The sequence below is a fragment of the Pseudomonas sp. 58 R 12 genome, from assembly GCF_900005865.1.
GTDB lineage: Bacteria > Pseudomonadota > Gammaproteobacteria > Pseudomonadales > Pseudomonadaceae > Aquipseudomonas > Aquipseudomonas tritici.
Genome location: NZ_CVTP01000019.1, coordinates 279640 through 336854, shown reverse-complemented (window position 1 = coordinate 336854; position 57215 = coordinate 279640). Strand labels below are relative to the sequence as shown.

Sequence of the window (57215 nt, the reverse complement as noted above, 5' to 3'; positions counted from 1 at the left end):
AGGGGTGGGGCGGCGATCGGTGGGGCAATGGCGGGCATGGACGCGGCTCCGACCATGGAGGTGGCCGCGGCGGTCACCGTTGACAGGCCAGTATTGCAAGCGGCGCATGAAGCGCCGCTTTTTTTTGGGCGCCAATAATCAGTAATCAGACAAGTCCGCCAACGGATGGCGGCCGTCCCACGCCTTGTTGAAATGCGCCTGCACCACCTTTTCTGGGACGGTATTGATATCGGGCCAATGCCAATGGGGCGTCTGGTCCTTGTCGATCAACCGTGCGCGTACCCCTTCGCTGAATTCGGGGTGACGGCAGCAATTGAGGCTCATGGTGTATTCCATCTGGAACACCTGGGCCAGCGACAGATGCCGGGCGCGCTCGATCTGCTCCCACACCAGGTGCGCGGTCAGTGGGCAGCCCTCGCTTAGCGTCTTGCCGGCACGGCTGAACAGTGGATCGGCGTGCTCACGCAGTTGGCTCAAGGCACGCCAGGCACACCGCACATCGCCTACGTCCAACCATTCGTCGATCTGCGCCCGCCGTGGCAGCCATTGCGCTTCGGGTTGTTGATCGACGGCTTCCTGGGCGAGCGACTTGAGCAGGCTATTGAGCTGCATCGAGGTCTGTTCCTGCCAGTTCAGTTGCAGCAGGCCATCGAGCAGTTCGTCTTGTTGATCATCGCGCAGGAAACGGTCGGCCAGGCCAAGGTCCAGGGCGTCGCGACCGTTGATATGTGCGCCGGTAAGGCCCAGGAACACACCGAGCTTGCCCGGCAGGCGCGACAGGAACCCGCTGGCGCCTACGTCCGGATACAAGCCGATACTGATCTCCGGCATCGCCAACCGGCTGCTCGGGGTGACGATACGCACCGACGCGCTTTGCAGCAGGCCCATGCCGCCACCCAGCACATAGCCGTGGCCCCAGCAAATAAGCGGTTTGGGGTAGGTGTGCAGGCGGTAGTCGAGGCGGTATTCCGCGGCGAAAAACTGCGCAGCCAGTGGCGGCACCTCGCCGGGATGTTCACGGCAGGCCTGGGCCAGGCTGCGTACTTCGCCTCCAGCGCAAAAGGCTTTGGGCCCATTGCCGCGCAACAGTACGCAGACGATATTCGGATCCTTGGCCCAGGCATCCAGGCGTTCGCCCAAGGCCAAAATCATCGACAGGGAGAGGGCATTAAGGGACTTTTCAGCATCGAGGCTGGCGATGCCGATGCGGGCACCGTCGCTGCCGGTCAGCTCTTCGAAGTGCAGGTTCATCGTGACCTCAATCGAGAAGGTGAAGGATCAGTATGATCGCTTCGCAGGAAAGTGCCGGTGGTGTGTCAGATCAATTGACAAGCGGAGTCGGCTTTCCTAGGGTTCGCCTCATTCTTTTATACAAGACCATTCAACATGACCGAAGACGACCGTATCAAACTCGAACCCAGCTGGAAACACGCCCTGCGCGAGGAGTTTGAGCAGCCGTATATGGCTCAGTTGCGTGAGTTCCTGCGTCAGGAACATGCCGCCGGCAAGGAGATCTACCCGCCCGGCCCGCTGATTTTCAACGCACTCAATTCCACGCCGCTGGACAAGGTAAAAGTGGTGATCCTCGGCCAGGACCCGTACCACGGCCCCGGCCAGGCTCATGGTTTGTGTTTCTCGGTGCAACCGGGCGTGCCGGCGCCGCCGTCGCTGGTGAATATCTATAAAGAGCTCAAGCGCGATCTGAACATCGACATCCCCAACCATGGCTACTTGCAAAGCTGGGCTGACCAGGGCGTGCTGATGCTCAACACCACCATGACCGTGGAGCGCGCCAACGCCAATGCGCATGCGGGCAAGGGCTGGCAGTTCTTTACTGACCGCATTATCGAAGTGGTCAGTGAGCATCAGCCGCACTTGGTGTTCCTGCTATGGGGGGCACATGCCCAGGGCAAGCAGAAGCTGATTGATGCCACCAAGCACCTGGTGCTGACCTCGGTGCACCCGTCGCCATTGTCGGCGTATCGCGGGTTTCTGGGTTGCGGGCATTTCAGCCGCACCAACAAGTTTCTTGAGCAGAATGGCGAGACGCCGATCAATTGGGTGTTGCCACCGCTCTGAGTCTCTTGGGGCGGCGGACTGCCGTTCATCGGTCACGGCTCGGACCTGTTATTTCTGACAGTATCCGGGCACTTTTTTTGCGCATTCAATAAGTATCCGGACCTGAGCGCGCTGATCGCCCGGGTCGATCCTCGATTGATTGCTCAAGGAGTGTGACCATGTCTGATTCGAACGAGCCCTCAGGCCGGCGGCGCCCTCATTGGCCAAGACCGGCCCCGAAGTGCAGATGCCCCTCGGTGCGCGATGACCCTGTGATACTTGAGCTGGACGCGCCTAACCCTACCCAGGCACTGGATTTAGAGTGGGACGAAGCGGCTCGGACCTTGCCGCTTGTACTCCATGATCAGGATCTGGAAGTCACGATTGCACGGGTCTGGCCGTTCAACCTCCATGAGGAGGACATGGTGACAACGGTGGAGTACCGTTGGGATGACGTACCTGTGCTTTCCTATCCTATTCAAGGTCCGTACAACCCTGACGACTACTTTCCGTTAGTGCAGTATTTATCCAAGTCGATCTTGTCGCCCGAGGGCATCCACCGGCTGACTTACAATGTCAGCGCGAGGTTGATTGGGCCGACCGACTCATTTCCAACTTTCGTTAATGTCGACAAAACCGCTCCGAATGGCGGCAACCCTGGCCCGGATGTGCAGGTGGATGACGAGGCTCGCCACAAGGTGACAGATGAGTATCTAGTGACGCACGCTGGCATACCTTTTTGGCTCGCGCGTTGGTTTGATATGCGTATTGGCGATTTGATCCACATCTATTACGGAACACTTCCCGATGTAAGCCAGGCTGCCACCTTTTGCATTACGAGAGCGCACGTGCAAGGCGCCCCCATCGCGTTCACCGTTCCCGAGGCGCACGTGCGTGCCAGCGGTCGCGGTGACAGGTTCGTGTCCTGCCGGCTTGAGGATCGAGGCGGCAATGTGGGGCAGTTTTCTGATGCACTCAAGCTCGAGGTCTTCCCGGTTGTATTGCCGGACCTGCCTCGTCCTTTCATTGAGTTGGCTGAGCTGACAGGTGTAGTCCTCTTTGAAGATACCTGGCCGCCGAAGGCGCTGGCGGTCACCATCCCTCGGGTAGATGACGCAGAAGCAGGGGACAAGATTTATACCTATTGGAACACTCATGCTCTTGAAGTCAAGACAGTTGGCGAAGTGCAGACATGGCCCATCCCCGTGCGTGTGCCGTGGGCCATTTTTGCTGCCGGTGGCTTCTTGGCGCGCTACCCAGTGCGTGTGCGTTATGTGTATGAGCGAGGTTCAGCCTCCAAGCCATCACCCGACAGCTTTTACGAAGTTGATGGAAGGGTAGCCGGTCCGGACCCCAGCGGGCCTGATCCAATCAATCGCAAGCTAGCCGTCCCCACTGTAAAGGGCAAGACCGGCGACAATGTGCTGACTTCCGTTGATAGCCCCGGGCCGGTGCCTGTTGAAGTGCGATTGTTTGAAAACCCGAAAGAAGGTGAAAGCCTTGAACTGTGTTGGAACAGCGACGACGTTATCGTCGCGGCCTATGACGTTCAGCCGGGTGACGTGGCCGGGAAGTTGATCACCCTTTGGGTGCTCTGGGCAGTGGCGTCGTCCGTCAACTTCGCTGAAGTCTATTACTGGACTGACAACGGCATAAACCGGCAGCGCAGCCCTTCGACACCTGTACGGGTGAACCTCGATACCCTGACCGGCCTGAAAAGTCCGGTATTATTGAATGACAGCGACGAGTTCTTTATTGCGTGCGGGACCAAGCCGGCACCTTATGAGGGGGTATTCATTGGCGTAGGCTGGGATTTTAATCATTTCGCCATCGATGATTACCTACATTTATATTGGACAAGTTACCCGTCGAAAAATGGCAGTGGTGAGCCTTTCAGTGGCACCGATGTGTTTTTTGAGCACCGCCTGACATTGGATGATCGTGACAGAGGCCAAGTCGAGATCCGCATCCAGCCATTCAGCCTGATCACATTGCCGGGCTTGGTGACGGATTTCGGCTCGGCGGTTGTGCGGTATCGTTTGTTCAAGGCAACAGGGGAGACCGGGTTGTCCTCCAGGAAACTTATATACGTCAATTTGAAAATACCGGGTGGTGGAACGTGCCTGGGACCGCATAGTGACGGCAATTAAAACGTTGACTCAATAAAAGAGGGCGAAAGCCCTCTTGTTTTTTTGTGTGGAAACGGTGACACGATTTTTGCAGCGAAACGATTCTAAAATTTAAGACGGTGTTTAGATTAACTGGCGTTAAAAGGATCTATTTTTCCACGGGTTTGCTATTAAGGAAGGTGTTTGTGCGCAGTGTTAGTTAGAAGCATACTTTGTGCGTTTGTGCAGCTGTCAAAGTTAACAGGCTGTGCATTCAGGGTGAACGAGGTCTAATTAAGCTGTCATTCGTCTCGCGTCTCGGGCGATGAACGCGAACAGTCCCTCATTCACTGGAGTATAAAGACATGGCTAAGTCGAACAACACGCAAAAAGCCTCAGCCGAGAAAACAAAGAAGTCAAAAGCCGAGGGCGGTACCAAAGCGTACGTCGACCCCTTGGTGAGTCCTGTTCCCCATGGTCTTGCGCCCCCCGGACCTCGGGCTTTGGATGATCCGAAAGTTATCAATGCCCTTCCTCCAGTGGACGGTTTGCCGCCTAATCTGATGAAAACTATCGTTGCGCAAACGGAAGGCGTCAACCTTGAAGTTGGTATGTGGAAAGATACCTTTCCGCTTCCTCAAAGCAATCCTGATGTGTTTCGGGTGTATGTGAATGATGTCCCTTATGGCAAGCCTATTGAACGAGCCAAGCCATTGGAGGATCTGGAGTGGCCATTGAAATTAACCATCAATGCCGTCGATGTTTCGAGTCATGGAGAGTATCGTGTACGTTCTGAGGTTGCTTTGGGGTCGGGTGGTAATGAGCAATCCGGTACTACCCTGGTGAACGTCGATACTATTGGCCCTGCCGGTGGGATTTTATTGGATGCTGTGACCCTGAAGGGCGGTGCGGTGGGTGGGAAAGTCACGCTGGAGTCGTTGGCCGCGAATGGGGACAAACTTGATGTTTCTGTTCCAGGGCGTTTGATTGCACGTCTTAAGGATGAACTGTGGTTGTATGCGGATTTAACCGATGAGCAACCAATAAAAGTTGTTACCGATCTGCCAGTTGATAATTTGCCTGTCGTTATTTCTCTCAGTAAGGATGACATTATCGGTAAAGGCTCACGTGTAGAACACATGTCGTTTCGCTACTTTGACTACTCCGAGAACTCAACGATTTATCCGACAAAGTTGAGAGAGGTTGAGTATGTGTTAACGCCCCAGCCGATGAACTTGACTGACCCCGCGGCACCGGCGGCACCGTGGGACCTTCGAGAAGCGCAGTTGAAATTGGTGGAAGTGCATATTTTTGGTTGGGACAATTATAGACCTGGCCAAACCCTGAACATCGACCTGGGTGGTCACGTGTTCTCGGTTGCATTGTCATCCGAGCCGACGCTTGCAAACCCCGAAAAAATTGAAATTCCATGGCTCATTCTCTTCATGGCCTATGGAATCACCGCTGCAGGTACAGCCAACCTTCGTTACCAAGTGGTGGATGGCGGCACTCCTTCAGCATGGTCCAACTCTATTTCGGTGGCTGCAGACTTCAGTTCAGCCGCTGGAGAACCTGGAGGTCCCGGCCCCATCCGGGATTACCTACCGCTGATTACGGTAACTTCTTCCGAAGGACTCACCAACGAAATTGGACCGGGTGATGACGGCGACGCTACTGCAGAATTTGATGTATATACGGGAGCGGTTGCGGGGCACGAGCTTCAGCTCTACTGGGCCGGAATACCGATTTTCACCCCCACTCCTCATATCGTGACACAAGCGGAGATTGACTCAGGGACATTTACGTTCCCTATTGCTGCGGCAATCATCGCCGCAGGCCTTAACGGAGTGGACAAGCCCGTCTGGTACAGCCTGACGAACGGTGTGAACCCCAACATGGACACCTCCCTGTCTACGCTGGTTGATGTGTTTGCCAGTGAACTGAAAAACCTGGCACTGGCGGAATTCCCTAAATCCGTAAGTGCGGGCGGCACCTTGCGCTCGATCAGTTGCAAGCAGTTTGTTGAGCTTGGCATCGACACCAGAATCAAGGATGCGGTGAATCTGAAAACAGGCGACACGATCAGGCGTTTCTGGACCCTGTATGGAGAGGGCTTGACGTCCACCAACAAATTGGTCGAAGCAGAAATTCTGCCTCCGATTGTGGTCGCAAATGATCACAGCCTACCGGGCCACGATGGCGAAGAATTCGTCGCGGATTTCGCCACGTATGTCCAGCCAGCGGTTTTGGGGCGAGTTGAGTTCTATTACACCGTACTCAAAGCCGATGGGGTGACGATGGGCCAAGCCCTACCGACGATTCTTTATGTCAGCCGTCGTAACGCCGATAACACCGTTTGCGGTGCTCTGCCTACGCCTTGAAAGCGTCGCCAGGTATGAACCGTCATGGGTAGCCGTGACGGTTTTTACCGTTCTTTTTTCGCGAGCCATTGCCGGCTCAAACATCACGACCTGCCGTGATTAAGGAAAGTCCTACTCCGCCCCTGGACTATCCCTACATGGGCTTCCCTGCCTGATACGTACCCTTGCCGCTTCTGAAAGCCAGAGTCGATGGTCCTTTAAATCGCTTGGCTTGTTCAGTCACCGACTAGAGGTACTAAACATGTCTACTGAAAAAACATTTTGTCTTTCTCGTTTATCACGTGCTATCAAATTACTGGCCGTCATGCCTGTGGCCTTGGCGGCGACACAGGCCCATGCGTTGAACATCTACCCTGGGCAGAACGTGGTCATTGACGCTGACACGTTGGTTGACCGCTACGACGTGACCGAGGCCACCCTGACCTCGAATGGGGCCAGGATGCTGGGCGTTAAAGCCTATGATTCGACCTTTACGATGAACGGTGGCACGGTCAAGAACACCGCCGGTACTGAAGTGGGCGTGGCGCTTTATGGCAGTAAAGCCACCCTGCGCGATGCTTCGATCTACAGCGGCGGTGCCGAAGGCATGATTGTCGGCACCAATTCGGACCGCGGCTCTGCCGTCGAAGTGTTCGATAGCGAGGTGACGGGCGCCACAGATGGCATCGTGCTTAGCGGCTCTAGCACCTTGGCCTTGCACAACACCCAGGTCAGCGGTGCAAACGCTGGTTTGCGAGCGTACGACGGACAGTTGACCACCCAGGGCGGCCGAATTTACGGCGGCACCAACGGCATTGTGGCGTATCGCCTGCCTACGGTGGATAACCCCTCCGTGCTTAACCTCAACCAGACTGAAGTGGTGGGCGGAACAGGGGCTGCCATCCTGGTGGACTACCCCGGTGGCACCGAGATCAACATCAACAATGGCACGACCTTGGTCGGCGGCAACGGCAACATGCTTGAGCTCGCCCACGGCGGCGCGGCCGATGTCAATGTCTACAACAGTTCCTTGAACGGCAATATCCAAGTCGGCAAAGACAGCGCCCTGGATCTGAACATGGATTTCGCCTTCATGAACGGCGATATCATCAACAGCGGCGGCATCGCCAACGTTGGTCTGAACAACGGTTCAGTGCTGACCGGGCGCCTGGACAATGTCGACAAACTGTCGGTCAACAGCGACGCCACCTGGGTAATGGTGGACGGTCAACAGGCACTCAATGAGTTGTCGATGAATGGCGGTAACGTGAAGTTTGGCGACTCGGCCGCCTTTTATAAGTTGGACGTGGCCAACCTGTCCGGCACCGGCGGTACGTTCATCATGAAGGCAGATTTCGGCTCGCTGACCGGCGACTTCCTGAACGTGACGGGCACCTCAGCAGGTAACCATCAGTTGCTGCTCGCCGCCACGGGTGCCGACCCGTTGAACGAGCGCCTGCACATGGTGCACACCGCCGATGGTGTGGCGAATTTCAGCCTGGTGGGCGGTCGTGTCGATCGCGGCACCTATTCTTACGACCTGGCAGCGGATAACCAGAACCACGATTGGTACCTGGACCCGGACAGCAAGGTCATCAGTCCGAGCACCAACTCGGTGTTGGCGTTGTTCAATGCGGCGCCGAGTGTGTTGTTGGGGGAAATGACCAACCTGCGTACGCGCATGGGCGAACTGCGTTTCAATGGCGGCCAGACCGCCGGCTTGTGGACCCGCGCCTATGGCAATAAGTATGAAGTGTCCAACAACAAGACGGGCTTGGATTATAACCAGAGCCAACGCGGTTTCACCCTGGGTGCCGATGCGCCGCTGGAAGCCGGTGACGGGCAGTGGCTGATCGGCGCGATGGCCGGCCACAGCCAATCGGACCTGGACCTGAACCTGGGCAGCAAAGCCACCATCAATAGTTACTACGTGGGCGGCTATGCAACGTGGCTGGACAGCGAAAGCGGCTTCTACTTCGACGGTGTGCTCAAGTTCAACCGCTTGCACAATGAGTCCAACGTGGCCATGAGCGACGGCAAGAAGAGTAAAGGCAACTACACGCAAAACGCCATGGGCGCCTCGGCGGAGTTCGGCCGCCATATTACGCTGGATGACGGTTACTTCGTCGAACCCTATGGCCAGTTGGCGGCGGTGATTACTCAAGCCCAAAGCTATACGCTGGACAATGGCCTGCAAGCCAAAGGTGATCGTTCGAGTTCGGTCATTGGTGAGCTGGGCGTGACTGCCGGTAATAATATCCAGCTCGACAACGGCGGCGTGCTGCAGCCTTACTTGAAAGCCGCGGTCGCCCATGAGTTTGATCAGAGCAACAAAGTGTTCGTCAACGATAACTCGTTCAACAACGACCTGTCGGGTTCACGATTGAAACTGGGGGCGGGTGTGGCGATGTCGGTATCGCAGGCGTTGAGCCTGCATGCAGACGTGGAACGCAGCGTGGGCAAGAATATCAAGCAACCCATGGGGGTGAATGTGGGGCTTCGCTACGCGTTCTAAGTGTCGTCGGGGCTGATTTCCGTTCGTCAGGCAAACCGCTAACCTGTCAAATCTGACAGTAGGCGGTTTGTGTTTTTGGGGGCTAACTGGATGGGCATTCCTTATCAGGAGATTCCCATGCCTCATTTTATTAGTAAAAAAACTATGCGTACCGTCCCCAAGGTCTTACTGGCAGCAGGCATGGCTGTACTGCTTGCCGCTTGTTCCAGTGGACCTTCCGAGACGGTCTCAAGTGAGTACCCCGGACTTGATCCTGCCTGCACTAGCGCAGGTTATTTCAAAAGCATATCGCCCGGTTGGTATTATCGGTGTGTGTGGAACGGCAGTATCAATCGATGGATAAAATACCCAAACCAATGCCCGGCTGGGCAAGAGTTTGATGAGGCTCTTAAACGTTGTAGATAAGAAGTAATACATTAATAGGCCTCTCTACCTGACGGTAAAGAGGCCTTTTTAATGCCTGGAGAATTGCGGCGTGGGGTGGCAATATCACCACCCTGCGTCGGTGTTCAGGAATGAGTCTATGGCCGCTCCACAACCAAAATATCATCCAGTGAAAATTCTGCCCCTGAGTAGGTACTCTTGAAGTAGATGCGCATAGGCAAGAACTGAGAGGGAACTCCGGCAGGCAATGAAAAGGTCCTCGAATGTGAGGTCCACACACCTGGGTTAACATGGACGAACGTCTGTGACTGAGTGCCGAACTCTATGAAAACCTGGGGTTGATAGGGGCTCAGGTCCACCTTCATCTTGAAGCTCAAGTCGTAGGCTTTACCGCTCTCGATATAGAAAGTTTTAATGACGCCGGGAGCGACAGGGCTGCCGTTATTCAGTTTTACATACCAGAAATTATTGTTATTTACATTTCTGATTACGCCCGTGCCGTTGATGATATTGACCCATCCGTTCCAGGACAATAATTCAAAGTCTGTCAAATCATGGAGCCGAAGCGCTCTTATGATGTAAGTGCTCAACGGAAAGGACGTGGCGTTCAGTTCATTTGAACTACCATCGAAAGTGACGGCTGCCTTTGCCGTAACCTGGCTGTCATTTGCGAGTGGGGTAAACCAACTGCGTATTGCCTTTTCATTCACTATCCCGTTGTCGGCTTGGGTTTGGTCGATCGGATGGCCGTCCAACAGTGTTAAGGGTATTGCACCAACACTATGGAGCCTGAGCCAGATCCGTTGGCCTTTTCTGCTCAACAGCCACCGCGCCAAGTCCACCCAGCAGTCGGTGTTGAATGTGTTCAAGTCCACGATTGAGCCGGGTTTCAGGCCATTGAGTCTTGGCCGCGGCAGTGGATTGCCGCCGGGTAGTTCATCGAAGTCCAGTACGCGCAGATTCAGCACCCTTGAGTCATCGGTGACGCCGTTGGTGGTGACGTGATACTGAAGACGCAGGACGCTCCCAACGTAGTCGCCGATCACACTGTTGGAGAACTTGAAATCGACGAAACCTGTGGTTGGGTTGCCGTATTGGGGCGTTATGGACGGCAGCGTCGCACCGGGTTTGCCCAGCAGTTCGAGTTTAATGAGATCGTTCGAAGACACCGGTGCAAACTGCACGCGCACCGTCACCTCGGGAGTGTTGTCAGCAATGACCGGGTTGATGGTCGCGTTTTCGTCGTCCACCGGCGTGCTGTTGTAAACGAAAGGCGTAGGTAGATGGCGCCCTGCGAGGATTTTCATGGGCACGCTGTTCGAAAAGCGCGTTACAACGCCTGGGCGGGACCGGTCGTAGAAAATATTCATGAAGTGATTGAGCAGGATGTACTTGCGCTCGAGCGTGAAAGGCAGCGGCCTGTCTTCCCAAGTGTCTGAGACAAAGAAGGGTTGCGGCGGAGCGCTTCCTCCATTGCCTTCAGCATGCAGGGTGACCGTATCCCCCACTTTGATATCGTTGTTGGGGTCGACCTCAATGGTGGCATCGCCGGGGGATTGGCTCGTATCAAACACGTAATCAGGCGGCGGCGCATCATACACCCTCGGTTCGGGCAGTGCGGCCGCAGAGGCACCGACATAAACTGTTGTTTCCGGGGATGGCCGTGTTCCCTCGCTATTCTCACTGGTATAAGAGGCTGTCAGGCTGCCCCCTGCCAATTTGGCAATATCACCCTCGGGGCCATTGATAATCGAGAACACCACATTGCCTGCGCCTGCATTTTTGGATTCTTCGTGGTAGTAATACTTGCCGTTAGGGTAGCGGCCCAGCAGCTTCAGCGTGATGCGGTCAAAGAAATCCTGTCCGTGAGATTTACGGATGTCAATGTTAACGATGGGGGTATCAGCAGGCAGTGTTTCACCGACAGCCTCCCGAAATATCGGGGCGTAGAGCCCGACGGGAAGGGCGGTGCCGATCACTCTGACCTGGGTAAGCTGTGAGCCTCTATTCGGCGCGCCAAAGCGAATGCGCTCATAGCGAAGTCGAGCCTGCCCTCTGATCAACGGGACCAGGTCGCTTACCGGGCATGGAATTCTAAGCTGGCGCGTCGTGGTGGATGTCAGGGGGGCGGAACTGTAGGTTTTCTTCACCGATTGCCCATCCACCGTCCTGCCAGTGAGGGTCACCTTGATCACGTCGCCCAACAGGTAGGCGTTACCCGCGATTGGAATGATGATCGTCACGAAGGCACCAACGACCTCGTCGAGGTTGAGGATGTCTTCCGGAGCCTCATCGAAGAAGCAGTGGGGCAACAATGGCTCTGAACCATCGTTCAGGAACACCTGGATGAATTCGGGGAGCGACCAGCCTTCCGAATAGTTTCCGCATTCATCAATCACGTTGTACTCGGCGAGGTGAGAGCCGCTGCCGATCTGGCGCCACTGTTCAATGCACAGCCTGAATACAATGTCCTCAAAACCATCCGCTTCTGGCTCAGATACCTTATGTTCGAATAATGCGTCGCCGATTTTCAGGCGAACAACATCACGCTCCGCCCGGTATGTGCGTGGTGACAATGAGGTATCGGCGGGGTAGAAGGGGGCGCGAATCTCTATGCAGTTTTGGGCGTCGTCTTCTGAAACGCCAAAGTCGAGAAATTCTTGGGGAATGATTGGCTTGAGCATATTCGTATTTACAAAACTGTGGCCGTTCGGGTTTTGTCCGGCGGGTACCACCTTATCGACCTTCAGCGTGAATTTTCTGGTTTCTCCTACGGCCTGGCCGAGGCTTGTGACCCTGATGTACGCGATTGCAAAGCCATCGGTGATCGTATCCGAGGGTACGAACAGCACAATCAACTCTGCGTTATCCACTTCATGCTGGTGGATGGTGGTGGACGCGACGGGCTTGGTCAGGTCGCCAAAGAACAGTTCCACGAGCTGCAGCGCTGCCATTTCCAGAAATGGCAGCAAGGCGATCAGTAGCCCCTCCTCGTGAGTCGTTATCGCGACGAGATTGATACCTGCATCGACGCCTTGCACCGGCTGGGTATTTGCGGGGATATACAGTACCAAGTCTTCGAGGCGAACCTTTTTGAAGGCTTGCGTCGAGTTGAGAGATACGTCGGAGGGGCGTGGCACCAGGTAACGAGGATCAATGAACGTACGCCGTGCAGCCTGTTTCTTTTTTTGTTGTTGCTTGGTGGCGTACGGCGCAAGCAGTGATCGCCCCTGTGCAAGCTTGATCAAGCGTTGGCCGGGTGGCGTGGAAGATTCTTCTGCGTTATCCATGGTGGAACCCTCTGCAGTCAGTGAGGAACTCAATGTCTACGGCCCATTTACTGAGTGGGAGTAGCTGCGAGAGGTGTAACGCGGAACTCGGGGGGCAACCAGCTGTGAGAATTGACAGTGCCGACAAACGGTAACGGTTGTCAGGGTTGACGATTCCAATACCGGAACAATGGCTCCGCCAGAAACAGTACAAATAACAATCGCATCACCTGCATGGCCGTGACCAGTGGCACCGACAATTGCAGGGTTTCGGCGGTGAGGCTCATCTCGGCAATGCCGCCGGGCATCATGCCAAGCGTCAGCGAGCGCAGGTCCAGGTGAGTCAGGGCACTCAAGCCAACGGCTGCCAATGTCGCCAGCGCCATGGTCAAGGCGGTGCCAATCAAGGTGCGCCCCATGAACGAAGGTGCCCGGCGGAAGAACTGGCGATTGAAGTGGCAGCCCAAGCCGCTGCCGATCAGCCATTGGCCAATCTGGCTACCGCCATTGGGCAGGCCGATATGCAGGTCCCAGACAACACTGGCCGTGGCGCTCACCAGCAAGGGACCGAACAACCACGGGTTTGGCTGACGCAAACGCTGCCATCCCCAGGCCACCAGCGCACCCATCGGAAACAGGGCTAACAACCAATGCCAACTCACCGGCGCCGGATGAAACTGCGGCGTACCGCCTTCCAGCAGATATTTGAAGATCGCCGGCACACACAGCACGACTACCAGCACCCGCAGACTTTGCCCCGCCGCGACCCGGCTGAGCACCGCGCCGTTACGTGCACCGAGGTTGACCATCTCACCGGAGCCGCCCGGCATGCTGGAGAAAAACGCCGTCGCGCGGTCTTCACCGCTACGGCGCATCAGCCACACGCCGACCACGCTCGACAGGCTGGTGACCAGTGCGCCAAAAAAAATCAGCCCGAAGTGGCTCATCACCTGCTCGATCACCACCGGGGTGAAGTGCAGGCCAATGCCGATGCCCACCACCCATTGGCCGCATTTGCGCCCGCCGGGAATCTCGCCCAACTGCCAAGGCGTGAGGCAACGCACCAGGATGATCGCCAGCAACGAGCCGACCATGTACGGCAAAGGCCAGCCGACCAGGCTGGCCAGGTAACCGCCGGCCAGGCCGACCAGCGGTGTTCCCCACCATTGTCTAAAGGTGACTTCAGACATCGGCCACGGCACGACGCTGCAGGGCACGTTTGCGGTAGATGCGCACCAGCGGGAAGGCCAGCATCAGAGCAGTCAGCACCCACACACCAAAGGTGATCGGGCTCGACCAGAGGATTTGCAGGTCACCGTTGGAGATCGACAGCGCACGGCGCAGGTTCTGCTCCATCAAACCGCCAAGGATAAAGCCCAGCAGTACCGGCGACAGCGGGAAGTCGAGCTTGCGCAGGATGTAACCGAAGATGCCGATACCGACCATCAGGAACAGGTCGAAGGTGGTGGCGTGAACGGCGTAGACACCAATCGCCGTGATGATGGCGATCACCGGCACCAGCGCCCAGTTCGGCACGGCGAGGATACGGGTGAAGATGCGGATCATCGGGATGTTGAGGATCACCAGCATGATGTTGGCGATAAACAGCGAGGCGATCAGGCCCCAGACGATATCCGGTTGCTGTTGAAACAGCAGCGGGCCAGGGGTGATGTTGTACAGCGACAACGCGCCGATCATCACCGCCGTGGTGCCCGAGCCGGGTACGCCAAGCGTCAGCATCGGCACCAGCGCACCGCAGGCGGACGCGCCGATCGCGGTTTCCGGAGCGGCGAGGCCACGCATGTCGCCTTGGCCGAATTTACCGCTGGCACCGGCCAGGCGTTTTTCGGTCATGTAGGCAACCGCCGAGGCCAGGGTTGCACCGGCACCCGGCAAAACGCCCATGATGAAACCCAGCAGGCCGCAACGGATGTTTACTACAAAGACAGAAGACGCTTCCTTCAGGTTGAACATCATCCGTCCGGTCGCTTTCACGGCTTCCTGACCACGGTGGGTTTTTTCCAGCAGCAACAGGATCTCGCTGATGGAGAACAAGCCCAGCACCAACACCACAAACTGGATGCCGTCGGTGAGGTGAATGTTATCGCCGGTAAAACGGTACACACCGCTGTTGGCGTCGATGCCTACCGCCGAGAGGAACAGGCCGATCAGTGCCGCCACAAACGTCTTCAGGGGTTTATCACCCGCCATGCCGCCGAGACAGACAATCGCGAATACCATCAGTACGAAGTATTCCGCCGGGCCGAAGGCAATCGCCCATTTGGCGAGCAGCGGCGCAAACAGCACCATGCCGCAGGTAGCGATAAACGCACCGATAAATGAGCTCCAGGCCGACAACGACAGCGCTACACCCGCCAGGCCTTTGCGGGCCATCGGGTAGCCGTCGAGGGTGGTCATCACGGTGGACGCTTCGCCCGGAATGTTGAGCAGGATCGAGCTGATCCGGCCGCCGTACTCGCAGCCCAGGTACACGGCGGCCAGCAGGATCAACGCCGATTCCGGCGGCAGGCCGAGGGCGAAGGCGATGGGGATCAACAGCGCCACACCGTTGATGGGGCCCAAGCCCGGCAACAGGCCGACCACAGTGCCGATCAGGGTGCCGCACAGCGCGGTTATCAGGTTGTAGGGGGACAGTGCAACGCCGAAGCCCTGGCCCAAGTAGCCGAAAGTATCCATATCAGTTCTCCAGAACGGCGAGCAGGCCAAGGGGCAGCGGCACATCCATGACTTTATCGAACAGCAGGTAAAGACCAATCGCCATCAGGCTGACGATCACCACGCTGGGCAACCAGCGGCCGCCGTACAGGCGTGCCATCGGGATGCCGATCAGCATGCTGCTGAGGATGAAGCCCAGGGGTTCGAAGGTGCCGGCGAACACGATCAACAGCGCGACGCATACGCCGATCTTGATCAAGGTGTCGCGGTCCAGAGCCGGTTCTTCTTCGGTGTGTTTGGTTGGCTGCGGGCGAATCAGCATATAGACCAGCGCCAGGCTCATCAGCCCGAGCATCAGCAGCGGGAAGGCGCGAGGCCCGACTGGCTCGTAGGAAAATGCTGCTTGATACGGCCAGGCCATCAGCGCGAGGCCAGCGCAGACCAGCAGCAACACGGCGGCGAAAATGCGTTGTAAGAGCATAGGAAACTCCAGAGCCACCTTTTGCAGGAGCGAGCTTGCTCGCGAAGAACGTCAACGATAACGCGTGCTGTCTGGATGCACGGGGTGTCTTTGAGTTCTTCGCGAGCGAGCTCGCTCCTACAGTTACAGTGGCATTGTGTGGCGGGGCGATTACTGGATCAGGCCAAACTCTTTGGCCAGCACTTTGTAGTCAGCCACCTGTTTCTTCACGTAGGTGTCCAGTTCCGGGCCGGTCATGGCAAACGGGAACAGCTCGCGCTGGTCACGCAGCTTGGCGAACTCGTCGGAGGCCAGCAGCTTGTCGAAGGCGTCTTTCCACCAGGCGTAGTCGGCATCGCTGACTTTTGGCCCCAGGTAGAAACCGCGAACCACCGGCCAGACGATGTCGTAGCCTTGCTCTTTGGCGGTCGGAATATTCTTCATTTCCGGCTCATCCAGGCGCTGTTCGGAGAACACCGCCAGCAGGCGCATGTCGCCGCTCAAGATGTGCGGCATGGAGTCGGAGATGTCGGTACTGCCCACTTGGATGTGGCCGCCGAGCAGGGCGGTGGCGATTTCACCGCCGCCTTCCAAGGCCACATACCGCAGTTCGCGCGGGTTGATTCCGGCGGCTTTGGCGATCAGCGCGGTTTGCATCCAGTCCTGGCTGCCCACGGTACCGCCGGAACCGATCACTACGCTGCCTGGATCTTTCTTCAAGGCTTTGACGAGATCGTCGAGGTTCTTGTAGGGCGAATCGGCTTTCACCGCGATGGCGCCGTAGCTGGTGCCGACCGCTGCCAACCAACGCACGGCGCTTTCATCGAAGCGACCGAACTTGCCTTGGGCCAGGTTCAACAGCGAACCGCTGGACCACGCAACCAGGGTGCCGCCGTCCGCAGGGCGTTGGGCGACCACCGCGTTATAGGCCACGGCACCCACGCCGCCAGGCATGTAGGTGACGCGCATCGGCTTGCTCAGCAGCTTCTGGTTGACCAGCGCGCTTTGCGCCAGTTTGCAAGTAAGGTCAAAGCCGCCGCCAGGCGATGCTGGGGCGATACATTCCGGGCGCTTGGGTTCATCAGCGGCTAACAGTTGGCCGGCAAACAGCATGCAGCCGGCGGCGAGCGCGAATTTACGAAGGGAAGGGGTCATGCCTGTCTCCATTATTGTTCTTATTGGGACGAAAACGCTTCGAGGCGTTTTTCGGCTGCTATCACTCAAATAGCTTGGCAGGCGTAACCTGCCGTAGCCGAATGCTAAAGCGCGAAGCTTTCACTAACCTTTCAGTCACCTTTCAATGTCTTCGGGCTTCACAGGGCAGGCGGCGCCTGTAAACTGCCCGGCAATGCGTGGTGCCGACCACGCCTGAATGAGGTAGAAATCCATGCGTGTCTTGCTGGTTGAAGACCATCTGCAACTCGCCGAAAGTGTTGCGCAAGCGCTCAAGAGCACGGGTTTGACCGTTGACGTGCTGCACGACGGCGTGGCGGCGGACCTGGCCCTGAGCAGCGAGGAATACGCGGCGGCGATACTCGATGTGGGGCTGCCACGCATGGATGGTTTCGAGGTGCTCGCGCGTTTGCGCGCCCGTGGAAAAAACCTGCCGGTGCTGATGTTGACGGCACGCAGTGATGTGAAGGACCGCGTACACGGCCTGAACCTGGGGGCTGACGACTACCTCGCCAAACCTTTCGAATTGACGGAGCTGGAGGCGCGGGTCAAGGCGTTGCTGCGGCGCAGCGTGTTGGGTGGCGAGCGTCAGCAGGCCTGCGGTGTGCTGGTCTACGACCTCGACACCCGGCGTTTCACCGCGGGTGGCGAGCTGATGACGCTCACGTCCCGTGAGCAAGCAGTGCTCGAAGCGCTGATCGCTCGCCCGGGTCGGGTGATGAGCAAGGAGCAGTTAGCCTCCCAGGTGTTCGGCCTGGATGAGGAGGCTAGCCCGGATGCCATCGAAATCTACGTGCACCGCCTGCGCAAGAAACTCGACGGCCAGCCCATCGCTATCGTGACCTTTCGTGGCCTTGGGTACTTGCTGGAAGCTCGCGATGCATAAGCCCAGCAGCCTGCGCTGGCGCCTGCTGTGGAACCTGGCGCTGCTGCTGGTGTTGTTGATGTTCGCCAGCGGCATGAGCGCCTACTGGAATGGCCGCGAGGCCGCTGATACCGCCTACGACCGCACACTGCTGGCGTCGGCGCGCACTATCGCCGCTGGCTTGACCCAAGTGGATGGCACCTTGAGCGCCAATGTGCCCTACGTCGCCCTGGACACTTTTGCCTACGACAGTGCCGGGCGGATTTATTACCAGGTCAATGACATCCACCAGCAGTTGATCTCCGGCTACGAAAACCTTCCCGGCCCGCCGCCGGGCACGCCGCGCACCGATGACTATCCGGCACTGGCACGTTTCTATGACGCCGTGTATCAGGGCCAGGAAGTGCGTGTGGTGAGCCTGCTAAAGGCTGTCTCTGAACCCAACATGAATGGCATGGCGGAAATCCGCGTCGCCGAAACCGATGAAGCGCGCGTAAGCATGGCTCGCAGCCTGATGGCCGACACCTTGCTGCGCCTGGGCATGCTCGGCATCGGCGCGTTGTTGCTGGTGTGGTTTGCCGTGAGTGCGGCGTTGCGCCCATTGGAGCGTTTGCGCACGGCGGTGGAGGAGCGCCAGCCCGACGACTTGCGGCCTTTGCCGTTGGTGGAAGTGCAGCACGAGTTCGGCCCGTTAGTGCGCTCCCTCAACCACTTCACCGAGCGCCTGCGTGGCCAGTTCGAGCGCCAGGCGCAGTTTATTGCCGATGCGGCCCATGAGTTGCGCACGCCGCTGGCAGCGCTGAAGGCCCGCTTGGAACTGGGCTTGCGCGCCGAAGATCCCGCCACCTGGCGCAGCACTCTGGAAACTGCGGCCCAGGGCACTGATCGTCTGACTCATCTGGCCAATCAACTGTTGTCTCTGGCACGCATCGAAAACGGTGCCCGGGCGATTGCCGAAGGCGGCGCGCAGCTACTTGACCTCAGCCAATTGGCTCGGGAGCTGGGCATGGCCATGGCGCCGTTGGCCCACGCACGCGGCGTGGCGCTGGCGTTGGAAGCCGACGAGCCGGTGTGGCTGCGCGGTGAGCCAACGCTGTTGAATGAGCTGCTGAGCAATCTAGTGGACAATGCCTTGGCTCACACGCCGCCGGGTGGCAACGTGATCCTGCGCGTAACGGCACCAGCGGTGCTGGAAGTGGAGGATGACGGCCCCGGTATTCCGCAGGATGAGCGGGACCGGGTGTTCGAACGTTTCTACCGCCGCAGCCAACAAGGCATGGGGTCAGGCCTTGGGTTGGCGATTGTCGGTGAAATCTGCCGGGCGCATCTGGCGCAGATCAGCCTGCATGATGGCGAGCAGGCCGGGTTGAAGGTGCGGGTGAGTTTTATCGCGGGCTGATCAGTAGAACATCGAGCGGGCTTCATCCAGCTCGGCGCGCAAGGATTCGCTGTAGGGGTCGATGCGCAGTTTCTTGGTCGCCGGCAGGGTAGAGGCCGATACGCTTGCCAGGGGGTGATCGGTGCCGCGATGGCAATACAGTACGGCGACTTGCACCACATCGATGTAGTCGAGGTTGGCCGAATCGCGTTCCAGGTCCAGGTACTGGCCGGGCAGTTTCGCCAGCATTTCCGGAAAGTCCCAGCCGCTTAGCAGTTTGTCGCCCAGTAACGGATGGATGCTCTCGATTACATGGTTGAGGCTGACCGAGTCCGACAGCAGCTCATAGTGGTCTTCTGCGTACGTCAGGATCGGCAGCACGCCGATCTGGTGCACTAGGCCGCCGAGGGCCGCCTGATCGGGCTTGAGCTGGCTGTGACGGCGGCATAAGGCATAGCTGACGCCCGCCACTTCGAGGCTGCGACGCCACACATCACGCATTTTCTGATCAACCACATCGGAGCGGGCGTGAAAAATCTGCTCCATCACCAGGCCGATTGCGAGGTTGCTGCTGTAGTTGGTGCCCAGCCGGGTGATGGCGGTGTGCAGGTCGGTGACTTCCTGGGTCGCACGCAACAACGGGCTGTTGACCACTTTTATCAGGCGAGCCGACAGCGCGGTATCGCGAGCGATCACTTTGCTCAAGTGGCTGATGCTGATTTCCGGGTCTTCAGCGGCCTGACGAATATTCAGGGCCACTTCCGGCAATGTCGGCAGAACCAGGTCATCGTTGTCGATGGCCGTCACTAAAGCCTGTTGGACTTTTTCCGCCAGCTCGTTCATTCATGCTCTCTAGGGTGTTGCAAAAAGGTATGGCGACTAACGCTGGATCTCTCGATCACGGTCGAGTGTGTAAGGCAGGTCAAGCAGCTGTAAGGCGGGACCTTCTAGCGTGCCTAAATGCACATCGCCACTATCGGCAGCTTCGGCTTGCAATACGGCCAGAAGTTCAACGCTTTGGTCAGCTTTTGCTGCAATGACCACTTCGCCGATCGAGCTGTTATGGCTGGGAGAGAACAGCGGGGTGCCTGGCTCGGGCATTTCAACGGTCTTGAGGCTCAAGCGGTACAGCCGGCGTTTGAGTTTTCCCAGGTACTGCATGCGCGCGACGATTTCCTGGCCGGTGTAGCAGCCCTTCTTGAAGCTGACGGCGCCCACGGCTTGCAGGTTGAGCATCTGCGGGATGAACAGTTCGCGCGTCTGCGGCATGACCTGGCCAATGCCTGCGCGGATTTGACCCAGAAGCCAATCATTCAAATCTGTTTCTTTTAATTGCTTGACCAGTTGCTCGTGCACGGCCTCGGCTTGTTCGGTGGGTACCCAGAGTTCGGCGCGCTCAGGGGACACGCGGATGGCAATCAATGCATCGCTGCGGGCGACGCTATCGGTCTCGGCCGGCAGTTCCAGGCCAAGGCTGGCCAGCGCCTGATTCGCGTTCACGAGGCCGAAACGCACCCAGGCGGCAGTTTCGTCGGTGAGCTTGGATTTGGAGAACACGGCGTACTTTTTCAGGTCTGCCAGTTGCGGTTCCAGCAGCTCAGTGGCCATTGCCAGTAATACGCCGTCACCTTGCAGCAGGATGCGAAAGCTCGACTGCATACGCCCTTTTTGTGTGCAGCGCGCGCCGAGGCTGGCCTGGGTCTCGCTCAGGTAATTGAGGTTGCAGGTCAGTTGGCCCTGAAGGAATTTGGCAGCGTCGGCGCCGCGGACGGCGAGAACGCCTTCGTGGGACAAGGGGCAGAAGAAAGCAAAGTCGGCCATGGGTCATCGCAGGTCAAAAAGTCATAGGTGCATCATAGAGGGGCGCCCGGCAAATGGATAGTTTCCGTATGGGGCGACCAAAGCCGACTGTTCCGGTGCCGTCGGGCCTGTATACTTGCGCTCTATTTGAGGAGCGCTCCATGGTCGAAGATGTAGAAATCAATCGTCTCTACTGGCACAGCCGTCGTGGCATGCTGGAGTTGGACGTGTTGCTGGTGCCTTTCACCAAGGAAGTGTATGCGACGCTCAATAAGGTGGATCGCGACCTCTACGTCAGGCTGCTGGAATGCGAAGACCAGGACATGTTCGGCTGGTTCATGGAGCGTGCCGAATCGGAAGACCCGGAACTGCAGCGTATGGTCCGGATGATTCTGGACCGTGTTCAGCCCAAGTAATACGTTTGAATGCCGCTGGCAGGCCTCACGGCTGATGCTGGCGGCGTATCTCCTCGCCCAGCTGTTCGCGTTGGGTGCGCTTTTGTTTCTTGATCTGTCTTGTTCAAGCCTGGGCATGTTGCTGTGCCTGGCGCATGCCGCCTGGGTTTTACCGCGTCATATCCTGCTCACACACCGCTCGTCGATTCGTGGCCTGCGCCGCGACGCCGATGGCTGGCAGTTGCTCAGTGCTGAGCGCGGTTGGCATAGCGTGCAGTTGCGTCCCGACAGCTTGGCGCTGCCGCTGATCGTGGTACTGCGCTATCGGGTGCCTGGGACGTGGTGGGTGCGTTCTATCTGTGTGCCGGCGGATGCGCAGGTCGCCGATGTGCATCGGCGCCTGCGGGTGCGCTTGAAGTTCAGCCGCCGTAGGTGGTTGGCACCAGAATAGTGTCCCGGGCTTCGGGCAGCATCTGCGGGTAGTCCAGGGTGTAATGCAGGCCGCGGCTTTCTTTGCGCTCCATGGCCGAGCGGATCATCAACTCTGCTACCTGGGCCAGGTTGCGCAGCTCGATCAGGTCGCGGCTGACTTTGTAGTTGCTGTAGAACTCGTCAATTTCATCCAGCAGCAAACGCACCCGGTGCTGCGCGCGTTGCAGGCGTTTGTTGGTGCGCACGATTCCCACGTAGTCCCACATGAAGCGGCGCAGTTCGTCCCAGTTGTGCGCGATGATTACATCTTCGTCCGAGTCAGTGACCTGGCTGGCGTCCCAGCGGGGCAGGGCGGCAGGCACCGGGATGCGTGGCAGCTGTTCGAGGATGTCCGCCGCCGCAGAGCGCGCATAGACAAAACATTCGAGCAACGAATTGCTGGCCATCCGGTTGGCGCCATGCAGGCCGGTGAAGCTGGTTTCGCCAATCGCATACAGGCCGGGTACGTCAGTGCGGCCGTGCTTGTCGACCATCACGCCGCCGCAGGTGTAGTGGGCGGCCGGCACCACAGGGATCGGGCCCTTGGTGATGTCGATGTTGAACGCCAGGCAGCGCTCATAAACCGTGGGGAAGTGGGTCTTGATGAAGGCTTCGGGCTTGTGGCTGATATCCAGGTAGACGCAGTCGATGCCCAGGCGCTTCATTTCATGGTCGATGGCACGGGCGACGATATCGCGCGGGGCCAGCTCGGCGCGTGGGTCGAAGCGCTGCATGAAGCGTTCGCCGTTAGGCAGTTTCAAGTGTGCGCCTTCCCCGCGCAGGGCTTCGGTAATCAGGAAGCTCTTGGCCTGTGGGTGATACAGGCAGGTGGGGTGGAACTGGTTGAATTCCAGGTTGGCCACCCGGCAGCCCGAGCGCCAGGCCATGGCAATACCGTCGCCGCACGCGCCGTCCGGGTTACTGGTATAGAGGTAGACCTTGGCTGCGCCGCCTGAGGCCAGGATGGTGAAGCGCGCGCCGTAAGTGTCGACTTCACCACTGCCACGGTTGAGCACGTAGGCGCCGAGGCAGCGTTCGCCGTCCAGACCCAAGCGTTTCTCTGTGATCAGATCGACGGCGACGCGTTGCTCAAGCAGCTCGATATTGGGGCGCTGGCGTGCCTGGTCGAGCAGCGTCCTGAAAATGGCTGCGCCGGTGGCGTCGGCAGCGTGGATGATTCGGCGATGGCTGTGGCCGCCTTCGCGGGTCAAGTGGAATTCAAAGCCGCCGTCGTCGCTGCCAGCGTGTTCGTCACGGGTGAACGGCACGCCTTGGTCAATCAGCCATTGGATCGCCTCACGGCTGTGCTCGACGGTGAAGCGCACCGCCTCTTCATTGCACAGGCCGCCGCCGGCATTGAGGGTGTCTTCGACGTGGGATTGCACGGTGTCGGTGTCGTCCAGCACGGCGGCAACACCGCCCTGGGCCCAGAACGTCGAGCCGTTTGCCAGGTCGCCTTTGCTCAGTACCGCAATACGCAGGTGGCTGGGGAGGGTCAGCGCAAGGCTCAAGCCGGCCGCGCCGCTACCGATCACCAAGACATCGTGTTGAAACTGTTGGCTCATTTAAAGGATTCCGCAAAAAGCGATCCGGGGTGGCGCAAACAGGACGCCTGGATCGGCGAATCAAAGGGTCACACGGACTACTAGTATATAGAGGGGTGGAGCGGCACAATAGTCGGGCATTCGTGGCAATATGAGATTACGGTGCACGGCTTCGGTAAAATCGGCTGGTTATTGAGACGGGAACTTTTTGCATAAGCCTCGACTCAATAGCAGGTTGCCCGGAAGCTGGGAAACGTTGAGTTTATTGGCCCGTCGGGAGCATTGGACGCGTCATAAAACCGGCGACAAGATTATTCGCGCAGCCGGCGTTGCCCGTGCTGCGTTTTTCGTGTGTGCCAAATCAGTGCATGCCGGAAACTTGCTTTGAGGGGGAGAACTTTTGCGAAAAGTCCGAGTCTATGTTTGCAAGCCTGATCGTTTAGTTATGCAAGCCTCCTTCAAGTACAACGAGGAGTGTTCATGCTAACCCAGGAAGAGGATCAGCAGCTGGTCGAGCGCGTTCAACGCGGTGACAAGCGGGCTTTTGATCTGCTAGTGCTGAAATACCAGCACAAAATTCTCGGGTTGATCGTGCGGTTTGTGCACGACACCCATGAAGCGCAGGACGTTGCACAGGAGGCCTTTATCAAGGCTTACCGTGCACTTGGTAATTTTCGCGGTGATAGTGCGTTTTACACGTGGCTATACCGAATCGCCATTAACACGGCGAAGAACTATCTGGTGTCTCGCGGACGCCGCCCACCGGATAGCGATGTAAGTTCAGAAGATGCAGAATTTTACGACGGTGATCACGGCCTCAAAGATCTCGAGTCGCCGGAGCGTGCGTTGCTGCGCGACGAGATCGAAGGCACCGTTCATCGCACAATTCAGCAACTGCCAGAAGATTTGCGTACGGCGTTAACTTTACGTGAATTCGATGGTCTGAGTTACGAAGACATTGCGAGCGTCATGCAGTGTCCGGTGGGGACTGTAAGGTCACGGATTTTCCGGGCCCGGGAAGCCATCGATAAAGCCTTGCAACCGCTGTTGCAAGAGAACTAAAGACAGCGGCTACAGCCAAGAGAGGAACCGCCATGAGTCGTGATGCCCTGCAGGAATCGCTGTCCGCAGTGATGGATAACGAAGCGGATGAACTGGAACTTCGTCGAGTGCTCAATGCATTTGATGATGCCGAAACCCGTGATACCTGGTCTCGTTACCAAGTCGCTCGGGCGGTAATGCACAAGGATCTTCTAATCCCTCGTCTGGATATTGCTGCGGCGGTTTCTGCTGCACTTGCTGATGAAGCCGTTCCGGCAAAGGCTGCTCGTGGTCCATGGCGTAGCCTGGGTCGCCTCGCAGTGGCTGCCTCGGTGACTGTCGCAGTGTTGGCCGGTGTTCGCCTGTATAATCAGGACGAAATCGCCGGTGCCGAACTGGCCCAGCAGACTCAGCAACCGGTCATGGCCGGTCCGCAAGTCAAAGGCCCAGCGGTGCTGGCTGGCTACAAGGAAAGCTCTGACTCAACCGGCCCTATGGTCAACGGTGTGTTGCAAGGGCAATCCGGCTGGCAAGATCAGCGTCTTCCTGGTTACCTGCGCCAACACGCACAGGAATCCGCTTTGAAAGGCACTGAAAGCGCTCTGCCATACGCTCGCGCAGCAAGCCTGGAAAACCGCTAATCCGTAAGGAGCTCTATGCGAGCCATACCGCTCCTTACGCTTTTGCTTAGTGGTTGTTTTGCACTCCCCGCCCATGCCGATGAAGCCGAAGACTGGTTGACTCGACTTGGGCGTGCAGAACAGCAGCAGAGCTTTCAAGGTACGTTTGTCTACGAACGTAACGGCAGTTTTTCTACTCATGACATCTGGCATCGCGTCCAGAATGGTCAGGTCCGTGAGCGGCTCTTGCAGCTTGATGGTTCTGCCCAGGAAGTCGTGCGGTTGGATGGTCGAACGCAATGTGTCAGCGGCACTCTTGTCGCAGGCCTAGGCAATTCGCGTGATGCACCATCACGTGCACTTGATCCGCAAAAACTCAATCAATTCTACGAACTCGCCGTTATTGGCAAGTCCCGCGTGGCCGGTCGCAATGCGGTGATCGTGTCAATCACTCCCCGTGACCAATACCGCTACGGTTTTGAGCTGCACTTGGACCGTGAAACCGCGCTGCCACTCAAATCACTGTTACTGAATGATCAGGGGCAGTTGCTCGAGCGTTTCCAATTCACGCGGTTGAATACTTCGGTCGTCCCTGAAGACCGCGATCTGCAGCCTAGCAGTGAATGCACACCTATCACGGTCGCCAAAGATAAAGCCCCAGAGGTGCAGTCTACCGAGATCTGGCATCTGGAATGGTTGCCGCCGGGGTTTCAGCTGACCAATAGCGGTGCTCGCAAAGACACCCAGACGAAAGCGACCGTCGACAGCCTGATGTATGAGGACGGGCTGGCGCGTTTCTCGGTGTTCCTCGAGCCAATCAGCGATGTGAGCGTCACGGAAACCCGCACTCAACTGGGCCCCACCGTTGCAGTGTCGCGCCGCCTGAATACGGTGGACGGCGAAATGATGGTGACAGTGGTGGGTGAGATTCCAATCGGCACCGCAGAACGTATCGCGTTGTCGGTACGCGGTGAAAAAAAGCCAGTCGCTCAGCCGTGAGTCGTTAATCCTATGTTCATCCTGACGTTTCACTGTATTTGCATGCCAGGTTGGCTGCCGAGAGCATGAAATGTCTGGATCAGCATTTTCACTTGCAAAAATCCCTCATGTTTTTTATAGGTCAGGGCTTGTCGGCTCTGGCCTTGTCTTGTTCGCGGAACAAAGATGTCGGTCGCAGTTTTCGGCGTTTCTTGAACCCTGTCGCTCAACCCTGCTCGTCGTAACGGGAGCTGTATGTCGATACCACGTTTGAAATCTTACCTATCCATAGTCGCCACGGTATTGGTGCTGGGTCAGGCCTTACCTGCGCAAGCGGTCGAGTTGCCTGACTTCACCCAATTGGTTGAGCAGGCATCGCCTGCCGTGGTGAACATCAGTACCACGCAAAAACTGCCTGATCGCAAAGTCTCCAATCAGCAGATGCCGGACCTGGAAGGCCTGCCGCCGATGCTGCGCGAGTTCTTCGAGCGCGGCATGCCGCAACAGCGCGCGCCCCGTGGTGGCGGTGGCGGCCAGCGTGAGGCTCAGTCCCTGGGCTCGGGCTTTATCATCTCGCCGGATGGCTACATCCTCACTAACAACCACGTGATTGCCGATGCCGACGAGATTCTCGTGCGCCTGGCTGATCGTAGTGAGCTGAAAGCCAAGCTGGTAGGCACCGATCCAAGATCCGATGTGGCCTTGCTGAAGATTGAAGGCAAAGACTTGCCAGTGCTGAAACTGGGTAAATCCCAGGACCTGAAAGCCGGGCAGTGGGTAGTCGCTATCGGTTCGCCGTTTGGCTTTGACCATACCGTGACTCAAGGCATTGTCAGCGCCATTGGCCGCAGCCTGCCGAACGAAAACTACGTGCCGTTCATCCAGACCGACGTGCCGATCAACCCGGGCAACTCCGGTGGCCCGCTGTTCAACCTGGCCGGTGAAGTAGTGGGGATCAACTCGCAGATCTACACCCGTTCCGGTGGCTTCATGGGGGTGTCGTTCGCCATTCCGATCGATGTAGCCATGGACGTTTCCAACCAACTGAAAAGCGGTGGCAAGGTCAGCCGTGGCTGGTTGGGCGTGGTGATTCAGGAAGTGAACAAAGACCTGGCTGAATCCTTCGGCCTCGACAAGCCGGCCGGTGCACTGGTCGCGCAGATCCAGGACGATGGTCCGGCTGCCAAAGGTGGCCTGCAAGTCGGCGACGTGATCCTCAGCATGAACGGCCAGCCAATCGTCATGTCGGCCGACCTGCCGCATCTGGTAGGCGCGCTCAAGGCAGGCAGCAAGGCCAAGCTTGAAGTGATCCGCGAGGGCAAGCGCCAGAACGTTGAGCTGACTGTTGGTGCAATCCCTGAAGAAGGGGCAACACTGGATGCCTTGGGCAACGCTAAGCCGGGTGCCGAACGCAGCAGCAATCGTCTGGGCATTGCTGTCGCCGAACTGACCGCTGAGCAGAAGAAGACATACGACCTCAAGAGCGGCGTCGTGATCAAGGAAGTGCAGGATGGCCCTGCGTCCCTGATTGGCCTGCAGCCAGGTGACGTGATCACCCACCTGAACAATCAGGCAATCGACAATACCAAGCAGTTCACTGACATCGCCAAGGCGCTGCCGAAGAACCGCTCGGTATCGATGCGAGTGCTGCGTCAGGGGCGTGCCAGCTTCATAACCTTCAAGTTGGCCGAGTAACCCGGTAAAAAGAAAAAGCCCCGCCTTCGTTTAACGAGGGCGGGGCTTTTTTGTGGCCGCTGGATCTAGCTCATCATCCCTTTGACCAGGCGCTCCTGTTCGATCAGTTCACGCTGACGCGCGTCGATACGCGACGACAGCGGGAAATTGCTGCCAGCGCGACGCTTTGCAAAATCCAACTGTTGGATGGCTTGCTGGAAGTCACCTACCAATGCGAAGTATTCGGCGCGGGCCTGGTGCAGGCCAATGATGTTACCGGACAAGCCGCGGGTCTCGGCGACCTGATACCAAACGTCCGGGTCATCCGGACGAGACTTGAGCAAACTATCCAAGGCCTTTTCCGCATCAGCAGTGCGGTTCTGTTTGAGCAGCAGGTCGACCCGGATCTGATTCAGCGGATAGTTGCCGGGGTACTGGGTCAGCATTCGATCAGTACGTTGCTGGGCATCAGGCAGATGATTGTTGTCGATCTCAAGCTGGATCAATGCCAGGTTATAGGTAATGTCATTCGGTGCCTTGGCCAATAACATCGTCAGGTTTTCCCGCGCTTGCTTGAACTGAGAACCTTTGATCTGGGCAATGGCCAATCCGTAGCGCGCCACATCATTCTTCGGGTTCTCGTCCAGTTGTGCCTGGAAGCGTTTGGCGGCGAGTCCTGAGGTGTCTTCGTATTGCAATTGCACCCGTGCGCGGATCAGTTGATAGCGCAAGCTGTCTTCCTTGCCGCCAGGCTTGGACTGCTCGGCACGGTTGCGGGTGTCGGCGATTCGCGATTCGGTGACTGGGTGTGTCAGCAGGAATTCCGGAGGCTTGGCATCGAAGCGGTACTGGCGCATCAAACGCTCGAACATGGTTGGCATGGAGCGCGGGTCGTAACCGGCTTTTTCCAGGTTGAGGATGCCGATACGGTCCGCCTCTTGTTCGTTTTGCCGCGAGAACCGGCGCTGCTCCTGGATTGCAGCAGCCTGGGTGCCGGCAATCGCAGCAATACCGGCGTCACCCGCACCAGCGGCTGCGGCAATGATGCCGCCAAGCAACGCGGCCATCATCGGAAGCTGCATGCGCTGTTGCGCTTCCACGCCACGGGCGAAGTGGCGTTGGGACAAGTGCGCCAACTCATGCGCCAGCACCGAAGCGTATTCCCCTTCGGTCTGAGCGTTGAGGAACAGGCCGCCGTTGACCCCCACAATACCGCCGGGTGCGGCAAAGGCGTTCAGTTGCGGGCTGTTGATCAGGATGAACTCCAGCCGACGGTCGTTGACCTGGCTGGTCTCCACCAGTTTGTAAACGCTGGTTTCGACGTAATCCTTGAGCTGCGGATCGTTGAGTTGCGAGACCTGGCCTCGCAGATAGGCCAGCCAGGCGCGGCCCAGCTGGTATTCCTGTTGTGGCGAGACAATGGCAGAACTGGCGTCGCCAAGTGACGGCAGGTCGTCAGCGAAGCCTGGGGAGGCCAGCAGGCAAGCCAGCGTCAGCAGGGTAGGGCGCAAAAAAGTCATGCACAGAGCCTTTCGACAAAGAGCTTACTGTAGCCGGACACTGAGCTTCGGACCAGATATTCTAAGCAGCCCAAACGCGTGCCCGGAGTAAAACCATGACCGACGCTGTAGCTTTTGATGCCGAACTTGATGCCAGCGGCCTCAATTGCCCGTTGCCCTTGCTCAAGGCCAAGCTGGAACTCAATCGTCTGGCCAGTGGCGCCGTACTTAAGGTGATCGCCACGGACGCAGGCTCCCAGCGTGATTTTCGTACGTTTGCCAAGCTGGCCGGCCACACCCTGTTGCACGAAGAAGACGCCGCCGGTGTTTACCGTTACTGGTTGCGCAAGGCCTGAACTGTTTGCCCCCACCACCGAGGTTGATTGATGTTCAAAGTGTTACGAGACTGGATCCAGCGCTACTTCTCCGATGAGGAGGCCGTGGTGCTGGCGGTCCTATTGTTTCTGGCGTTTACGGCTGTGCTCACCTTGGGTGGCATGTTGGCACCGGTGTTGGCGGGGATGGTGCTGGCCTACCTGATGCAAGGCCTGGTCACCGCGCTGGAACGGTTGCGCCTGCCGGGCGGGGTGGCGGTGGGGCTGGTGTTCGCCTTGTTCATGGGCGTGTTGGTGCTGTTTATCGTGGTCGTGCTGCCGTTGCTATGGCATCAACTCATCACCCTGTTCAATGAACTGCCGGGCATGCTTGCCAAATGGCAGTCGTTGTTGCTGCTGTTACCGGAACGCTACCCGCACCTGGTGTCGGACGAGCAGGTGTTGCAGGCTATAGAAGTGGCCCGCGGCGAGATCGGAAAGTTCGGCCAATGGGCGCTGACCTTTTCCCTGTCCAGCTTGCCGCTGCTGGTCAACATCATGATCTACCTGGTGCTGGTGCCGATCCTAGTGTTCTTCTTCCTCAAGGACCGCGCCATGATCGGCCGTTGGGTAAGTGGCTACCTGCCGCGCGAGCGAGCGCTGATTACCCGTGTTGCCGAAGAAATGAACCGGCAGATTGCCAACTACATACGCGGCAAGGTGATCGAAATCATTATCTGCGGGGGCGTGACCTACATTGCCTTTATTGCCCTGGACCTGAACTACGCGGCCTTGCTGGCATTGCTGGTCGGGATTTCAGTGGTGGTGCCTTACGTAGGCGCGGTGGTGGTGACAGTGCCGGTTACATTGATTGCCTTGTTCCAGTGGGGCTGGAGCGACCAATTCATCTACTTGATGGCGGTGTATGGGATTATCCAAACCTTGGACGGCAACGTGCTGGTGCCACTGCTGTTCTCGGAGGCTGTCAACCTGCACCCGGTAGCGATCATCTGCGCAGTGTTGTTGTTTGGTGGGTTGTGGGGTTTCTGGGGCGTCTTCTTTGCGATCCCCCTGGCGACGCTGTTCAAGGCCGTTCTGGATGCATGGCCGCGTCAAGAACCGGTGGTTGCGCCGCTATTGTAACGGCGTAACAACTTGTAGTGAGCGGGCTTGCCCCGCGCTTGGGTGCGAAGCAGCCCTAAAACCTGCAACCGCGTTTCATCTGAAAGAACGCGGAGACTGTACTGTATTGGGGTCGCTTCGCAACCCAGCGCGGGACAAGTCCGCTCACTACAGACTCACGCCTTGTTCAGTGCCTGCGCCGCCGCCAAAACCGCATCCACATGCCCCGGCACCTTCACACCACGCCATTCCTGACGCAACACACCGTTCTTGTCGATGAGGAACGTGCTGCGATCCACGCCGAGGTATTCCTTGCCGTACAGTTTCTTCAGCTTGATCACGTCAAACAGTTGGCAAACCGCTTCGTCCTTGTCGCTGATCAGCTCGAAGGGGAATTCCTGCTTGCCTTTGAAGTTTTCGTGAGACTTCACGCTGTCGCGCGACACGCCAAACACTTCAGTGTTGGCCGCCTTGAACGCTGCGTACTGGTCACGAAAACCCTGGCCTTCAGTGGTGCAGCCCGGCGTACTGTCCTTCGGGTAGAAGTAGAGCACCACTTGCTTGCCCTTGAGGGCTGCGAGGCTGAAGGTCTGACCGCTGGTGGCCTGGGCTTCGAAATCGGCTATGGGTTGGTCGATGACTACGGCCATGAAAACTTCCTTACATTGGGTTCTGTGGGCGCCACGGTTCGATCAGTGCGTCGAGGTTCAGGGCATCGGCGAAATCCAGGAACTGATCGCGCAGCCAACTGATCTGCACGCCCGCCGGCAGGGTCACGGTAAACGTGGCGTTCAACATGGTGCCGCCGGTTTGCGGGGCCTGATAGGTGTCGCAGGTCAGGTTCTCCAGCTCGACATTGTGGTCGATGAAGAACTGGCACAGCTCGTTGACGATGTCCGAGCGATAGGCCGAACTGACATACGCCACATAAGGCAGAGCCTGCGGACGATTTTCCAGGGCGGCGCTGCGTACCACATTGACAGTGAAGTCGTGCTTCTTTGCCAGGCCCGGCAGGCCAGTTTCGAGGCGAGCCAGAGCATCCCAGGTGCCGGAGATCTGCAGGACCAGCGCACTGCACTCGCCGTGACGGGTCAGGCGGGAGGTCACGACGGCGCAGCGGTTTTCATGGCTGGCGCGGCACAGGACGTTAGTCAGCTCCATGGGGTTGGCGCCGAGGGCACTGATAACAAGGAATTGTTCGCGAACTGTGGGGGTGGACATGCAGCCTTCCTAAAACGATGAGCGGTCGATACTGTAAGGGCGGTATCGATCAAAGGATGAAGGGTAGCGAAAAGCATCGCCAAGGGATAGGAGGTGGCGTTTTCATTGCGTGATCGGTCCTATTTCATCGTGCTTCAGGGGGGGCTTTGGCCCGATGATGGCATTGTCCGTCGTTTAGTTACGTCAGAACGCATCCTCAGGCAGTACTTTGCTTGTGCAAGCATCTTGGCGCCAGTACCATTACGGCTCTCTTTTTCCGGCAGGAGCGGTTGCATGATTGCGGGCAGTATGGTGGCACTGGTCACACCCATGGATGCACAAGGTCGTCTCGACTGGGACAGCCTGGGCAAACTGGTGGACTTCCACCTGCAAGAAGGCACCAACGCCATCGTGGCGGTCGGCACCACCGGTGAATCGGCCACTCTCGATGTGGAAGAACACATCCAGGTGATCGAGTTCGTGGTCAAGCGTGTTGCGGGCCGTATTACCGTGATCGCCGGCACGGGCGCCAACTCGACACGCGAAGCAATCGAGCTGACCAAAAACGCCAAGAAGGCCGGCGCCAATGCGTGCCTGCTGGTGACCCCGTACTACAACAAGCCGACCCAGGAAGGCCTGTACCAGCACTTCCGCGCCATTGCCGAAGCGGTCGATATCCCGCAGATCCTCTATAACGTACCGGGTCGTACCGCGTGCGATATGAAGGCCGAGACCGTAATCCGCCTGTCCGCCGTGCCGAACATCATCGGTATCAAGGAAGCCACGGGCGACCTGCAGCGCGCCAAGGATATCCTGGCCGGCGTGAGCGGCGATTTCCTGGTGTATTCCGGTGACGACGCCACGGCGGTCGAGCTGATCCTGCTCGGCGGCAAAGGCAACATCTCTGTGACCGCCAACGTGGCCCCGCGTGCCATGAGCGAAATGTGCGCTGCCGCCATCGCCGGCGACGCCGTGACCGCCCGCGCGATCCACGAGAAGCTGATGCCGCTCAACAAGACACTGTTTATCGAATCCAACCCTATTCCCGTGAAATGGGCGCTGACTGAAATGGGCATGATGCCGGACGGTATCCGTCTGCCGCTCACTCGTCTTAGTGAAGCCTGTCACGAACCGCTGCGACAGGCCCTGCGCCAGTCCGGCGTCCTGGTTTAATTGAGGAAGCATTACGCATGAAGCGATTGGCCGGACTTTCCGCACTTGCCTTGATTATCTCCAGCACCAGTGGCTGCGGTTGGATCTGGGGCCCGGAAGGCTACTTCCGTGACCGCGGTAGCGATTACCTGGAAGCCCAACCCACCAAGCCGATGGAATTGCCGCCGGGCGTCAACGTCGCCAAGCGCCTTGACCCCTTGCTGCCGATCCCGCGCAACGTTGCTGACGACACCACCAAGGGTGAGTACGTAGTGCCGCGTCCACAGCCCATATCGGCCGTGGCGGATGCCAGCGACTACAGCCTGCAGAAAAGCGGTGACTCCCGCTGGATCGTGGCTCAGCGCCCGCCCGCCGAAGTCTGGCCGGTGGCGGTGCAGTTCTTCCAGGACAACGGTTTCCGCATTGATGAGCAACGCCCGCAGACCGGTGAATTCACCACTGCATGGCAGCAGGGCAGCGAGCTCTCCGCCACCATGGCCAAGCGCCTGCAGGCCGGTGGTGTAGCCGCCGACAGCGAAGCCCGAGTGCGCGTGCGCATCGAGCCAGGTGTGCAACGCAATACCAGTGAAGTCTACGTGGTCAGCGCTGAGCGTCCTGCCGGCAGCACCGCCAACGTTGATTTCACCAATCGCTCAGTTAACTCCGGTGTCGACTCGGCACTGGTCGACGAGATGTTGGCCAGCATGAGCCGTATCTCCGAGAAGGGCGGTTCCGTTTCGCTGCTCGCCGCACGTGATTACGACACCCCGAGCCGCGTCAGCCTCACTGAAGACGGCAGCGGCAACGTGGTGCTGAACCTGGGTGAAGACCTCGACCGTGCCTGGGCCAGTGTTGGCCGCGCGTTGGAGCAAGGTCCTTGGCGTGTTGAAGACATCAACCGCAGCCTGGGCCTGTACTACATCAACGTGGCTGAAAAGGCCGAGCGTAAAGACGACGAGCCAGGTTTCTTCGGCAAGCTGTTCGGCAGCAAGCCGACCAAGGAAGAAGTCGAAACCCGCGCCGAGCGTTACCAGGTTCGTTTGAGCAAGGTGGGCGAAAGCGTGCAAGTCACCGTCGAGAAAAACATCAATACCGTTGCGCCCGCTGAAACAGCGCGCAAAGTGTTGGGCGTGATTCAGGACAACCTGGGCTGATCCGATGCGTTTTGCCGTTCTCGGCAGCGGTAGCCAAGGGAACGGCACGCTGGTCGCCCACGACGACACGTACGTGCTGGTGGATTGTGGTTTCTCGTTACGGGAAACCGAGCGACGCCTGCTGCGCCTGGGGGTTCACCCCGCGCAGCTGAGCGCGATTCTGGTGACCCACGAACATGCCGACCATGTGCATGGCGTGGGTTTACTGTCTCGGCGCTACAATCTTTCGGTGTACCTCAGTCGCGGTACCTTGCGCGGGATGCGCAAACCCATTGAACCCGCGGGTTTCCTGGCCGGTGGCGAGCAACTGCAAATCGGTGCCCTGAGCATTGATGTGATTGCCGTGGCGCACGACGCCCAGGAACCGACGCAGTATGTGTTCAGCGATGGTGAGCGGCGCTTCGGCGTGCTCACCGATCTGGGTTCCTACTGCGCCAAGGTGCTGGACGGTTACCGGAACCTCGATGCGTTGATGATCGAGTCCAACCACTGCAGAGACCTGCTGGCTCGCGGTCACTACCCCTACTTTCTCAAACAGCGGGTGGGCGGCGAACTGGGACATTTGAACAACCACCAGGCCGCGTACCTGGTGTATGAGTTGGGCTGGCAAGACCTGCAACACTTGGTCCTGGCCCACTTGAGCAGCAAGAACAACCTGCCGACGCTTGCCCGGCAATGTTTTGTCGACACCCTTGGGTGCGACCCGGACTGGCTGCAACTGGCCGATCAAGATTCAGGGCTCGACTGGCGCCACATCGCCTAGCCCACCTCACTCAAAGCGGAGCCCATCATGGAAAAACGTGAAGAACTCTACCGCGGCAAAGCCAAGTCGGTGTACAAGACCGACGACGCCAACCGCCTGATCCTGCTGTTTCGCAACGACACCTCGGCGTTCGACGGCAAGCGCATCGAACAGCTTGATCGCAAAGGCATGGTGAACAACAAGTTCAACGCCTTCATCATGCAGAAACTCGAAGAGGCCGGCATTCCGACCCAATTCGACAAACTGCTGGGCGACAACGAGTGCCTGGTCAAGAAGCTCGACATGATCCCGGTCGAATGCGTCGTGCGTAACTACGCCGCCGGCAGCCTGGTCAAGCGCCTGGGCGTGGAGGAGGGCCTCAAGCTCAATCCATACACGTTCGAACTGTTCCTGAAGGACGACGCCAAGGGCGACCCGTTCATCAACGAATCCCACGTCGTGGCGTTCGGCTGGGGCACCGCTGAGCAACTGGCGCGCATGAAGGAGTTGTCCCTCAAGGTCAACGACGTGCTGAGCAAGCTGTTCGACGACGCCGGGCTGCTGCTGGTCGACTTCAAGCTCGAATTCGGTGTGTTCCACGACGGCTCCATCGTCCTGGGCGACGAATTCAGCCCGGACGGCTGCCGCCTGTGGGACAAGGACACCAAGAAGAAGATGGACAAAGACCGCTTTCGCCAGGGCCTCGGTGACGTGATCGAAGCCTACGAAGAAGTCGCCAATCGTCTCGGCGTACCGCTTTAATTGACGCAAGCATCTGATAGCACGGAAAAAAATCGCTTCGGCGCTTTGCTTTCCTGATTCACGCTGTTATGATGCGCGCCGTTGGAGAGATGCCAGAGTGGCCGAATGGGACGGATTCGAAATCCGTTGTACCTTCACCGGTACCTAGGGTTCGAATCCCTATCTCTCCGCCATTATTCAGAAAGCCTCGTAAATCTATGATTTACGGGGCTTTTTTGTGTCTGAGTGTTTTTCGATTCTACTACTCAGTTCTACTAGTCAATCGCCGCCAAAATACATTGGCAATCGGTGGTTCACTGCCCACTGAATCGCCCCGGATTCTCTAGACACCTTGCAAGCTCAAATGCCTGAAACGTGACCTGTCAGGCCAATACGAAAGCCGGTCATCAAAAGGAACCGGGCATTCATACGCGTCAGGTGGATTATCTGATTGTCGACCTCTACGTTTAGACCGCTCACATGCGGATTTAGGTACGAATCGAGGTCGTCCATCATCGTGAGAAGCGGAGAGCCCGCCCCTAGGATCTCATCTAGGTTCTCTGTCCCAGCAGCAAGGTAAGCACGGAAGGAATCATCAACATTGTTTCTGAACATCCAATCCAACTCTTCTGTCTTGGAACCACACAGTTCGGATTGGTATTTTTGCGCTTCTGCCTCGATTCGTTCAATCGTCCAACCGTTCTCGAACCTTGCTGACGTTCCTAACTAATCCCGGCAGTGACACATTGGTTGCTTTGGACTGGTCAGACCGTCGAAAGAGCAATCGCTTTTTCTAAGACTGCCTGCAACATATGCTCCGGTGATTGTTCCTTGTTGAAGAAGCTCGTTGACAATTTCTCAGAGTCGTTTTCAGTCGATTGCCTGAGAAGGGCGAGCGGCCCCGATTGTCCTAGCTGCTCTTGGTAAAGACTTTTTATACTGTCCCTAAAGCCATCAGGGTATGCCGCTTTCTCGACCCCTGGAAGATCATCGAAATAGTCCATGATGCCTTTGAAGATTTCACTGTTGTCACCGCCGTTCGTTATAGTGGCGTACAACTTGGAAAAATATGTTTCATCCTGCTTACTAAGTTCCCCATAAGCGGCATATCGTTCTGCAACCGTATAGGTTCCTGAATCATCATAAACAATATTGCTTAGCCCGTTTCGGGCCATGCCTTCAAATGGGTTTGGAAGTTTTTCGGGGGGGCGCTTAGAAAGCCCAACTGCGTAATCCAGTGACTGCTGACCTAACGCCAAGCGGGCAGGGTTATCTGTTTTGGGAAGTAGATCCTCATTATTAAGATTTCCGCCAGCAATCCGCTGCCCGAAATTGTACATATCGCTCTGACCTTTTGCATATTGTCCTTTTAAATCCCTATTGGACATAGAGGCTTGTTTATCATCAGCGCTACTTAATGCGTACAGTGCCCGTGCGGAATCGGAGATTGTGACGGTCTCCGTCGTCTTGATTGCGGCATTCCCTGAAGGCAAATTTACAAGGTTGGACGAAGGAAGCTTCTCTTGTGTAGAAACCTTTGCCTGTGTACTTGCTTGATACGATTTAATCGAAAAATCCATGGTGATACTCCAGATGCTGAAGATAGCTTGAGCGCTATCTACTCCCTGAAAAGTACTCGAAAGTGTACGCGGCTGGATCGGTCGTAGAGTTCTTCACCTTCACGGTGACGATTGTGCCAGCTTGGGCAGATGCAATCATAGAGGCGAGTAGAGTGGCTGCCCCGAACAGTTTAGCGAATCTCATAAATATCCCTTTATTTTGATAATCACTATAACGCTTGTCCTTCCGCGTTTCGGTAAGCACCTTAACTACACGTACCTTTTTGATGAAGAAGGATAGTAGCTTTAGGTCATATATCCATGACGCGAAAGCATTTTTCCTCTTCTTGTATAGAAAAGACAGCAAGACTCAACCTCTATAGCGGCAGGTAACCAAAATTCTTTAAGCCAAGGGTTTTTTCCAACTTAAACCCAAGCCAATTCGCGGCAGTTCTCTACACCTCCAGCCAACCCTTCGAACGAACCGAGCGCCTTCGTACGGCGTCGTCGCGTCCGGAATTCGCGCGTCCGCTCGTCAGCGCATCAGCCCAGCTTTTTCGCATTCACAAAAAATAGGTTGAATAGTCACAGAAAATGTTATTTAAATAACAAAAATAATAACGCTGTGGTGCCTGCCACATCGTGCACAAGGTAAAGATATCCATGAATAAGATCGCGGTCATCGGTAGCAACATGGTGGATTTGGTCACCTATATCGACCGAATGCCCCGGCAGGGCGAGACCCTTGAGGCTCCGGGCTTTGCCATGGGGTGCGGTGGCAAGGGGGCGAACCAGGCAGTGGCGGCGGCCAAGCTTGGCAGCGAAGTGTTGATGCTGACCAAGTTGGGCGATGACATGTTTGCCGATAACACCCTGGCCAATTTTCAACGCCATGCCATCGACTCGCGCTACGTCACGCGGGTGCCGGGGGTGTCCAGCGGCGTGGCGCCAATCTTTGTGCAGAGCGATTCCCACAACAGCATCCTGATCGTCAAAGGCGCCAACGCGCATTTGAAGCCGGCTGATATCGACGCCGCGGACGCGGCTTTACGCGAATGCAGCCTGATCGTCCTGCAGTTGGAAATCGACTTGGCAACCGTCTACTACGCCATCGAGTTTGCCAAACGCCACGGCATTCCGGTGTTGCTCAATCCGGCCCCTGCGGTCGCTGGTTTGAGCCGCGAGCATCTGGCGCAGCTGGATTTTTTCATTCCCAATGAAAGCGAACTGTCACTGATCACCGGCAAGTCGGTCGAGGGGCCTGAGAGTGCGTTGCTCGCCGCGCGGGTGTTGGTCGCCCAGGGTATTCGCCACGTGATCGTCACCCTCGGCGAGCAAGGCGCGCTGTATGTGGGCGAGGAGGGTGAGTTTCATGTGCCTGGGCGCAAGGTCGAGGCCCGGGACACCACCGGCGCCGGTGATGCCTTTATCGGTTGCTTCGCCCATTACTGGACCCAGCAGGGCGATATGCGTGCGGCCATGACCCGGGCGGTGGCGTATTCCGCCTGTTCGGTCACCGGCCTCGGCACCCAGAGCTCCTACCCCGACGCTGCCCGGTTCGCCGAGTTTTTTGACCCGTCCTGAGTCGTCTATCACCGATGTCGGCCATCCCTGTATGGCTGACGCGCCGTATACCCCACGGAGAATAACAATGACAAAAGTCCCGCTCCAACAAACTGCCGATGGTTTTTACCTGAATCGCACGCCCTGGTTCGCGTTTTTGCTGCTGTGCAGTATTTTCGCCCTGTGGGCGGCGGCGGCCAGCATGAATGACGTGCTGATCGCGCATTTCAAGAAGGCCTTTTTGCTCAGCGATTTCCAAACCGCGTTTGTGCAGTCGGCGTTTTACCTGGGCTACTTTTTCGTCGCGATTCCGGCGGCCTTGGTGGTCCGTCGCTTCGGCTATAAAAGCACGATACTCGTGGGTTTGATGCTCTACATGGCGGGCTGCGCGCTGTTCTTTCCTGCGGCATCCAGCGCCACCTACGGCATGTTCCTGATGGCGCTGTTTGTGATCGCGTGCGGGCTTTCGTTTCTCGAAACCGCCTGCAACACCTACTCGACCTTGATGGGCCCGCGGGAGACCGGCACCCGCCGCCTGAACATCTCGCAGACCTTCCACCCGTTCGGCGCCATGGCCGGCGTGTATGTCGGCAGCTTCGTGATGTTCAAGGACACCGACGCCACCCACGAACAACTGACCCAAATGAGCGCCTCTGAGGCGGCTATCCAACAGTTGGAAATGATCCAGTCGACCCTGCTGCCGTACAAATGGATGATCGCGGTGCTGGTGCTGATGTTTATCCTCATTGCCATCACCCGCTTCCCCGCGTGCCGGGGCAACGTCAAGGCTGAGGTGAAAAAGCCCAGCCTTGGCCAGAGCCTGGCGCGCCTGTCGCGTAATCCGCGCTTTACCTTCGGCGTGCTGGCGCAGTTTCTGTATGTGGGGGCCCAGGTCGGTGTTTGGAGCTTCACCATTCGCCTGGCGATGCAGATGGGCGGGATGAACGAGCGCAGCGCGTCATGGTTCCTGCTGACGACCTTTGCCGCTTATTTCGTCGGCAAGATGATCGCCAATCTGTTGATGCGCAAGCTGCACCCTGCCAAGGTCCTGGCCATCTACGGCGTGCTGACCATTGCCTTGCTCGCCTACACCATCCTGGTACCGAATATCAGCGCGGTGTACGCAGCGGTCGCGGTGAGCATTTTCCTCGGGCCGTGCTGGCCGACCATTTATGGCCTGACGATTGAAGGGCTGGGCGAAGACACCAGTGTCGGCGGTTCTCTGCTGGTGATGAGCATCGTCGGCGGCGGGGTGATTCCAGTGTTCCAAGGCCTGCTGTCAGATGCCACTCACGGCAATATGCAGCTGGCGTACAGCGTGCCCCTGCTGTGTTTTGTGGTGATTGTGGCCTACGCCTATTCCTGCATGCGTCACAGCCGCGCCGCGCAGCCTGGGGCTGGCGCTGTGGTGGCCTCATGAAAACCTTCACGCTGGCCTTGTCTCCCGAGCAGTTCAGCGGCGTCGAAAAGACCCTGCTGCAATCGGACGTTTTTCGCGTGCTGGCCTGGACCTACCCCAGTGGGGTCAAGGCGCTGGCGTTGGAAAATGCCCGCGGCCGCGTGGTGGCCTTGCCTTACCAGGGGCAGATGATCTGGTCCGCGACCTTCGACGGTTGCGAGCTGACGATGCGCAACATGTTTCGCCAGCCCAAGCCCAGTTCGACGGTGATCGGCACCTACGGCTGTTTTATGTTCCACGCCGGGCTGCTGCGCAACGGTTGCCCCGCCCCGGCCGACGACCACCCGCTGCACGGCGAAATGCCCTGCGCGCCGATGGACGCCGCCTGGCTGGAAGTGGGGGAAGACGCCGCTGGCCTGTACCTGCGCCTGGGTGGGGACTACGAGTATGTGCAGGGGTTTGGCGACCACTATCGCGCCACACCCACGTTGACCCTGCGTGTCGGCTCGGGGGTATTTGATATCGGCATGGCGGTCACCAATCTTGCGGGCAAGGCCATGGAACTGATGTATATGGCCCACATGAACTACGCCTACATTCCCGGCGCCAGCCTGGTCGAGCCCTTGGCCGGCGCCCGGGTCCGGGTTCGCAGCAGCGTGCCGGCCCACGTCAAGCCGACCCCCGAGTGGTCGGCCTACATGGCTGAATTGAGCCAGGATCCTTCGCGCTTGAGCAGCCTGGACAGCCCCGCGCTGCATGATCCGGAAATTGTCTGTTTCTTCGAAGAGGTGCCCGCCGATGCTGCAGGCCATGCGCATTTTCTACTGGACCATCCCGAAGGTTCGGCGTTTTACACCCGCTATCGGCCCGATCAGTTTTCCCATGCCACCCGCTGGATCCTGCATAACGCCGACCAAGGTGTCGCCGCATTCGTCTTGCCTTCTACCTGCGAACCCGAGGGCTACCTGGCGGAAAAAGCCAAAGGCAATGTGCGCTCGTTGGCCGGCGGGCAACGTGCACTTTTCAGCGTGAGCACCGGTTATTTGTCGGCCGAAGAGCGTTGCCGCCTACGGGATGAGTTGGGCGGCTGATGAGGCGTGGCGAGGGAGGTTCACACCACCCATTGCGCGCCGTATTGCGTGATCAGCTCACGGTAAGGTTTGGGCAGCTTCTTATCGGAGACCACCACGTTGAATTGTTCCAGGGTGGCGAAATGCGCGGTGCGCACGACGTCGAACTTGCTGTGGTCGGCCAGCAGCATGCGGTGCTGGGCCTGGCGCAAGACCTTCTGTTTGACCGCCACTTCATTGAAGTTGAAGCAGGTCACGCCGAAGGTTTCGCTGACGCCTGCGGCCGAGATGAATGCCCAGGTCAAGCGCACGTTGTCGAGGATGCTGCTCTCGTCGGCATGGTCGAACACTTGGTTCTTGCGATGGAAGGTGCCGCCACACAGGACGATCGTGCAGTTGGGTTTTTGCTGCAGTTTGAGCAACACGTTGAGCGAGTTGCAGACCGCGGTGAACTCCAGTTCATCGGGGATGAAATCAATCACAAAGGGCACCGTGGTACCGCAGTCGAAGAAGACCGTGTCGCCGCGCTTGATAACCGCGGCCGCGAGCTTGCCGATGCGGCGTTTCTCTTCCACATGCCGAGTGCCTTGCTCCGTGACTTTGTAGTCGGGCGCACCTTCTGGGTCGAATGCGAGCGTGATATGCCCGCCAAGTAGATGGAACTTGTCCGGGTAGCGGTTGAGATCCCGGCGCAGGGTCATTTCCGAGACTTCCAGCAACGCGGCCATCTCCCGCAGATGGATCGCCTTTTGGTCCTGCAGGGCTTGCTGGATCAGTTTGATGCGTTCTGATTGTTTGCTTTCCACAGGTATTCCGATCGGCCAGTTATGTTGTAATTACATCATTTATTGGTATTATATTAACATTTGTTGGGCGCGCTTTCTAATACGTTACGTCCATCGTGCTCCTTCATCAGGAACGGATTTCATGACCTCAATCACACCCGCAGCACTTGCACAATTTATCGATCACACCTTACTGGCGCCCGACGCGACGCGGGAGCAAATCGCAGAGTTATGCAAAGAAGCGCAGGAATATGGGTTCTATTCCGTGTGCGTGAACTCGGGCCAGGTGCCTTTTGCCGCTCAATTGCTTGCAGGGCAGAAGGTCAAAGTCTGCGCAGTGATCGGGTTCCCACTGGGTGCGGGGCTGAGCGAGAGTAAAGCCTTCGAAGCCCAACAGGCAATCGCCGTGGGCGCGGGAGAGATCGACATGGTGCTCAATATCGGCGCCCTGCGCGAAGGGCGGCTGGATACAGTGCGCGACGATATCGCCGCAGTGCATCAAGCCTGTGGCGCGGTGCCGCTGAAAGTGATTCTCGAAACCTGCCTGTTGGACGAGGCGCAAAAGATCCGGGCCTGCGAAATCTGCCGTGAACTGGGCGTGGCTTTCGTCAAGACTTCGACGGGCTTCAGCCGCAGTGGTGCCACCGCGGAAGACATCGCCCTGATGCGCCGCGTCGTCGGCCCGCAGATGGGGGTCAAGGCGTCGGGTGGGGTGCGCGACTATGCGACTGCAGTGGGCATGATCGAAGCTGGCGCCACCCGCCTGGGCACAAGCTCGGGGGTGAGCATTGTCAGTGGCAAGCTCGAGGATGCGGCGGGTTACTGAATTCGCGTTGTACCCGACCATTGAAAAAGCCTGCTGAACTCAAGGCTCAGCAGGCTTTTTAATGGGTACTGGTCTGGTCAGGCAGGTTGAGCCGCCAAGCTGTTACTCACATTACGCCCCAGCACCAACACGGTGACAAACCCACAGCCCACCAACGCCGTAGCCAGGCTCAACAATACCGAGCTGCCCATCTGATCGACGATCCGCCCGCCAAAGAACGAGCCCAACGCAATGATCACCTGGAACAAGGCGACGAACAGTGGCATGCCGCGTTCCACATCCTTGGGCGCGACCACAAACATCCAGATACTGGCGCAAGCCGGGAAGGCGCCAAAGGCGAAACCCCAGAGCGCAATGAGCATGGCTGCGCCGGTCAAACCGGTGGCGAAGTGGGGGAACAGAGCGGTGCTGGTGCCGATCATCAGCGCGACCAGCAGAAGGGTGTAGCGCACGCTGCGGTTGGCGGCGAAGCCGGCGAAAATGTTACCCGCTACCCCGGCCACGCCAAACATCAGCAGCAACGAGCCAATCGTCGGGCCATCGAAGCCGGAGCTGTTTTTGAAGAACGGTGCGACATAGGTATACGCGGCAAAGTGCGCCAGGCCGATCAGCAATACGGCGATCAGTCCGACCCGCGCCCGTGGGTTGATAAACAACGCCGGCAGGTCACTGACGTGAATGGCTTTTTCCGGGTTGAGCCGGGGCAGCAGGAAGACCTGCGCGAGGACTACCGGTATGCCCAACAGCGCGGTGACCAGGAAGGTCATGCGCCAGCCCATCAGGCCGCTGAGCCAGGTCCCTACGGGCACGCCCAGTACGGTGGCCAGGGTCACCCCCATCATGATGATCGATGTGGCCTTCGCTACGCCCACGCCCTTGGGGGCCAGGCGGCCGCTGAGGGCAATGGCCGTCGCCCAGAAACCACCGATGCTGATACCCAGCAAGACGCGGCCGAACAGCAGCAGGCTGAAGTCACTGGCGAAGGCCACGACTGAGTTGGCGATAATCATGACCAGCGTCAGGCCGATCAGCAGATAGCGCCGGTCCATGGTGCCAATGATCACCGACAGCAGGGGGGCGGCGAGGGCGGCCATGATGCCAGGCAGGGTGACCATCAGGCCTGCGTGGCCGGCGGTGATGCCGAGGTCGCTGGCGACGTCGTTGAGCACGCCCACGGGCAGAAACTCACTGGTGACCAAGGCAAACGCGCCCACGGCAACCGAGAGAATGGCCAACCACTGCTGTTTGACACTTTGTTGATTATGTTCGGGAAGGCCGCGAGGGGCCTGGCTGGCACTTGGCATGGTTGGGTTCCAGGATGAGCGTCGCCTGAAGCCAGGCGAGGGGGAGGGAATTTGGAGGCGATTATAGGAAACAGTGGTGAAAATCGGGCAGGCGCTCGTTTCGATAGTAATCATCAGTGCAATCGATGCGACGCTCTAGCACGCACTACATGTTCAATGCACCTTTCGTACAGGCTTTCAAAACGCTGCCTACGAGCAGCGCATTGCGGTACACCTGGCACCTTATTACTTTGTGGTAGCGCTCGACATTGGGCGCCTCCAACCGCAAAGGAACTGCATCATGAGCAAAAATACCAAAGAAACCTCCGGCAAGATCGCGACGTTGGCGGCGGAAACGCTCAACAGCCAAAGCGCCTCACCCATTGCCAAAAGCCTCGCCGCTTCAGCTTTAGCCCAGAAAGGCACCGACAAGCAGACGAGTGCAGAGATGGAGCAGAAAGCTGGAGAGGTGCTGGGCAGCGATAAATACAGCGAAGATACCAAGGCGCTTGCCGCCTCGGTTCTGTCTCAAGCCAATAAGGAGCGCGGAAGCTAAGTCACCTCCGCTGGATAGAAAAGGCCTTGTAGTCGAACCCACTACAAGGCCTGCGTCATCGCCCAAGCCGTTCTGACAGGCTCTCGATAAACACCGTTTCCGCCCGACTCATCTTCTGTTCCCGATTCCACAGCAAATGAATATCCACGTCCGCGATCCCCTCATCCGGCGGCAGCCGCCACAGCAGCCCGTTCTTCACATCCTCCGCCACCACATGAATCGGCAAACAGCCCAAGCCAAACCCGGCAATCACCAACCGACGCACTTCTTCAAGGCTTGAGGAGGACGCCACGATCCGCCCGCTAAACCCTTGTTGATCACGGAAAATCGTCAACGGCGACAGCATCCCGCCAATCTGGTCGCTGGTAAAACTCACGAAGTTCTCCGACTGCAAATCCCCCTCCGCCAAACCGGTGCGCCCGAAAAGCGGGTGGTGCCGGCCGCAGAAAAATGCATAGCGCTGGCGCAGGAACAGATGCTGCTCCAGGCGTGGCTGCGGCCGACGGTTGAGGCTCAAACCCAGGGTTGCAGTTTTTTCCAGAAGTGCGGCGACGATGTCCGAGCTGCGCATCACCTCGACCTCCAGGTCTACCCGAGGGTGTTCGCGGTGAAAGCCCGCGAGAAATTCATCGAAGGTGTCCGAGTTGATCCGGCTGATCATCAGCAAACGCACCTTGCCGATCACTTCATCGCCGGGTTTTTGCAGGGCGTTGCTCATCTGCGACACCTGGCCGTACATCTCGCCGGCAATGGCGAAGATCTGTTCACCGGCCTCGGTCAACACAAAACGTGGACCACGGCGAACGATGAGTTGGCAGTCGAGTTGTTCTTCCAGGCGCTTGAGGGCTTGGCTGATCGCCGGCTGGGTCAGGTGCAGGCGTGCGGCGGCGCGGCTGATGCTCAGCTCCTGGCCGATCACGCGAAAAGTGCGCAGCAGGTTCCAGTCCAGGCGGTCGTTGAGCAGGGGGTGAATGTCGCGGCGGGTTTCGGACATGGTGCGGCTCAATAATAAGCAGGATTTATAATTGGAATAATAAATAGAAAATTGACTAATCATAGCCTCGAGACGAAAACTCACGCTCAACAAGCGCCATCAGAGCGCATGTGTTCGACCTTTCTCCTGCCAAAAAAATAACCAAAGGAGCCAGCCCCATGAAGCCTTCCGCTTCGCCTCAGCCTCGCCGTGCTGCGGCCGCCGCTTTTATCGGCACCATGATCGAGTGGTACGACTTTTACATCTACGCCACTGCCGCCGCGCTGGTGTTCGGCCAATTGTTTTTCCCCTCCGAAGACAAACTGTTCAGCACCATGGCCGCCTTCGGCACCTTCGCCGTGGGCTTCTTTGCACGGCCATTGGGCGGCATTGTGTTTGGCCATATCGGCGACCGGATCGGGCGCAAGAAGTCCCTCGTCATCACGTTGGTGATGATGGGCGTGGTCACCGTATGTATCGGCCTGTTGCCTACTTACGCCCAGATCGGCGCCGCTGCACCGGTGATGCTGGTTCTGCTGCGCGTTGTGCAAGGTATTGCCGTCGGCGGTGAGTGGGGCGGGGCGGTGTTGATGGCGGGCGAGCATGCGCCGAAAGGTCGGCGTAACTTCTTTGCTTCCTTCGCGCAGTTGGGCAGCCCGGCGGGATTGATCCTGTCGTTGCTGGCGTTCAGCGCGGTCACCCGTTTGCCGGAAGAAGACTTGCTCAGTTGGGGCTGGCGCGTGCCGTTTCTCGCCAGCGCGTTGCTGCTGGTTGTCGGCCTGGCGATTCGCCTGGGCGTGAATGAGTCGCCTGAATTCCTCGAAGACAAAGCCTTGGCCGAAAAAGCGCGAGCCATCAAGAAAGACCAGGCGCCTGTCGTTGAAGTGCTGCGAACCGCCTGGCGCCCGCTGCTGCTGTGCATCGGCGCCAACACCCTGGGCATTGCCGGGGTGTATTTCACCAACACCTTCATGATTGCCTACAGCACTCAGCAACTGGGCCTGCCGCGCTCGCTGATTCTGGAGTGCCTGTTCTTCGTTGCCATCATTCAGTTCTGCGTCCAGCCCCTGGCCGCCTGGGTGGCGGAGAAGGTTGGCGCTACGCGCTTCCTGTGCGCGATGAGCGTATTGGCAATGGCTTCGCCCTACCCGATGTTCGTACTGGTGAGCAGCGGTCAGGCACCGTTGATCATCCTCGGCATCGCCCTGGCGGTGGTGTGCATGGCTTCGTTTTATGCGGTGATCGCAGGCTTTGTCAGCGGCCTGTTTGAAACCCGCGTGCGCTACACCGCGATCTCCCTGGCATACCAGGTGTGCGGTGCGCTGGCCGGTGGGCTCACCCCGTTGATTGGCACTTGGCTGGCCCATCAATACCAAGGCCAATGGTGGCCCATGGCTGTGTTTTATAGCCTGATCGCGGCGGTGTCGCTGGTGTGTGTACTGGCGTTGTCGCGCCGCCATGCCACCGCTCACCGTCATGAAATGGCTCATAGCGTTTGAGGGAGAATGTGTCATGTTGAAGATTAATGGCGAGCGTCTGTGGGCCAGCCTGATGGCCATGGCCGAGATCGGCGCCACAGCCCGCGGCGGCAGTTGCAGATTGGCCTTGAGTGCCGAAGACAAAGCCGGTCGTGAGTTGTTCAGCCACTGGTGCACAGCCGCCGGGTTGACCCTGAGCGTGGATGCCATCGGCAATCTGTTCGCCCGTCGTGCCGGTACGGATAAGGAGGCGGCACCGGTCATGATGGGAAGCCACCTCGACACCCAGCCGGAAGGCGGGCGCTTTGATGGCGTCTATGGTGTATTGGCGGGCCTGGAGGTGATCCGCAGCCTTGATGATCACGCTATCCAGACGCGCAAACCGTTGGAAATCGCCGTGTGGACCAACGAAGAGGGCGCCCGTTTTACGCCGGCCATGCTCGGCTCGGCGGTGTTCACCGGCACCCTGGCGCTGGATAAGGCGCTGGCCACCGCAGACGTTGATGGTATCAGCGTGGCCGAGGCCCTGCGTGCCACCGGCTACAGCGGTTCACGCCCATTGGGTGGCGCGGTGGATGCGTATTTCGAGGCGCATATCGAGCAGGGCCCGATCCTTGAAGACAACGCCAAGAGCATCGGCGTGGTCACCGGTGGCCAGGCGATTCGCTGGCTGGATGTGCGGGTCGAAGGCATGGCCGCCCATGCCGGCACTACACCGATGCCGCTGCGTAAAGATGCGTTGTACGGCGCTGCGCAAATGATCCAGGCGTTGGAGCAACTGGCGGCCGATTTCGCCCCGGAAGGCCTGACCACCGTGGGCGAATTGAGCCTCGCTAAATCGTCACGCAATACCATCCCTGGCCTGCTGAATTTCACCGTCGACCTGCGCCATCACCGCGACAGCGAGATAGACGCCATGGAGCAACAGGTGCGCCAACAGTTGCAGGCCATTGCCGCGCAACGCGGCCTGACCGTCATCGTGAGCCCCCACTGGATCAGCCCGGCCACGCCTTTCGATGCCGAGTGCGTCGCCTGCGTACAAACCTCGGTGGACGCCTTGGGCTACAGCCAGCAACGTATCGTCAGCGGCGCCGGACATGATGCCATCCACCTGGCACGCTATTGCCCGACCGCGATGATCTTCATCCCGTGTATCGGCGGCCTCAGCCATAACGAAGCCGAAGATGTGCTGCCCGACGACGTGCGCCAGGGCACCGACGTATTGCTCAACGCCGTGTTGAAACGCGCCGGCCAAGCCAACTGATCACTCATATTTCAAGGCTGACCGGATTCACCTGTGGGCGCCAGCTCCCACAGGGTCCGTGTTCACCCAGGAGCATCTGATGCGTACATTTTTCCATCCTGAACAACTTCTGCACTCACCGCGCAGCTACTACTCCCGCGGCCAGATGCGCACGCCGCAGGAAGTCCCCGAGCGTGCCCGCAACCTGTTGCAGGCTGCGCAAACCTTGGGTTTCGACATCCAGCAGCCGCAGGATTACGGCCTCGATCCATTGCTGGCCGTGCACGGTGCTCCTTACCTGGCGTTCCTTCAGGAAGCCCACCAACGCTGGAAGGAAGTCCCCGAAGACTGGGGCGACGAAGTCATGTCCAACATCTTCGTACGCGAGCCCAACGCCTTGCGCGGCATCCTTGCCCAGGCTGCGCGCTACCTGGCGGATGGCAGTTGCCCCATCGGTGAACTCACCTGGCGTTCGGCCTACTGGTCGGCCCAGAGCGCCGTTGCAGCGGCCAAGGCTATTCTCGATGGTGCGCCTGCTACCTACGCGTTATGCCGGCCACCGGGCCATCACGCGCGCTTCGATGCGGCGGGTGGTTTTTGCTACATCAACAATGCGGCAGTCGCTGCGCAAGCCCTGCGCCAAGGTTTCCAGCGTGTCGCCGTGCTCGACACCGACATGCATCACGGGCAGGGCATTCAGGAGATTTTCTACGAACGCGACGACGTGCTGTACGTCTCGATCCATGGCGATCCCACCAACTTCTACCCTGGCGTTGCTGGCTTCGCCGAAGAACGCGGCAGCGCACAGGGCGAAGGCTTCAACCTCAACCTGCCAATGCCTCACGGTGCCAGCGAGGCGGTGTTCTTCGAGAAACTGGAACGTGCGTTGGCAGCAGTGAAAGACTTCTCGGCAGATGTGCTGGTGCTGTCGCTGGGTTTTGATATCTACGAGCTGGACCCGCAGAGCAAAGTCGCGGTGACGCGCGAAGGGTTTGCGCGGTTGGGGGAGCGCATTCGAGGGCTGGGATTGCCGTGTGTCATTGTGCAGGAAGGCGGGTATCACTTGGAGACGCTGAACAGTAATGCGCGGGCATTTTTCAGCGAGCCAGAAGTGTGGGGGAAGTAATCAGGCAGGTGTTCACGGGCGTCTGACACCGAAAAAGCCTGCTGACCTCAAGGGTGGGCAGGCTTTTTAGTCACCCGTGCGTTCATCCTTTTCGAAAAGTGGCTGAAATATTCAGTAATACTTTCCTGACATCCCTAAAGTCCCGCCATTGCGAGCCGAAACTCTCTCATACGACATCGTATCCCTCAAAAGAGAGCTTCCCGAAAATGTCCCTTCGCAGCCTGTCCATCGCCCGCCGTGCGGGTCTGGGTTTTGTCCTGATTGCCTTGCTCGTGGCCCTGCTGGGTTTTTTTGCGCTGTCGAACATGGCAAGCATCCGTGCCAGTGCGGTGCAGGTTGAGAGCGGGCTGGTGCCCAAGATGCGGCTGGTGGCGGACATTCGCGAAATCATGCTGCGCATTCGTACGATCTCTTTGCGCATGGCGTTGGATCCGAATCCCGCAAGCCTTCCACAATACCGCAGCCAGATGGACACCCGCAGCCAGGACCTGGTCAAAAGGCTGGCTGACCTCGATGCGGTGATCGACACCCCAGAAGTACGCTCGCTTTATGACCAGTTCCAGGTTTCGCTGCGCCAGTACCAGCAAGGCCTGGCCCAATCTTTCGTCCTTGCCGACAAGCAGCAAGGCGCCGAACTCAACAAGCTGCTGCTGGTGGACATGAAAACGGTGATTGATGGCTCCGGTGCGCAGCTCAATGCCCTGGCCGACTACTACAACGCGCAGATCAACCAGCAGGGGCAGGTGGCCGAGGCGCAATACAGCCGTTCGCGCACGATGGTGTTCGGCTTCGTGCTCCTGGCGGCGTTGAGCACAGTGGCGCTGGCGTGGTTGCTGACGCGCAGTATTGTCGGCCCGCTGAGCCATGCGGTGCGCGCTGCAGAAAACGTGGCCCATGGCGACCTGACCCAAACGGTGGCTGTTACCGGTGACGACGAAGTGACCCGCCTGCTTGTAGCACTCAAGACCATGCAAGCCAACCTGCGCGGGACCTTACAACTGATCCGCCAGTCGGCGGGGCAGATGGCATCGTCCGCCACCGACCTGAATGGCATCACTGATCAAAGCAGCCGCAGCCTGCAAAAGCAGACCGCTGAAATAGAGCAAGCCGCCACCGCCGTCAACGAGATGACCTCGGCGGCGGATGAAGTAGCGCGCAATGCGGTTTCCACCTCAGAGTCCACCCGCCTCTCCAATGAAACGGCGCGCGAAGGCCAACACCGTGTCGGCGAAACCGTCAGCGCCATTCAGGCCCTGAGCACAAACATTGGTGAAACCTCGACGCTGGTGCAGACCCTCGCCGAACAATCGCGTGATATCGGCAAAGTGCTCGACGTGATCCGCTCCATTGCCGAACAGACCAACCTATTGGCCCTCAATGCCGCCATCGAGGCTGCGCGGGCCGGTGAGTCCGGACGTGGCTTTGCGGTCGTGGCGGACGAAGTGCGCGCACTGGCACACCGTACGCAGCAATCGACGCTGGAAATCGATCAGATGGTGACCGCGATGCGCACGGGGTCTGACCACGCGTTGACATCAATGCAGTCCAGTACCCAGCGCGCTACCGCTACCTTGACCTTGGCTGAAGGTGCGGGAGGCGCGTTGAGTCAGATCACCGACGCCATCGACCAGATTCACCAACGTAACCTAGTCATTGCCAGCGCCGCAGAAGAGCAGGCTCAGGTTGCCAAGGAAGTCGACCGCAACATCGTCAACATTCGCGACTTGTCTGCGCAGTCCTCATCCGGCGCCGGGCAGATCAATGGGGCGAGTCGCGAGCTGGCGCAGTTGGCGGTCTCGCTGAGCGAGGCGGTGGCGCGGTTCCAGCTATAGCGCTAGCAAGGTGATGACGGCAACGTGGTCCCGCCACCCATGGCGCCCATCGGTGCCCCTGCAACGTCGCGCCCACGCGCCCACGATGGTCGGGCTGGTATTGCCGCAGGTGATGCGTAATGTGGGCTTGGTAAAACGCCGCGGGCGGACATTGCCGCCAGCGGCGCTGGAGTTGGAGCGGTGAATGGCTTCCGGCGCTTTGCCCATCGATGGGCCAAGGAGGGTGTCGAGGGTGTCGCCGCTCTGCTCGGCGTATTGCGGGCCGAGCAATTTATAGGCGGCGGTGAAGCCGCCAGACGTCATCACCTTAAGCGCTTCGGCCTGGGCCGTCAGCGCCATTGTGCCGAGAGCCACCGCCGCCAAGGTGTTGAGCAGTGGCTTCATTGTGCAGCCTCTTGCATCACCTGCCCACGGGCGTTGGCATGGCGATACAGCGCCAGGGTCGAGCACAGCGCACACGCCGCAGCAAACATCATCCAGTAGGCGGGCGAGGCTTTATCACCAGTGATGTGAATGAACCACGTGGAGATCGCCGGGGTGAACCCACCAAAAATCGCCGTCGCCAGGCTATAGGCCAGGGAGAAACCCGCCACGCGCACTTCCACCGGCATGATTTCAGTGAGGGCCGGGATCATGGCGCCGTTGTACATGCCGTAGAGGAAGGAGAACCACAGCAGGGTTTCCAGCATGTGCGCGAAGCTGGGTGCGTTCACGACGTAGGACAATGCTGGATATGCCGTCAGAACGGTCAATACAGTCATGGCGATCAGCACCGGCTTGCGGCCGAAACGGTCGCTCAAGGTGCCGCCGATCGGCAGCCAGATAAAGTTCGACACCGCCACCAACAGGGTCACCAGCAGAGCGTCGGAGGTGCTCAGTTGCAGCACGGTCTTGCCGAACGTCGGCGCGTACACGGTGATCAGGTAGAACGCCGTCGTGGTCATGGCCACCATCAACATGCCACCGATCACCACGGTCCAGTTCTTCACCAGGGTCGCCAGTACTTCGCGCATGGTTGGACGGTGCTTGCGATTGGCGAACTCTTCAGTTTCCTGCAGGTTGCGACGCAGGATGAAGATGAACGGGATGATCACGCAGCCGATGGCGAACGGAATACGCCAGCCCCAATCGGCGACCACAGCGGGTTCCATCCACACGTTCAGGCCATAACCCAATGCGGCGGCGACCACGATGGAGATCTGTTGGCTGCCCGACTGCCAGCTGGTGTAGAACCCCTTGCGTCCTGGCGTTGCCATTTCGGACAGGTACACCGACACGCCGCCCAGTTCCGCACCGGCCGAGAAGCCTTGCAGCAAACGGCCCAGCAATACCAGCAAAGGTGCCCACAGGCCAATGGTGTGATAACCGGGCACCAACACGATCAGCAGCGTGCCGCTGGCCATGATCGACAGGGTCACGATCAGTCCTTTGCGGCGACCGACGTCATCGATGTAGGCGCCCAGGATGATTGCGCCCAACGGACGCATCAGGAAGCCTGCGCCGAATACGGCGAAGGTCATCATCAATGACGCAAACTCATTAGCGGCAGGGAAGAACGCGGCAGCAATGTAAGTGGCGTAGAAACCGAACAGAAAGAAGTCGAACTGTTCGAGGAAGTTACCCGAAGTAACGCGGAAAACCGCGCCAATTTTAGATTGGGCAGATTCGGGCCGGTTAGGGCTAGTCATGGTTTTGTGTCTCCAGCGTTCTTTTTAAAGTGCTTGATTCGCCTATGACCGAGAATAGTGGCTGACACATTTAGAAATGAAAAGTGACAAATTTGGATGGATTGATGTTTGTTGGCTATCAATCCGCAGCGCAGTCCAAATGTCGCGGCGCACCTATCAACGGGAAACTATTTGACATATTTGATTTGTGATCACATATTGAGGCCATAAGAACGACAACACAGGTTTTGCCTCATGACAGATGGTCCGCTCCTCCTGCCCACCCTGCGCCAGGTATCCCGCGATACCTTGCAAGACCAGGTCTATCGCCAGATCCGCGAAGCGCTGATGAGTGGCCGTTTCCAGCCTGGCCAGAAACTCACCATTCGCGGCCTCGCCGAAGCCCTCGGTTCCAGCCCGATGCCGGTGCGCGAAGCCCTGCAACGCCTCAGCGCCGAAAACGCCTTTGAAGTCACCGAAACCTCCCGTTTGCGCGTCCGCCTGATGACGGTGGAACGTCTGCGTGAAATTCGTGATGCACGGGTCGCCCTTGAAGGTTTACTGGCAGAAAAGGCCGTGCTGCTCCTGCAAAAAGCCGACCTCGACGAAATCACCGACCTCTGCCAACAGATGCAGCACGCCGCCGACGAAGTCGATGTGTCCCGCTACCTGTGGACCAACTTCGCTTTTCACCGGCGTATCTATGCCGTGGCCCAGGCCGAGTTGACCATGGCCGCCGTGGAAAACTTCTGGCTGCACATGGGCCCGTGCTTTGCGTTGGTTGCCCCGGATAAAGCTCACCTGCAACGCTCGATGGAGGCGCACACGCGCATCGTTGAAGCTCTGGCTGCCCGGGATGGCGCCGGCGCGCGCGCGGCGGTGACCGATGACATCATGCAGGCCGCCGATTCCCTGGCGCGCCTGCTCGTCAAGAACGACCGTTCGCGGTCGTCTGTTTCAGGAGGTAAACGTGCATGAGTGTCCTACAACGGCTGCAGCCCTATCCTGGGTTACGTGTGTTGATTTCCGGCGGGGCTGCCGGCATTGGTGAAGTGCTGGCGGCGGCTTATCTCGAAGCCGGTGCCCAGGTGCATGTGTGTGATGTGAGCGAGCCCGCCCTGGCAGCGTTTCGCGACAAATACCCTGGCACGGTCGCCACCCGTGCCGACGTCAGCGATGCCGCGCAGATCGAGGCGGTGTTCAAGGTGCAGCACGAGCATTTCGGCGGCCTCGATGTGCTGGTCAACAACGCCGGGATCGCCGGGCCTACTGGCGGGATCGATGCGATCAGCGACGCCGAGTGGCAAGCCACCATCAACATCAACCTCACCGCGCAATACCGTTTTGCCCACCACGCGGTACCGATGCTCAAGGAATCGTCCCACGGCCATCTGCTGCATATCGCCTCGGTGGCAGGGCGCTTGGGCTACGCGTGGCGCACGCCGTATGCGGCGACTAAATGGGCCATCGTCGGCTTGATGAAATCCCTGGCCTCGGAGTTGGGCGAGAGTGACATCCGCGTCAACGCCTTGCTGCCCGGCATCGTCGAAGGCCCGCGCATGGACGGCGTGATCCGCGCCCGTGCCGAGCAGGTCGGCGTGCCCGAAGCCGAGATGCGTCAGGAATACCTCAACAAGATTTCCCTCAAGCGCATGGTCACCGCCGAAGACGTGGCCGCCATGGCGTTGTTTCTCTGTTCGCCCGCCGCGCGCAACGTGACCGGCCAGGCGATCAGCGTCGACGGTAACGTCGAATACCTGTAAGTCACGGAAGAACACCTCGCGCTGTACCCAGGATTTTTTTCATAAGAATAAAAGTCGGAGAATCGTCATGTCCAAAAAACGTCCTGTCATCATTACCTGCGCCGTCACCGGCGCGATTCATACGCCGTCGATGTCACCGCATTTGCCGATTACTGCGCAGGAAATTGCCGATGCCGCCATCGGCGCCGCTGAAGCCGGTGCTGCGATTGTTCATCTGCATGCCCGTGATCCCAGCGACGGCCGCCCGAGCCAGGACCCCGCACTGTTCGCCGAATTCCTGCCGCACATCAAGGCCGCCAGCGACGTGGTGATCAACATCACCACCGGTGGCGCTCCAACCATGGGCGTAGAAGAACGCCTACAGCCGGTGATGCAGTTCAAGCCGGAACTGGCCTCGCTGAACATGGGCTCGATGAACTTCGGGCTGTACGAAATGCTCAACCGCTTTACCGAGTTCAAGCACGATTGGGAACGGCCCTACCTGGAAGAAAGTGACGACCGGATATTCCGCAATACCTTCCGCGACATCACCCACATCCTCAATTCGTGCGCCGAGAACCGCACGCGGTTTGAGATCGAGTGCTACGACATCGGTCACCTCTACACCGCTGCACACTTCCTGGAGCGCGGCCTGCTCAAGCCGCCGCTGTTTATCCAGTCGGTGTTCGGTCTGCGCGGTGGCATCGGTGGGCACCCGGAAGATTTGGCGCACATGCGGCGCACCGCCGACCGGCTGTTTGGTGACGACTACGTGTGGTCAATCCTCGGCGCCGGGCGTGGGCAAATTCCGTTGGCGACCATGGGCTTGTCCATGGGCAGCAATGCGCGGGTCGGCCTGGAAGATTCGCTGTGGGATGGCCCGGGAAAACTGGCGGCGTCGAATGCCGACCAGGTACGGCGCATTCGTACGGTGATCGAAGCCCTGGGGCATCGCGTCGCCACGCCGGACGAAGCGCGGGAAATCCTCGGGCTCAAAGGGCGTGACCAGGTCAACTTCTAAACACACAGGGCCGCGGCAAAGCGCGGCCTGTATCCCGCACAACAACAATAAGGGGATCACACCATGCGTATCGAAGTGCTTGTCGACGTCAAGACCACCCTGGGCGAAGGCCCGGTGTGGGACGTCGAGCAACAACGCTTGTATTGGATCGACAGCGCCGACGGCCGCATCCTGCGCTGCACCGATGACGGCCGCGAACTACGCGCCTGGGAGGTGGGCCAGAAGATTGGCTCCATGGCCCTGCGCCACAACGGTGAGAGTGCAATCGTCGCCCTGCAAAACGGCGTGCACACCCTCGACCTCAACAGCGGCGAGCTCAACCTGGTCATCGACCCGGAGCCGCAGCTGCCCAACAACCGCCTCAACGACGGCAAGGTCGACCGCCAGGGCAGCTTCATCTTCGGTTCGATGGACACGCTGGAAGACAGCGCCAGCGCCAAACTCTACCGCCTGGACGCCGACCTGAGCCTGCACACCCTGGACGAAGGCATCATCGTGTCCAACGGCCCGTGCTGGAGCCCGTCGGGTGAAACCTTCTACTTCTGTGATACGTGGTCCGGCGAGATCTGGGCCTACGACTCTGACCTCGCGACGGGCAACGTGAGCAACCGCCGCACCTTCGCAAAGGTCGACACCTCCGGCGGTGGCGCCGCTGACGGCTGCACCGTGGACGCCGAAGGGTGCCTGTGGCAAGCCCTGGTCTACGCCGGAAAACTGGTGCGCTACACCCCCGATGGCCAGGTCGACCGCATCATCCAGATGCCAGTGAAGAAGGTCACCAGCCTGACCTTCGGCGGGCCGAATCTCGACACCCTGTTTGTGACCTCCATGGCCAAGCCGCCGCTGCCGCGTTTCCCGGCAGACGGCCAGCAGCGCGGCGCGCTGTTCGCCATTACTGGGTTGGGCGTGCAAGGAATAGCCGAGCGACGGTTCGCCAGCTAGCGCGTTTTTTCAATAAGGCATATTCCTTCGCAACCTTGTGTCAGTGCGCGCCTTCGCGCGCCTGGAGAGGCCCATGGCAACTATAAAAAAAGCGTCGCTGCGCAGCATTCACCGGCACTCCTGGGTGTCGCTGCTGGTCTGTTGGATGATCTGGATCCTCAACGCTTACGACCGTGAGATCGTGTTGCGCCTGGGGCCGACCATCTCCAAGCATTTCGACTTGTCCGCCGACCAGTGGGGCACCGTGGCCACGGTGGTCATGCTCGCGCTGGCACTGTTGGATATCCCCGGCTCCATGTGGAGCGACCGTTATGGCGGCGGCTGGAAACGTGCGCGCTTCCAAGTGCCGTTGGTGCTGGGCTACACCGCGATTTCATTCCTGTCCGGCTTCAAGGCCTTGAGCGGCAACCTCGCGACGTTTATTGCCCTGCGCGTCGGGGTCAACCTCGGCGCTGGC

51 protein-coding genes, 1 tRNA gene and 2 pseudogenes (2 of these 54 only partly in view) are annotated in these 57215 nt (G+C 58.5%); 36 read left to right on the top strand and 18 right to left on the bottom strand.

Annotated elements, in window-relative coordinates; translation table 11 throughout:
- On the top strand, positions 1–83 hold the end of the coding sequence (locus BFP95_RS17190; protein ID WP_065882083.1) for a hypothetical protein. The gene continues 280 nt to the left of window position 1, outside the view; only the last 83 of its 363 coding nucleotides appear in the window; its start codon lies beyond the left edge, outside the window; its stop codon occupies positions 81–83.
- Positions 84–138: 55 nt separating this feature from the next.
- Here BFP95_RS17190 and BFP95_RS17185 read toward each other — a convergent pair whose 3' ends face one another.
- On the bottom strand, positions 139–1251 hold the full coding sequence (locus BFP95_RS17185) for an enoyl-CoA hydratase/isomerase family protein (protein ID WP_065882085.1): 1113 nt from the start codon (positions 1249–1251) through the stop codon (positions 139–141).
- Positions 1252–1386: 135 nt separating this feature from the next.
- On the opposite strand from BFP95_RS17185, the gene ung reads away from it, so the two are divergent.
- The 5 genes from ung (at position 1387) to BFP95_RS30375 (ending at position 9446) form a co-directional block, all read left to right on the top strand.
- On the top strand, positions 1387–2079 hold the full coding sequence (gene ung, locus BFP95_RS17180) for a uracil-DNA glycosylase (protein ID WP_065874744.1): 693 nt from the start codon (positions 1387–1389) through the stop codon (positions 2077–2079).
- Positions 2080–2315: 236 nt separating this feature from the next.
- Positions 2316–4208: a hypothetical protein gene (locus BFP95_RS17175; protein WP_139113233.1), complete on the top strand. Its 1893-nt coding sequence runs from the start codon at positions 2316–2318 to the stop codon at positions 4206–4208.
- A gap of 323 nt (positions 4209–4531) precedes the next feature.
- A complete protein-coding gene (locus BFP95_RS17170) occupies positions 4532–6547 on the top strand; it encodes a hypothetical protein (protein WP_065874746.1) in 2016 nt (671 codons plus the stop codon).
- Positions 6548–6851: 304 nt separating this feature from the next.
- Positions 6852–9041, top strand: a complete 2190-nt coding sequence (locus tag BFP95_RS17165) for an autotransporter outer membrane beta-barrel domain-containing protein (RefSeq protein ID WP_371913939.1) — start codon at positions 6852–6854, stop codon at positions 9039–9041.
- A 90-nt stretch (positions 9042–9131) separates the two neighbouring features.
- A complete protein-coding gene (locus tag BFP95_RS30375; protein WP_369426290.1) occupies positions 9132–9446 on the top strand; it encodes a carbohydrate-binding module family 14 protein in 315 nt (104 codons plus the stop codon).
- 116 nt (positions 9447–9562) lie between these two features.
- Here BFP95_RS30375 and BFP95_RS17160 read toward each other — a convergent pair whose 3' ends face one another.
- The 5 genes from BFP95_RS17160 to BFP95_RS17140 all read right to left on the bottom strand — a co-directional run bounded on the left by BFP95_RS17160 (position 9563) and on the right by BFP95_RS17140 (position 16985).
- Positions 9563–12715, bottom strand: a complete 3153-nt coding sequence (locus BFP95_RS17160; RefSeq protein ID WP_065874748.1) for a hypothetical protein — start codon at positions 12713–12715, stop codon at positions 9563–9565.
- A 140-nt stretch (positions 12716–12855) separates the two neighbouring features.
- Positions 12856–13884, bottom strand: a complete 1029-nt coding sequence (locus BFP95_RS17155) for an AbrB family transcriptional regulator (RefSeq protein WP_065910472.1) — start codon at positions 13882–13884, stop codon at positions 12856–12858.
- The gene (locus BFP95_RS17150) at positions 13877–15391 is read right to left on the bottom strand and encodes a tripartite tricarboxylate transporter permease (protein ID WP_065874749.1); all 1515 of its coding nucleotides are present in this window, start codon (positions 15389–15391) and stop codon (positions 13877–13879) included. Before BFP95_RS17150 ends, BFP95_RS17155 begins: the two co-directional genes overlap by 8 nt.
- A 1-nt stretch (position 15392) precedes the next feature.
- Complete coding sequence (locus BFP95_RS17145; protein ID WP_065874750.1) at positions 15393–15851, bottom strand: tripartite tricarboxylate transporter TctB family protein; 459 nt, start codon at positions 15849–15851, stop codon at positions 15393–15395.
- Between the two features lie 150 nt (positions 15852–16001).
- Positions 16002–16985, bottom strand: a complete 984-nt coding sequence (locus BFP95_RS17140) for a Bug family tripartite tricarboxylate transporter substrate binding protein (protein WP_065874751.1) — start codon at positions 16983–16985, stop codon at positions 16002–16004.
- A 232-nt stretch (positions 16986–17217) separates the two neighbouring features.
- Here BFP95_RS17140 and BFP95_RS17135 point away from each other — a divergent pair, with 232 nt between their 5' ends.
- Entirely contained in the window at positions 17218–17889 is a 672-nt protein-coding gene (locus BFP95_RS17135; RefSeq protein WP_065874752.1) for a response regulator, read from the top strand.
- The gene (locus tag BFP95_RS17130; RefSeq protein ID WP_065874753.1) at positions 17882–19267 is read left to right on the top strand and encodes a sensor histidine kinase; all 1386 of its coding nucleotides are present in this window, start codon (positions 17882–17884) and stop codon (positions 19265–19267) included. The genes BFP95_RS17135 and BFP95_RS17130 overlap by 8 nt, the downstream gene beginning before the upstream one ends.
- Here BFP95_RS17130 and BFP95_RS17125 read toward each other — a convergent pair whose 3' ends face one another.
- Positions 19268–20089 carry an HDOD domain-containing protein gene (locus tag BFP95_RS17125; protein WP_065874754.1) on the bottom strand — a complete coding sequence of 274 codons (822 nt, stop codon included), beginning with the start codon at positions 20087–20089 and terminating at the stop codon, positions 19268–19270.
- Positions 20090–20125: 36 nt separating this feature from the next.
- The gene (locus BFP95_RS17120) at positions 20126–21067 is read right to left on the bottom strand and encodes a CAF17-like 4Fe-4S cluster assembly/insertion protein YgfZ (protein ID WP_065874755.1); all 942 of its coding nucleotides are present in this window, start codon (positions 21065–21067) and stop codon (positions 20126–20128) included.
- Between the two features lie 140 nt (positions 21068–21207).
- Here BFP95_RS17120 and BFP95_RS17115 point away from each other — a divergent pair, with 140 nt between their 5' ends.
- On the top strand, positions 21208–21462 hold the full coding sequence (locus tag BFP95_RS17115) for an FAD assembly factor SdhE (protein ID WP_049709510.1): 255 nt from the start codon (positions 21208–21210) through the stop codon (positions 21460–21462).
- Positions 21446–21892, top strand: a complete 447-nt coding sequence (locus BFP95_RS17110; RefSeq protein WP_065874756.1) for a hypothetical protein — start codon at positions 21446–21448, stop codon at positions 21890–21892. Before BFP95_RS17115 ends, BFP95_RS17110 begins: the two co-directional genes overlap by 17 nt.
- On the opposite strand, the gene nadB is transcribed toward BFP95_RS17110, so the two are convergent.
- A complete protein-coding gene (nadB, locus tag BFP95_RS17105; RefSeq protein WP_065874757.1) occupies positions 21861–23477 on the bottom strand; it encodes an L-aspartate oxidase in 1617 nt (538 codons plus the stop codon). The two genes, BFP95_RS17110 and nadB, sit on opposite strands and share 32 nt — an antisense overlap.
- Positions 23478–23936: 459 nt before the next feature.
- Between nadB and rpoE the strand changes: the two genes are divergently transcribed.
- The 4 genes from rpoE (at position 23937) to BFP95_RS17085 (ending at position 27790) form a co-directional block, all read left to right on the top strand.
- Positions 23937–24518, top strand: coding sequence for an RNA polymerase sigma factor RpoE (rpoE, locus tag BFP95_RS17100; RefSeq protein ID WP_003172477.1), 582 nt, complete (start codon positions 23937–23939; stop codon positions 24516–24518).
- Positions 24519–24550: 32 nt separating this feature from the next.
- Positions 24551–25138: a sigma-E factor negative regulatory protein gene (locus tag BFP95_RS17095; RefSeq protein WP_065874758.1), complete on the top strand. Its 588-nt coding sequence runs from the start codon at positions 24551–24553 to the stop codon at positions 25136–25138.
- A gap of 15 nt (positions 25139–25153) precedes the next feature.
- Positions 25154–26116 (top strand): MucB/RseB C-terminal domain-containing protein, encoded by a 963-nt coding sequence (locus BFP95_RS17090; protein ID WP_065882097.1) that lies wholly within the window; start codon positions 25154–25156, stop codon positions 26114–26116.
- Positions 26117–26350: 234 nt separating this feature from the next.
- Complete coding sequence (locus tag BFP95_RS17085; RefSeq protein WP_065874760.1) at positions 26351–27790, top strand: DegQ family serine endoprotease; 1440 nt, start codon at positions 26351–26353, stop codon at positions 27788–27790.
- A gap of 65 nt (positions 27791–27855) precedes the next feature.
- Here the strand turns inward: BFP95_RS17085 and BFP95_RS17080 are convergent, their stop codons facing one another.
- On the bottom strand, positions 27856–29289 hold the full coding sequence (locus BFP95_RS17080; protein WP_065874761.1) for a M48 family metalloprotease: 1434 nt from the start codon (positions 29287–29289) through the stop codon (positions 27856–27858).
- Positions 29290–29384: 95 nt separating this feature from the next.
- Between BFP95_RS17080 and BFP95_RS17075 the strand changes: the two genes are divergently transcribed.
- Together BFP95_RS17075 and BFP95_RS17070 are read left to right on the top strand one after the other, a co-directional pair.
- Positions 29385–29624, top strand: coding sequence for a sulfurtransferase TusA family protein (locus BFP95_RS17075; RefSeq protein WP_010212198.1), 240 nt, complete (start codon positions 29385–29387; stop codon positions 29622–29624).
- Between the two features lie 30 nt (positions 29625–29654).
- Positions 29655–30725 carry an AI-2E family transporter gene (locus tag BFP95_RS17070; protein WP_065882099.1) on the top strand — a complete coding sequence of 357 codons (1071 nt, stop codon included), beginning with the start codon at positions 29655–29657 and terminating at the stop codon, positions 30723–30725.
- 155 nt (positions 30726–30880) lie between these two features.
- Here BFP95_RS17070 and BFP95_RS17065 read toward each other — a convergent pair whose 3' ends face one another.
- Positions 30881–31354 (bottom strand): peroxiredoxin, encoded by a 474-nt coding sequence (locus BFP95_RS17065; protein WP_065874763.1) that lies wholly within the window; start codon positions 31352–31354, stop codon positions 30881–30883.
- Between the two features lie 10 nt (positions 31355–31364).
- Positions 31365–31925, bottom strand: a complete 561-nt coding sequence (locus BFP95_RS17060; protein ID WP_003172487.1) for a glycine cleavage system protein R — start codon at positions 31923–31925, stop codon at positions 31365–31367.
- A 273-nt stretch (positions 31926–32198) separates the two neighbouring features.
- On the opposite strand from BFP95_RS17060, the gene dapA reads away from it, so the two are divergent.
- The 5 genes from dapA to BFP95_RS17035 all read left to right on the top strand — a co-directional run bounded on the left by dapA (position 32199) and on the right by BFP95_RS17035 (position 35887).
- Positions 32199–33077 (top strand): 4-hydroxy-tetrahydrodipicolinate synthase, encoded by an 879-nt coding sequence (dapA, locus tag BFP95_RS17055; RefSeq protein WP_065882101.1) that lies wholly within the window; start codon positions 32199–32201, stop codon positions 33075–33077.
- A gap of 17 nt (positions 33078–33094) precedes the next feature.
- Complete coding sequence (bamC, locus tag BFP95_RS17050) at positions 33095–34210, top strand: outer membrane protein assembly factor BamC (protein ID WP_065874765.1); 1116 nt, start codon at positions 33095–33097, stop codon at positions 34208–34210.
- Between the two features lie 4 nt (positions 34211–34214).
- Entirely contained in the window at positions 34215–34973 is a 759-nt protein-coding gene (locus tag BFP95_RS17045) for an MBL fold metallo-hydrolase (protein ID WP_065910471.1), read from the top strand.
- 27 nt (positions 34974–35000) lie between these two features.
- Positions 35001–35714: a phosphoribosylaminoimidazolesuccinocarboxamide synthase gene (purC, locus tag BFP95_RS17040; protein WP_003172493.1), complete on the top strand. Its 714-nt coding sequence runs from the start codon at positions 35001–35003 to the stop codon at positions 35712–35714.
- An 83-nt stretch (positions 35715–35797) separates the two neighbouring features.
- Positions 35798–35887 (top strand) — tRNA-Ser (locus tag BFP95_RS17035).
- 570 nt (positions 35888–36457) lie between these two features.
- On the opposite strand, the gene BFP95_RS17025 is transcribed toward BFP95_RS17035, so the two are convergent.
- Positions 36458–37273: a hypothetical protein gene (locus BFP95_RS17025; protein ID WP_065910470.1), complete on the bottom strand. Its 816-nt coding sequence runs from the start codon at positions 37271–37273 to the stop codon at positions 36458–36460.
- A 642-nt stretch (positions 37274–37915) separates the two neighbouring features.
- On the opposite strand from BFP95_RS17025, the gene rbsK reads away from it, so the two are divergent.
- The 3 genes from rbsK to BFP95_RS17005 all read left to right on the top strand — a co-directional run bounded on the left by rbsK (position 37916) and on the right by BFP95_RS17005 (position 41305).
- A complete protein-coding gene (rbsK, locus tag BFP95_RS17015) occupies positions 37916–38836 on the top strand; it encodes a ribokinase (RefSeq protein ID WP_065874770.1) in 921 nt (306 codons plus the stop codon).
- 67 nt (positions 38837–38903) lie between these two features.
- A complete protein-coding gene (fucP, locus tag BFP95_RS17010) occupies positions 38904–40235 on the top strand; it encodes an L-fucose:H+ symporter permease (protein ID WP_065910468.1) in 1332 nt (443 codons plus the stop codon).
- Positions 40232–41305 (top strand): aldose 1-epimerase family protein, encoded by a 1074-nt coding sequence (locus BFP95_RS17005; protein WP_065910467.1) that lies wholly within the window; start codon positions 40232–40234, stop codon positions 41303–41305. The genes fucP and BFP95_RS17005 overlap by 4 nt, the downstream gene beginning before the upstream one ends.
- Before the next feature lie 20 nt (positions 41306–41325).
- Here BFP95_RS17005 and deoR read toward each other — a convergent pair whose 3' ends face one another.
- A complete protein-coding gene (gene deoR / locus BFP95_RS17000) occupies positions 41326–42090 on the bottom strand; it encodes a DNA-binding transcriptional repressor DeoR (protein ID WP_371905599.1) in 765 nt (254 codons plus the stop codon).
- 121 nt (positions 42091–42211) lie between these two features.
- On the opposite strand from deoR, the gene deoC reads away from it, so the two are divergent.
- A complete protein-coding gene (gene deoC / locus BFP95_RS16995) occupies positions 42212–42895 on the top strand; it encodes a deoxyribose-phosphate aldolase (RefSeq protein ID WP_065882104.1) in 684 nt (227 codons plus the stop codon).
- 77 nt (positions 42896–42972) lie between these two features.
- Here deoC and BFP95_RS16990 read toward each other — a convergent pair whose 3' ends face one another.
- A complete protein-coding gene (locus BFP95_RS16990; RefSeq protein ID WP_049709493.1) occupies positions 42973–44199 on the bottom strand; it encodes an MFS transporter in 1227 nt (408 codons plus the stop codon).
- Positions 44200–44479: 280 nt separating this feature from the next.
- On the opposite strand from BFP95_RS16990, the gene BFP95_RS16985 reads away from it, so the two are divergent.
- Positions 44480–44734, top strand: a complete 255-nt coding sequence (locus tag BFP95_RS16985; RefSeq protein WP_065910466.1) for a hypothetical protein — start codon at positions 44480–44482, stop codon at positions 44732–44734.
- Positions 44735–44789: 55 nt separating this feature from the next.
- Here the strand turns inward: BFP95_RS16985 and BFP95_RS16980 are convergent, their stop codons facing one another.
- Entirely contained in the window at positions 44790–45728 is a 939-nt protein-coding gene (locus BFP95_RS16980; protein WP_065874777.1) for a LysR family transcriptional regulator, read from the bottom strand.
- 158 nt (positions 45729–45886) lie between these two features.
- Between BFP95_RS16980 and BFP95_RS16975 the strand changes: the two genes are divergently transcribed.
- The 5 genes and pseudogenes from BFP95_RS16975 to BFP95_RS30365 all read left to right on the top strand — a co-directional run bounded on the left by BFP95_RS16975 (position 45887) and on the right by BFP95_RS30365 (position 51386).
- Positions 45887–47206, top strand: coding sequence for an MFS transporter (locus BFP95_RS16975; RefSeq protein WP_065874778.1), 1320 nt, complete (start codon positions 45887–45889; stop codon positions 47204–47206).
- Between the two features lie 13 nt (positions 47207–47219).
- Entirely contained in the window at positions 47220–48449 is a 1230-nt protein-coding gene (locus BFP95_RS16970) for a Zn-dependent hydrolase (protein WP_065910465.1), read from the top strand.
- A 79-nt stretch (positions 48450–48528) separates the two neighbouring features.
- The gene (locus tag BFP95_RS16965; protein WP_065890370.1) at positions 48529–49554 is read left to right on the top strand and encodes a histone deacetylase family protein; all 1026 of its coding nucleotides are present in this window, start codon (positions 48529–48531) and stop codon (positions 49552–49554) included.
- 206 nt (positions 49555–49760) lie between these two features.
- A pseudogene (locus BFP95_RS30370) lies at positions 49761–50528 on the top strand (MCP four helix bundle domain-containing protein); the annotation flags it as partial.
- On the top strand, positions 50523–51386 hold the full coding sequence (locus BFP95_RS30365; RefSeq protein ID WP_371914461.1) for a methyl-accepting chemotaxis protein: 864 nt from the start codon (positions 50523–50525) through the stop codon (positions 51384–51386). The pseudogene BFP95_RS30370 and the gene BFP95_RS30365, both read left to right, overlap by 6 nt.
- Positions 51387–51569: 183 nt before the next feature.
- Here BFP95_RS30365 and BFP95_RS29050 read toward each other — a convergent pair.
- A pseudogene (locus tag BFP95_RS29050) lies at positions 51570–51770 on the bottom strand (ABC transporter substrate-binding protein); the annotation flags it as partial.
- Positions 51767–53074: an MFS transporter gene (locus tag BFP95_RS16950; protein WP_065874783.1), complete on the bottom strand. Its 1308-nt coding sequence runs from the start codon at positions 53072–53074 to the stop codon at positions 51767–51769. The gene BFP95_RS16950 and the pseudogene BFP95_RS29050, both read right to left, overlap by 4 nt.
- Positions 53075–53308: 234 nt before the next feature.
- Between BFP95_RS16950 and BFP95_RS16945 the strand changes: the two genes are divergently transcribed.
- From BFP95_RS16945 to BFP95_RS16925, 5 genes are all read left to right on the top strand, one after another.
- Complete coding sequence (locus BFP95_RS16945) at positions 53309–54031, top strand: GntR family transcriptional regulator (RefSeq protein WP_065874784.1); 723 nt, start codon at positions 53309–53311, stop codon at positions 54029–54031.
- Entirely contained in the window at positions 54028–54816 is a 789-nt protein-coding gene (locus tag BFP95_RS16940) for an SDR family oxidoreductase (protein WP_065874785.1), read from the top strand. Before BFP95_RS16945 ends, BFP95_RS16940 begins: the two co-directional genes overlap by 4 nt.
- Positions 54817–54883: 67 nt before the next feature.
- On the top strand, positions 54884–55816 hold the full coding sequence (locus BFP95_RS16935; protein ID WP_065910462.1) for a 3-keto-5-aminohexanoate cleavage protein: 933 nt from the start codon (positions 54884–54886) through the stop codon (positions 55814–55816).
- A gap of 63 nt (positions 55817–55879) precedes the next feature.
- Positions 55880–56758: an SMP-30/gluconolactonase/LRE family protein gene (locus BFP95_RS16930; RefSeq protein ID WP_065910461.1), complete on the top strand. Its 879-nt coding sequence runs from the start codon at positions 55880–55882 to the stop codon at positions 56756–56758.
- Between the two features lie 73 nt (positions 56759–56831).
- Positions 56832–57215: the 5' portion of an MFS transporter gene (locus tag BFP95_RS16925; RefSeq protein ID WP_065882120.1), read on the top strand. Its footprint extends 939 nt past the window's final position; 384 of the gene's 1323 nt are visible here — the first part of the coding sequence; it begins with the start codon at positions 56832–56834; its stop codon lies beyond the right edge, outside the window.

Coding starts and splice junctions, on each gene's coding strand:
- BFP95_RS17185 (WP_065882085.1), bottom strand. CDS start 1,251: ATGAACCTGCACTTCGAAGAGCTGACCGGCAGCGACGGTGCCCGCATC.
- ung (WP_065874744.1), top strand. CDS start 1,387: ATGACCGAAGACGACCGTATCAAACTCGAACCCAGCTGGAAACACGCC.
- BFP95_RS17170 (WP_065874746.1), top strand. CDS start 4,532: ATGGCTAAGTCGAACAACACGCAAAAAGCCTCAGCCGAGAAAACAAAG.
- BFP95_RS17165 (WP_371913939.1), top strand. CDS start 6,852: ATGCCTGTGGCCTTGGCGGCGACACAGGCCCATGCGTTGAACATCTAC.
- BFP95_RS30375 (WP_369426290.1), top strand. CDS start 9,132: ATGGGCATTCCTTATCAGGAGATTCCCATGCCTCATTTTATTAGTAAA.
- BFP95_RS17160 (WP_065874748.1), bottom strand. CDS start 12,715: ATGGATAACGCAGAAGAATCTTCCACGCCACCCGGCCAACGCTTGATC.
- BFP95_RS17155 (WP_065910472.1), bottom strand. CDS start 13,884: ATGTCTGAAGTCACCTTTAGACAATGGTGGGGAACACCGCTGGTCGGC.
- BFP95_RS17150 (WP_065874749.1), bottom strand. CDS start 15,391: ATGGATACTTTCGGCTACTTGGGCCAGGGCTTCGGCGTTGCACTGTCC.
- BFP95_RS17145 (WP_065874750.1), bottom strand. CDS start 15,851: ATGCTCTTACAACGCATTTTCGCCGCCGTGTTGCTGCTGGTCTGCGCT.
- BFP95_RS17140 (WP_065874751.1), bottom strand. CDS start 16,985: ATGACCCCTTCCCTTCGTAAATTCGCGCTCGCCGCCGGCTGCATGCTG.
- BFP95_RS17135 (WP_065874752.1), top strand. CDS start 17,218: ATGCGTGTCTTGCTGGTTGAAGACCATCTGCAACTCGCCGAAAGTGTT.
- BFP95_RS17130 (WP_065874753.1), top strand. CDS start 17,882: ATGCATAAGCCCAGCAGCCTGCGCTGGCGCCTGCTGTGGAACCTGGCG.
- BFP95_RS17125 (WP_065874754.1), bottom strand. CDS start 20,089: ATGAACGAGCTGGCGGAAAAAGTCCAACAGGCTTTAGTGACGGCCATC.
- BFP95_RS17120 (WP_065874755.1), bottom strand. CDS start 21,067: ATGGCCGACTTTGCTTTCTTCTGCCCCTTGTCCCACGAAGGCGTTCTC.
- BFP95_RS17115 (WP_049709510.1), top strand. CDS start 21,208: ATGGTCGAAGATGTAGAAATCAATCGTCTCTACTGGCACAGCCGTCGT.
- nadB (WP_065874757.1), bottom strand. CDS start 23,477: ATGAGCCAACAGTTTCAACACGATGTCTTGGTGATCGGTAGCGGCGCG.
- rpoE (WP_003172477.1), top strand. CDS start 23,937: ATGCTAACCCAGGAAGAGGATCAGCAGCTGGTCGAGCGCGTTCAACGC.
- BFP95_RS17095 (WP_065874758.1), top strand. CDS start 24,551: ATGAGTCGTGATGCCCTGCAGGAATCGCTGTCCGCAGTGATGGATAAC.
- BFP95_RS17090 (WP_065882097.1), top strand. CDS start 25,154: ATGCGAGCCATACCGCTCCTTACGCTTTTGCTTAGTGGTTGTTTTGCA.
- BFP95_RS17085 (WP_065874760.1), top strand. CDS start 26,351: ATGTCGATACCACGTTTGAAATCTTACCTATCCATAGTCGCCACGGTA.
- BFP95_RS17080 (WP_065874761.1), bottom strand. CDS start 29,289: ATGACTTTTTTGCGCCCTACCCTGCTGACGCTGGCTTGCCTGCTGGCC.
- BFP95_RS17075 (WP_010212198.1), top strand. CDS start 29,385: ATGACCGACGCTGTAGCTTTTGATGCCGAACTTGATGCCAGCGGCCTC.
- BFP95_RS17070 (WP_065882099.1), top strand. CDS start 29,655: ATGTTCAAAGTGTTACGAGACTGGATCCAGCGCTACTTCTCCGATGAG.
- BFP95_RS17065 (WP_065874763.1), bottom strand. CDS start 31,354: ATGGCCGTAGTCATCGACCAACCCATAGCCGATTTCGAAGCCCAGGCC.
- BFP95_RS17060 (WP_003172487.1), bottom strand. CDS start 31,925: ATGTCCACCCCCACAGTTCGCGAACAATTCCTTGTTATCAGTGCCCTC.
- dapA (WP_065882101.1), top strand. CDS start 32,199: ATGATTGCGGGCAGTATGGTGGCACTGGTCACACCCATGGATGCACAA.
- bamC (WP_065874765.1), top strand. CDS start 33,095: ATGAAGCGATTGGCCGGACTTTCCGCACTTGCCTTGATTATCTCCAGC.
- BFP95_RS17045 (WP_065910471.1), top strand. CDS start 34,215: ATGCGTTTTGCCGTTCTCGGCAGCGGTAGCCAAGGGAACGGCACGCTG.
- purC (WP_003172493.1), top strand. CDS start 35,001: ATGGAAAAACGTGAAGAACTCTACCGCGGCAAAGCCAAGTCGGTGTAC.
- BFP95_RS17025 (WP_065910470.1), bottom strand. CDS start 37,273: ATGGATTTTTCGATTAAATCGTATCAAGCAAGTACACAGGCAAAGGTT.
- rbsK (WP_065874770.1), top strand. CDS start 37,916: ATGAATAAGATCGCGGTCATCGGTAGCAACATGGTGGATTTGGTCACC.
- fucP (WP_065910468.1), top strand. CDS start 38,904: ATGACAAAAGTCCCGCTCCAACAAACTGCCGATGGTTTTTACCTGAAT.
- BFP95_RS17005 (WP_065910467.1), top strand. CDS start 40,232: ATGAAAACCTTCACGCTGGCCTTGTCTCCCGAGCAGTTCAGCGGCGTC.
- deoC (WP_065882104.1), top strand. CDS start 42,212: ATGACCTCAATCACACCCGCAGCACTTGCACAATTTATCGATCACACC.
- BFP95_RS16990 (WP_049709493.1), bottom strand. CDS start 44,199: ATGCCAAGTGCCAGCCAGGCCCCTCGCGGCCTTCCCGAACATAATCAA.
- BFP95_RS16985 (WP_065910466.1), top strand. CDS start 44,480: ATGAGCAAAAATACCAAAGAAACCTCCGGCAAGATCGCGACGTTGGCG.
- BFP95_RS16980 (WP_065874777.1), bottom strand. CDS start 45,728: ATGTCCGAAACCCGCCGCGACATTCACCCCCTGCTCAACGACCGCCTG.
- BFP95_RS16975 (WP_065874778.1), top strand. CDS start 45,887: ATGAAGCCTTCCGCTTCGCCTCAGCCTCGCCGTGCTGCGGCCGCCGCT.
- BFP95_RS16970 (WP_065910465.1), top strand. CDS start 47,220: ATGTTGAAGATTAATGGCGAGCGTCTGTGGGCCAGCCTGATGGCCATG.
- BFP95_RS16965 (WP_065890370.1), top strand. CDS start 48,529: ATGCGTACATTTTTCCATCCTGAACAACTTCTGCACTCACCGCGCAGC.
- BFP95_RS30365 (WP_371914461.1), top strand. CDS start 50,523: ATGCAAGCCAACCTGCGCGGGACCTTACAACTGATCCGCCAGTCGGCG.
- BFP95_RS16950 (WP_065874783.1), bottom strand. CDS start 53,074: ATGACTAGCCCTAACCGGCCCGAATCTGCCCAATCTAAAATTGGCGCG.
- BFP95_RS16945 (WP_065874784.1), top strand. CDS start 53,309: ATGACAGATGGTCCGCTCCTCCTGCCCACCCTGCGCCAGGTATCCCGC.
- BFP95_RS16940 (WP_065874785.1), top strand. CDS start 54,028: ATGAGTGTCCTACAACGGCTGCAGCCCTATCCTGGGTTACGTGTGTTG.
- BFP95_RS16935 (WP_065910462.1), top strand. CDS start 54,884: ATGTCCAAAAAACGTCCTGTCATCATTACCTGCGCCGTCACCGGCGCG.
- BFP95_RS16930 (WP_065910461.1), top strand. CDS start 55,880: ATGCGTATCGAAGTGCTTGTCGACGTCAAGACCACCCTGGGCGAAGGC.